Raw genomic sequence first — 56273 nt, 5'->3', positions numbered from 1 at the left:
ACGAAGACCGAGGGGTACCAGGTCGGGCGCAAGCTGGAGAAGATCGGCCTGCGGACGTCCGACACGGCCGAGCTCTCGTTCACGGACGTCAAGGTGCCGGTCGAGGATCTGCTCGGCGAGGAGGGCAAGGCGTTCTCGTACCTGACGCACAACCTGCCGCAGGAGCGGCTCGGCATCGCGGTCGGTGCGTACGCGCAGGCCGCCGCGGCCGTGCAGTTCGCGCTGGCGTACGTCAAGGAGCGCACGGTGTTCGGCCAGCCGGTCGCCGGGTTCCAGAACACGAAGTTCGTGCTCGCCGACTGCCAGACCGAGGTCGAGGCCGCGCAGGCGGTGGTCGACCGGGCGCTCGACGCCCACGACGAGGGCGAGCTGTCGGCCTCGGACGCGGCCAAGGCGAAGCTGTTCTGCACCGACGTCGCGTCGCGGGTGATCGACAAGTGCCTACAGCTGCACGGCGGCTACGGCTACATGCTCGAGTACCCGATCGCCCGCCTGTACGCCGACAACCGCGTGAACCGCATCTACGGCGGCACCTCCGAGGTCATGCGGACCATCATCGCCAAGTCCCTCGGCCTGTAGTGCACGGCCCGCCGAGGGCGACGCTGACCGCCGCGCCCCACGACTCGAGTATGACCAATACGCGGCGTCGAGTGGCGCGGAGGTCAGCGTCACCCTCGGCGGGCTCCAGGTCAGACATTGGCGAGGGCGCCTCTAGGCTGCTCGGCATGGGTTTGTTCACGGTGGAAGAGGCTCGGGACGAGCTGGCGGAGCTGTTGCCGGTTCTCGACGAGATCGTCGCGTTGCGGGCGGACGCGGCCGAGCTGGCGGCGGCGGTGCAGCTGAACGGACCGCCGACCGGGCTGGGAGGGCTCCCGGAACTGAAGGCGGCCCAGGCCCGGCTGGACGAGCTGATGACGACCGTGCAGGAGACCGGCGCTGAGCTGAAGAGCCTGGCGCCGCTGCTGATCGACTTCCCGGCCGATCTGGACGGAGTGCCGGTCCTGCTCTGCTGGCTCGAGGGCGATCGAGCCCTGAACTGGTACCACCGCACCGACCTCGGATTCGCCGGCCGTCGGCGGCTCGCCCAGGACGACGCCGTCAGCCGCGCCACCCTCGAGCACGACTAGTACGCCCCGGGCGAGCTCCGGCGCAGGCAAGGCGCCGACGGCGCCGACGGGAGGAAACTGTGGCATCGCTGTTGCTGTCCAGGCGTGATCTCGACTTCCTGCTCTACGAGTGGCTCGACGTCGAGGAGCTGACCAAGCGTCCGTACTTCGCCGAGCACTCGCGGGAGACGTTCGACGGCGCGCTCGACCTGGCCGAAGAGGTCGCCACCGAGCACTTCGCCACCCACAACAAGCGCGCCGACGCGAACGAGCCGACGTTCGACGGCGACCGCGTGGCGATGATCCCCGAGGTCAAGCGGGCCCTCGACGTCTTCGCCGAGACCGGGCTGATGGGCGCGGCGCTGCCGGCGTCGGTGGGCGGCGGCCAGCTCCCCGGCGTCGTCGCCCGGGCCTGTTTCGCCTGGTTCCAGGCCGCGAACGTCGGCACCGCGGCCTACCCGTTCCTCACCCTCGGCGCCGCGAACCTGCTGCTCGCACACGGCTCGCCGGAGCTGGTCGACCGGTACGTCCGCCCGATGGTCGACGGGCGCTTCCACGGGACGATGTGCCTGTCGGAGCCGCAGGCGGGTTCCTCGCTGGCCGACATCGTCACCAGGGCCGAGCCGCGGGACGACGGAACCTACCGGGTGTCGGGCAACAAGATGTGGATCTCCGCCGGCGACCACGAGCTCGGCGAGAACATCGTCCACCTGGTTCTCGCGAAGATCCCGGGCGGCCCGGCCGGCGTCAAGGGAATCTCGTTGTTCGTCGTTCCGAAGTTCCTCCCGGACGGCGCGCGGAACGACGTCCGGCTGGCGGGTCTGAACCACAAGATGGGCTACCGCGGAACCACGAACACGATGCTCAACTTCGGCGAAGCCGGAGAGGGCGCGGTCGGGTACCTGGTCGGGGAGCCGCACCACGGGCTGACCTACATGTTCCACCTGATGAACGAGGCGCGGGTCGGGGTCGGTGGCGGCGCGACCGCGCTCGGGTACACCGGGTACCTGAAGGCGGTCGACTACGCCCGCGGGCGGCCACAGGGCCGTCCGGTGGGGTCCAAGGACCCGGCCGCGCCGCAGGTGCCGATCATCGAGCACGCGGACGTCCGGCGGATGCTGCTGGCGCAGAAGTCCTACGTGGAGGGCGCGATGGCGCTCAACCTCTACTGCGCCCGCCTGCTGGACGACGAGCACACGGCGGCGGAGGCCGCGGATCGGGAACGGGCCCACCTGCTGCTCGACGTGCTGACGCCGATCGCGAAGAGCTGGCCGTCGCAGTGGTGCCTGGAGGCCAACAACCTGGCGATCCAGGTGCACGGGGGTTACGGCTACACCCGCGAGTACGACGTCGAGCAGCACTACCGCGACAACCGGCTGAACCCGATCCACGAGGGGACCCACGGCATCCAGGGCCTGGACCTGCTCGGACGAAAGGTCGTGATGCAGGGCGGGGCCGGACTGGCGCTGCTCGGTTCGGTGATCGGCGAGACGGTGGCGCGGGGCACCGCGGCGGGCGGGGAACCGGCGTCGTTCGCATCGGCCCTGGATGCGGCGTTCTCGCGGGTCGTAGCCGTGACCGCGGCCCTCTGGAGCGGTGGCGACCCGGCGACCGCGCTCGCGAACGCGTCCGTCTATCTGGAAGCGGTGGGGCACACGGTGGTGGCGTGGCTCTGGCTGGAGCAGGCGCTCGCCGCCGGTGAGCGGCCCGGTGCGTTCTACGCGGGAAAGCGGCAGGCCGCGCGGTACTTCTTCCGCTACGAGTTGCCCCGGACCGGCCCGCAGTTCGACCTGCTCTCGTCGTCGGACCGGACGACGCTGGAGACCGATCCGGCCTGGTTCTAGGGGATCGTCGACTCCATGCCGTGCAGCCAGATGGCCGAGTCCAGGATGCGGAGCAGGCTGATGTCGGGGATGCCGCCGATCTCGTCGCGCATGGCGGCGAGGGTCTTGGCGCGCTCGGGATCGGCGTGGAACCAGGAGTGCAGGCACCGGGTGATGTCCCGCGGCTTGCCGAGGACCCGGGCCACCACGATGTCGTAGGTCGGCAGCAGGTGCGGACGTTTGCGCGCCAGCAGCTTGGCGGCGGTCATCCGTCCCAGGTGCGGGAAGTCCTCGCTGATCAGCATGCTGGCGAGCGTCCCGGCGGCGGAGGAGCCGTCGATGTCCGATCGGGGTGCCTCGTGGAGCGGGGTGTGCGGGGTTCGCCGGAGCAGGGCCGAGAGCCGGTTCGCGTGCGTCTCGAGGATCGCGATCGCGGCGACGGGTTTGACGTCGGTTCCCAGACACCGGACCGCCATGACGTCGGATGCGGTGAACTGGTGGGCGACCTCGGCGCGGTCGCCGCCGCCGTCCAGGCGTTCGAACCGCGCTCCGGGGTACAGGTCGGTGTTGAAGTACCGGCCGACGTTGATCACGGCGGCCTGCCGTAGGTCGCCGTAGACGAAACGGTCGAGGGTGTGGTGTGCGAACTGGTAGTCGGGTGAAGTTTCGGACACGCTGTCACCTGGGCTTTCGCGTACAGAACCGGCTCGTCGCTCACCAATATAGGTGCTTATATCCCTTTTAGGGGAGAACGGAGGGTCAAGTGAGCGAGGGTGAGGGTGAGTACAAGCGGGCTCCGAGCCACTTCACCGACCGGATCGGGACGCAATCGTGGCCGCTGGAAGCGGGCCGCTACCGGCTGGTCGTGAGCCGGGCGTGTCCGTGGGCCTCGCGGGCGGTGATCGTGCGGCGGCTGCTCGGGCTGGAGCCGGTCTTGTCGATGGCGGTGGCCGACCCGATCCAGGACTCGCAGAGCTGGCGGTTCACGCTCGACCCCGACGGGCGGGACCCGGTACTGGGGATCAGGTACCTGAACGAGGCCTACTACGCCCGGGACGCCTCGTACGACGGCGGGATCAGCGTGCCGGCGATCGTGGACGTACCGTCCGGGGTGCTGGTGACCAACGACTACCCGGAAATCACGATCAACCTCGAGATCGAGTGGGCGCCGCTCCACCGGCCCGGGGCGCCCGCGCTGTACCCCCCGGAACTGCGGGACGAAATCGACGCGATCAACGCGGACGTGTTCCGGGACGTGAACAACGGGGTGTACCGGGCGGGCTTCGCGACCCGGCAGGGGGCGTACACGCGGGTGGCCACGAAGCTGTTCGAGCGGCTGGACGCGTTGGAGTCGCGGCTGGCCGACCGGCGGTACCTGGTCGGGGACACGATCACCGAGGCCGACATCCGGCTGTTCTGCACGCTGGTGCGGTTCGATCTCGTGTACCACGGTCACTTCAAGTGCAACCGGCGGAAGATCACCGAGTACCCGGCGCTGTGGGCCTACAGCCGCGACCTCTTCCAGACGCCGGGGTTCGGCGACACCGTGAACTTCGACCACATCGCGCGCCACTACTACGAGGTGCACCGGAACATCAATCCGACCGGCATCGTGCCGATCGGCCCCGATCTCTCGTTGTGGCTGACGCCGCACGGGCGGGAGGTGCTGGGTGGGCGTCCGTTCGGGGACGGGACGCCGCCGGGGCCGGTGGCGGCGGGCGAGGAGGTTCCTTTGCCATGACCGGTCAGCTCCGGCGGGGTGAGGCCGGGTGACCGGTCAGCTCCGGCGGGGTGGGGCCGGGTGACCGGTCAGCTCCGGCGGGGTGGGGCCGGGTGACCGGTCAGCTCCGGCGGGGTGGGGCCGGGTGAGCGGTCAGCTCCGGCGGTGGCGGGGTTTGGGTCGGTAGTGGAGAGCGAGGGCGCCGATCGTGCCGAGGATCGCCAGCATCAGGCCGATACCGGCGATCAGCGGCCAGCGGCTGCCGTTCATCATCCCGGCCGGCTCCTGCACCGCTGCGGCCGAGGGCTGGATCTCGTCCGGTGCGGTGCTCGGGGCGGCGTCGTGGTGGCCGGGGTGGGTGGTGGGGGCGTCCGGCGGCGTCTGGGAGCCGCCGGCCGCGGCCGGGAGTTCGGCGCCACTGCCGCCCCGGGCCGAGACGGGCGAGGGATTAGTCGCGGCCTTCTTGGCCTTCTTGGCCTTCTTGGCCGTGAAGACCACGTCGGAGCAGGAGTAGTAGGTGTCGGCGGTGCTCGAGTTCTGCCAGATCGTGTAGATCACGTGGTGGCCGGTGAGGCCGCTCGGCAGCGTGCCCGGCATCGTGTAGGCGCCGTCGACGATGCGGGGATCGGTGCTGGTCAGGAACGGCGTCGAGGTGACGTCGGCCCACCGCAGCGCCGTGCCGGGCCGGTAGCCGGACTTGGTGACGTAGAACCGGAACGTCCCCTCGTGCGGGATCGTCGTCGCATACCGGAACGTGAACTTGGCTCCCGGCGTCACGGTGGTGCTGGGCCAGTCGGTGCGCGGCAGGTCGAGCCCGGCGTACTCGGTCAGCCCGCCGCTGCAGAGTTTGCCGTCCGGGATCACCGACCGGTCGCGGCCGTTGACGCCGGCGACCCGGAGGTTGTCCCACGCCTCGGCGGCTCCGGGCCGGCTGGCGGCGACCGCGGCCCGGCAGGCGGCGGATCGGGCGGCCTGACCGCCCTCCGTTCCGCAGGCGGCGGTGCGCGAGATCGGAGACGTGAGGGTACCGTGCGCTGACGCCGGTACGGCCGGCGCGAACAGTGCGACCAGGACCCCGATGAGCGCCCCGGCGGCCGCTGTCCGGAGTGTGTTCACCTATGAACCCCTCTGTGCGTCGGATGCCCCTCGGGTGACTGCCTACTCTGGGTACGCCGCTGAGCTACGTCGGGTTCAGCGGGCCAGGAAATCGATGCGTGTTGCGGCGGTACCGGCAGCACTGAGAGTTGCGCACGGTACTGTGGCCCTCGCGTAAGAAAGCGCTCTCTGGGCCGCGCTCCATCCTGCTTGCCACGACGGGGTGTTCACAGACCCGGAACTGTCGCGAAGAGACGGTTCATCGATCGGGGGTAAGGGTGGCGAACGGGGTTCGATCAGGCTGGGGCCCGCGTCCGACGCTGGACGCGGTCGCCGAGCTCGCGGGCGTGTCGCGGGCGACGGTGTCCCGGGTGGTGAACCAGTCCTCGAAAGTCGGCCCGGAGGTGCGGGCGCGGGTCGAGGACGCGATCCGGACGCTCGGCTACGTGCCGAACCCGGTCGCGCGCAGCCTGGTCACCCGGCGTACGGACGCGGTGGCGCTGGTGGTCGGTGAGCCGTCGGACATGATGATGACCGATCCGTTCCTGTCGCAGCTGATCCTCACGACCAGCCGCGAGCTGGGTGACGCCGGGCGTCAGGCGGTGCTGCTGCTGACCGGCGGCGACGACGACCACGACCGGATCACGCGGTACCTCGCGGGCGGACACGTCGACGGGGCGATCGTGCTGTCGGTGCACCGCACCGACCCGCTCGGCCAGCAGCTGCGCCACCTGCCGGTGCCGGTGATGTTCGGTGGGCGTCCGTTCGGTGACGACCTGGGCGGCGCCGGTTCGATCGACGTCGATCAGCGCGAGGGCGCGCGGCGGGCGGTCGAGCACCTGGTCGGGCTCGGCCGCCGCCGGATCGCGACGATCACCGGGTCGATGGACCATCGCGCGGCGGCCGAGCGTCTGGACGGGTACCGCGAGGTGCTCGAGGGTTACCAGGAGAAGCTCGGGGCACCCGATCCGGCGCTGGTGGCGCACGGCGACTTCACCCGGGCCGGCGGGGAGCGGGCGATGACCGAGCTGCTGGCCCGGGTGCCCGACCTGGACGCGGTGTTCGCCGCCAGCGACCTCACCGCGGCCGGAGCGCTGGGCGCACTGCGCCGGGCCGGTCGGCGGGTGCCGGACGACGTCGCGGTGATCGGGTTCGACGATCTGGAGGACGTCGCGGCCTGGACCGAGCCGCCGCTGACGACCGTGCACCAGCCGGTGGCGTCGTTCGGGCGCAGGCTGGTCGAGGCGCTGCTGGAGATGCTGGCCGGCGGCGACCCGGTGCGCGAGATCCTGCCGGTTCATCTCGTGGTGCGGGGGACTGCGTAGGAGGCTCCAGGTCGGGCGTCGGCCTCGTTGCCGTCGTGCTCCGGGCGGAGCGTCGACTCAGGCGTAGCAGGTCAGGGGTTTGCCGCCGTTGTAGGTGATCATGTCGCCGAGCACCTGCACCAGGTCCAGCGGGACGCCCGGCGGGCGACCGTCGAGTTCGGCGTAGGCGCGGTGCAGGTTGCCGACGAGGCGCTCGGAATCGGTCCACTCGGCGTACGGGCCGAGGTCGGTTTCGCGGGCCGTGTCCAGCGGGGAGAGGCCCGCGTCCCGGCCGGCCCTCGCGGTGGCCTGGACGAAGCGGAGGTAGCCCAGGATCGGCTCGATGATCGCGGGGCCGCAGATCGGGCCGTGACCGGGCACGATCGTCGTCGCCCGCAGCGGCGCGATCACGTTCGTGAGTACCTCGATCGACCCGGCGACCGAACCGCTCAGGAGGAACGGCGTCCCGCCGTTGAAGATCAGGTCGCCGGCGTAGAGGACGGAACGTCCGGGGATCCAGACGATCGAGTCGTTCGTGGTGTGCGCGGGCATGCCGACGTGCCGCACCTCGCACCGCAGGTCGTCCACCCAGAGCGTGAGGCCCTCGCGGTAGGTGAGGAACGGCGGTGCGAGCGGGAGCGTCCCGGCGTCGAACGGCTCCCAGACCGCCTGCAGCGGCGGAACGCCTTTGCTCACCTCCTCGCGGGTGGCCTCGTGCGCGACGATCGCGGCCTCCCGGAAGAGGCCGTTGCCGATCGTGTGGTCGGGGTGGGAGTGGGTGTTGACCAGGACGCGCAGCGGCTGGTCGGTGATCTGCCGTACGGAGTCGCGGAAGGCGCGGGTGCGCCGCTCGGTGGCGCACGCGTCGACGAGCGTGACGCCGTCGTGGCCGACGAGGAACCCGGTGTTGTTGATGAACCAGCTCCCGTCGGGCTGGATGTACGCGTAGAGGCCTCCGCCGAGGTCTTCGACTGTCGCGGCCTCGATGGCCGCGTGGTCGTGCGCTGACGTACTCACATCCGCTCCTCGGGCTGCCGTGGTGCTCGCACAGTAGTGCCGCGAGGGTGATCGGCGGCGAGAACCGTCGTTGAGGCCGAGCGCTCCTGGTCCTTCCGTGGGGCGATCGGGCTGGGCGCGCGGTGCCCGGGACGTGCGAACGGCCGCTGGGGCCGGCGGGTGGGGTTGGCCGGGTGGGGCCGGCCGGTAGGGCCGGCGGGTGGGGTCGGCGAAGGGGTCGGCGGGTGGGGTCGGCCGAGGGGGTCGGCGGGCGGGGGGTCGGCCGGTGAGTTGGCCGAACCGGCGGCGCTGCGGGGGAGCGTGGCGGTAGGTGCCGGGTTCGCGCCGTTTCGCCGAGCCCCGCCGGCGGTGAAGGAGAGGGACCGCCGGCGGGGGCATGTGCGAGTACGCCGGTGCAGCGCCCTCGGCGGACCCTGCGGACCTGCCGCCCACGGCGCTCTCGGCGGACCCGCCGCCGACGGCGGACGCGGCGGACCCACCGCCCACGGCGGACCCGCCGCCCACGGCGGCCGCGGCGGACCCGGTGCGGGCTGCAGGCTCGGGTGCGGCCGGGGCAGCGCCGCGCTCCAAGCGACCAGATCGGCAAGCGAGGCCCCACGTGCGAGGGCGCCCGGCGCAGTCGGTGGATGGGTGCAGCCGGCGGGCGGACCGGATGGCGAAATCGGTGGTGGCGGGGCTCGGTGGCGGCAGAGTGCGGTCGCGCCCGCCGATTGGTGGCCCTCGCCCGGTGGCGGCGGCCCGGCGGGGCTCCCGCCCGGTGGCGCGCCCGGTGGTGGCGGCCGCCCGGCGGGGGAGGTGCCGGCGGGGATCGCCGGCCGCGGGCGGCCGCGTTCGGGGGCGGAGGTCGGTGGGTCAGGCGGCCTGGTGGGCCGGGATCTTGCCAGTGGTGTCGGGGTGGCCCAGGCCGTAGGCGGCGGTGTCGAGGCCTCGGCCCACCAGGCGCCAGCGGGCCGGGGGGACGGTCAGGTGGCGGGTGGCGGCCGTGGTGCGGTGGGTGGCGGTGAGGCGCTCCAGCGCCATGGCGGCGGCACCCCGGCTGGAGTGGACGCTGATGTGGTCGGCCACGGTGCCGTACTGGTCGAGCAGGTCGTCGACGGTCAGCACCCAGACGGCGGAGCGGTATTCGTCGCGGGCGACGAGGTAGCGGGCTTCGAGGTCGCCGCCGGGGGTGCAGCCCAGGCGGTCGACGGTGTCGAGCACGCTGTGGGAGAGCCGGAGCTGGACCAGACGGCGGTGGGTGTGGAGTTCGGTGGCGCCGACGGTGGCGGCGAGTTCGCCGAGCGGGGTGCTGCGGCGCCAGCCTTCGATGAGGATCGCGTCGGCGGAGGGCGTCCAGTACGTGCCGTTGCTGTGGGCCCGGCGGGCGGCGCGCCAGTCGTAGGACGGGGTGGTGTTCAGCTGCTCGCGGAGCCAGGACTCGGCGGCCCGGCCGCGGAGTTGGAGTGCGGGCGGGGTGAGCAGGCGCAGGGCGCCTCGGACGGCGCCGGGCGTCCGCTGCAACTCCTCGGCGATCTGTTCGACCGGAGCGTCGGTGGCCAGCGCGGTGACCACTGTGGCGTACTCGTCGTCCGTCCAGGGCTCGCCGGAGCGCCGGGCCAGAACCCGGATCGGGGTGGCGACGTCGGTGGTGGCGGAAGTCGTCATTGGAGCCGTCCCTCCGTGGACGTAGAGGCCAGTGACCGCCGGATGCGATCACTGGCCTCTACGTTAGAACAGGGGTACGACAAAAATAGGCTGACCTGGGGTTAGCCGACGGACTTCTTTCCCCGGCGCTTGCCCAGCAGGTACGCCAGGAACGCGACCACCGCGAGGAGGCCCAGCGCTTTCCTGGGCTCGCGGAGCTGGGCTTCGGCGATCGCTTTGGCGAGGGCCAGCGCGTCGAGTGCGTTGTCGTCGGCGGCCGGTTCGAAGGCCGGCCGGGCCGGTGCGGCGGCCGGGCGCGCGGTCACCGCGGGGGTCGCGGCGCCGGCCCCGGCCGAGCTCGCGGGCCCGGCGACGGCCGGGGCGGATGCGGCGGACTCGGCGGGCTCGGCGGCGACGGTGACCGGCGCCGCCGACACCGCGGCTCCGTTGGCGCTGGCCACTTCGGCCGGCGAGGCCGTGGCCTTCGCGGCACGCTTGCGAGGCGCCGCTTTCTTCGCCGGAGCTCCATCAGCGGCCGCCGCGCCACCCGAATCCCCCGAAGCCCCGCCCGCAGCGACAGCATCCGCAGTGGACTCCGCATCCGGCGCGCCCGCTTCCGGCGCGCCCGCCTCCGCGTCGCCCGCGGCGAGCATGGCCTGGAGGTTCTTGGCGAACTGGGCCATCATCTGCTCGGTCACGGTATTGATCACGCCCTGGCCCATCGCGGCCGCCCGCCCCGACAGGTTCACGTCCGCCGACACCGTGCCGTGCGTCGTCGTGCCGTCCGACGTCAGCGCCAGCTGCGCGGTGGCCTCCGCGGTGCCCTGGCCGCGCGCCTCCTTCGCCTTGCCGCGCAGCACGGCCCGGTGCCCGGCCGCATCCCGTTCCACGACCTCTAACTGACCCTTGTACTGCATGGTCACCGGGCCGAGCTTGACCTTCATGCCCACCTGGTACGCGTCCTCGGACAGCGTGTTGAGCACCTGTGCGCCGGGCAGACAGGCGGCCACGCGCTCGAAGTCCATCAGCGTCGACCACACCTGGTCGATCGGGGCAGTCACGTCGAACGCGCTGTCGAGCTGCATCGATGAGATCCTCTCTGGTTCGAAACCGCGTCAGCGACCTCGCTCAGTGCGGCCAGGCTATGCCCGCTGACGAACGCATCGCAGAACGGGAGGGCCGCGGCCATGCCGCCGACCTTCGGCGCGAAACCCGGAGCCGCCTTGCGCGGATTGACCCACACGATCCGGTGCGCGAGCCGCCGCAACCGCGCCATTTGCGCCGCGACCTCGGACGGTTCGTCCTGCGCCCAGCCGTCGGAAAGTATGACGATCACCGCGCCCCGGGCGAGACCCCGGCGGCCGTGGTCGTCGAGGAACCGTTGCAGTGAATCGGCCAGACGGGTGCCTCCCGCCCAGTCGGGTGCGGACTCCGCCGCGCGGCGGAGGGCCAGATCCGGGTCGCGCCGGGCGAGCGGACGCGTCAGACGCGTCAGCCGGGTCGCGAACACGAACGCTTCGGCGCGCGCGCCGGCCACCGACCCGTGCAGCAGCGCCAGGAACACCCGGGTGTACGGCTCCATCGAACCGGACACATCGCACAGCAGCACCAACGGCCTCGGCCGTCGCCTGCGGCGCCGATGGATCAGCGCGACCGGATCCCCTCCGGTCTTCCGCGCGTTCCGTACGGTTTTGCGGACGTCGATCCGCTCGCCGTTCTTGGTGGACGCCCGGGTGCGGCGGGTCCGGCGCCGCGGCGTGGCGAGCACGATCCGGCGCACCAGCGCGCGGATGTCGTCGACCTCGACGTCCGAAAGGTCGGCGAACGCGGTGTGCTGGAGCCGCTCGGTGTCCGAGGCCAGAGCCGGCACGGCGCGGGGCTCCCCGGGTGCGGCCGTGCCGGACGAGGATCCGGTGGTGCCCGCACCGGACGGGGCCCGCTCCGCGGGGCGGTCGTCCGGGGGCCTGGGACGCGTCTCGGACGGGACGTGCGGGAGCGGCGGTGCGGTGGGATCGCCGCGGGAGTCGGCCAGGTCGACCGGGGGTGCGTCGTCGCCGAAGATGCGGGAGAACACGGCGTCGAAGGCCGGTAGCTGGGCGACGTCGGCGGTGAGCGTGGCCCGGGCGGTCCAGTACAGACGGTCCCGGGTGTCCGGCGGCACCAGACGCAGCCCCGACGCGAACCGGGCCGCGCGGTCGGGGCCGACCGGCACGCCCTCCTCGTGCAGCGCCGCCGCGAACCGGGCCGCCAGCACGGCCGGTTCGACCGCCGGCCTGCGGTCACGCACGTCCGGCTCCGGTGAGCCAGCTGAGGCCCCTGGCCCGGACCAGCTCGAGGTCGTCGCGGCTCTTGAGGACCGATCCCAGCGTCGTGGCGGCCAGGTCGGCCGAGGCGACGTCGAGCTGGCGGACGCCGAGCAGGGTGAGCGCGGCCACCCAGTCGACGGTCTCGGCGATGCCCGGGGGCTTCTCCAGGTCGAGGCCGCGGAGGCGGGACACCGCGCCGGTCGCGTCGAGCGTCAGCGGGAGCGCGCTGTCGGGCACGCGGCGGCGGACGATCTCGGCGGCCCGGTCCGGGGACGGGTAGTCGATCCAGTGGTACAGGCAGCGGCGCTTCAGCGCGTCGTGCAGATCGCGGGTGCGGTTCGACGTGAGGACGACGATCGGCGGATGGGCCGCGGTGATCGTGCCGAGCTCGGGGATCGTGACGGCGGCCTCGGCGAGCAGCTCGAACGTGAACGCCTCGAAGTCGTCGTCGGCGCGGTCCAGTTCGTCGATGAGCAGCACCGCCGGGCGGGGCCCGTCGTGCTCCAGCGCGGCCAGCAGCGGGCGCCGGAGCAGGTAGTCGCGGGTGAACAGGTCGGCTTCGGCGAGCGTCGAGCCGTGGGCCTCGGCCATCCGGATCGCCAGCAGCTGACGGGGGTAGTTCCACTCGTAGAGCGCCTCGGACGCGTCGATGCCCTCGTAGCACGAGAGCCGGACGAGCGGGGTGTCGAGCGCACGGGCCAGCGCTTTCGCGGCCTCGGTCTTGCCGACGCCGGGCTCGCCCTCGAGCAGCACCGGCTGCGGCAGCCGGATCGCCAGGAACAGCGCGGTCGCCAGCCCCGGGTCCACCACGTAGTCGGCCGCGTCGAGCGCGGCGGTCAGCGACTCCACGTCCGGCAACGCCGCCGCCACGGCCGGCTCCGCCCCGGCCCGCGCGGCGGTCGCCCGGCGGTCGGGGCTCCCGGCCTCGCCCGCGCCGGCCTCGCCGGCGTCGGTCGGGGCCGTCATGCGGGCGACGCCAGGTACCGGCGGCGGCAGCCCTCGGCGCAGAAGTACACGGTCTCCCCGTCCGGGCCGTCGGCGCGCAGTGCGTCCGGCACGATCGCGACGGTCATGCCGCAGATCGGGTCGATCGCGGTGCGCGGCGCTTCGAGGATCGCGATCGGGATCACGCTCGCCGGGATCACCGGCGGGTCCGCCTCGGCCGGGCGGACGGTGCCGGAGATCGGCTCGCGGGGGCCGGCCCCGCCGGGGGCATCGGCGACGGGGGTTCGCCGGGCGGCGTCGGGATCGGCTACCGACAGAGAGACGGCGGGAGAGCCGGGGTGGGCCCGGAGTGCGACGATCTCGGCGAGGATCGAGAGCGCGACCTCGGGCGCGGTGCGGCCACCGAGGTCCAGGCCGGCGGGGGAGTGCACGCGGGCCCGGTCGGCCTCGGTGACCTCGAGCGACGCGAGCACGGCGGCTCCGCGGCGGCGGGAGGCCACCAGCCCGACGTAGGGAACCCCGGAGCGGAGCGCCTCCTCGAGAGCGGGCTCCTCGTCGCGGCCGTGGGAGGCCACCACGATCGCGTCGGCACCGGCGACCGGGCCACCGGACGAGAGCTCGAAGCCGAGCGGGGCGCCCAGCGCCGCGAGCGAGGCCGCGATCGGCGTCTCGCCGATCACGACCAGCCGCGGCGACGGACGCTGCGGCTCCAGGAAGATCTCCAGGCTCCCGCCGGACAGACAGGGGTTCGCGACCGTGACCGCTCCTTCTTCGACGACGGTCGACGGCGCTCCGGCCGAGATCCGGAGCAGCAGCGGGTCGCCGGTGCCGAGCGCCGCCAGGGCGTGCACCCGCACCGACGACTCCGCGCAGGTGCCGCCGACGAAGCCTTCGATGACTCCGTCGGCGAGCACCAGCGCCGTGTCACCGGCGTGCGCGCTGGCCGGCTTGCCGGCGCGCACGACGGTGGCTTTCACGAAGGGTTTGCGGGCTTCGACCAGCTCGGCCACCCGCTCCGAGAGCAGTGACATCAGATCGGCGGGGTGGCCCGGCCCTGCATGGCCGCCCAGACGCGGTCGGGGGTGCAGGGCATGTCGAGGTGGGTCACTCCGAACGGGGCGAGCGCGTCGACGACGGCGTTCACCACGGCGGGCGGAGAGCCGACGGTCGCGGACTCGCCGATGCCCTTCGCGCCGATCGGATGGTGCGGGGACGGCGTGACGGTGAAGTCGGTCTCCCAGTCGGGGACCTCCATCGCGGTCGGGATCAGGTAGTCCATGAACGACCCGCCGAGGCAGTTGCCGGACTCGTCGAACCCGATGAACTCCATCAGCGCCATGCCGACGCCGTCGGTGAGGCCGCCGTGGACCTGGCCCTCGATGATCATCGGGTTGATCCGGGTGCCGCAGTCGTCGACCGCGATGAACCGGCGGACCTTCACGTGCCCGGTGCCGGGGTCGACGTCGACGACGCAGATGTAGGCGCCGTACGGGAACGTGAGGTTCGGCGGGTTGTACGTGACCTCGGCGTCGAGGTTGCCGTCGATCCCGTCGGGCAGGTCGATCGTGCCGTGGGCGCCCATCGCGATCTCGGCGATCGTCTTGCCCTGGGTCGGGTCACCGGCGACGAACCAGCGGCCCTTCTCCCACTCGAGGTCCTCGGGACGCACCTCGAGCATCGCCGCGGCGATCAGCTTGGCCTTCTCGCGGACTTTCCGGGTGGCCAGCGCGACCGCGCCGCCGCTGACCGGCGTCGAGCGGCTGCCGTAGGTGCCGAGGCCGAACGGGGTCTGGTCGGTGTCGCCGTGCACGACCTCGATGTCCTCGGGCGGGATGCCGATCTCCTCGGCGACGATCTGGGCGAACGTCGTCTCGTGGCCCTGGCCCTGGGTCTGCACGGAGAGGCGCACCACGGCCTTGCCGGTGGGGTGGACGCGCACCTCGGCACCATCGGCCATGCCGAGGCCGAGGATGTCCATGTGGCGCCTCGGGCCGGCCCCGACGGTCTCGGTGAAGAACGAGATGCCGATTCCCATCAGCTCACCCCGGGCCCGCTTCTCCGCCTGCTCGCGGCGCAGGTCGTCGTAACCGGCCCGTTCCAGCGCCAGGCGCATCGTCTTCTCGTACTCGCCCGAGTCGTACTCCCACCCGGTCTTGTTCGCGTACGGGAACTGCTCGGGCCGGATGAAGTTCTTCAGGCGCAGCTGGGCGGGGTCCATCTCGAGCTTCGCGGCCAGTACGTCGACCATGCGCTCGATCAGGTACACCGCTTCGGTGACCCGGAACGAGCAGGCGTAGGCCACACCGCCCGGCGCCTTGTTCGTGTAGACGCCGGTGACCTTGCAGTACGCGGCCTCCAGGTCGTAGGAGCCGGTGAAGATGTGGAAGAACCCGGCCGGGTACTTGGTCGGCTGGGCGGTGGCGTTGAACGCCCCGTGGTCGGCGATCACGTTCGTGCGCACGGCGAGGATCCGGCCGTCCTTCGTGGCCGCCACCTCGCCGCGCATGATGTAGTCGCGCGCGAACGACGTCGACATCAGGTTCTCCGACCGGTCCTCGACCCACTTGACCGGCTTCCCGGTCACGATCGAGCCGACGACGGCCAGGATGTACCCGGGGTAGATGCCGACCTTGTTGCCGAAACCGCCGCCGATGTCCGGGCTGATCACCCGGATCTTGTGCTCGGGCAACCCGGCGACCAGCGCGAACAGCGTCCGGTGAGCGTGCGGGGCCTGGGTGGTCTCGTAGAGCGTGAGCTTGCCGTCGATCGGGTCGTAGTCGGCGATCGCGCCGCAGGTCTCCATCGGCGCGGGATGCACGCGCGGGTAGATGACCTCTTCTTCGACGACGACCTCGGCGGTGGCGAAGACCGCGTCGGTCTCGGCCGCGTCACCGGCTTCCCAGTCGAAGATGTGGTTGTCGGTCTTGTTCTCGAGGTCGTCGCGGATGACCGCCGTGCCGGGGTCGAGTGCCTTCCGGACGTCGACGACCGGGTCGAGGATGTCGTAGTCGACGTCGATGAGTTCGAGCGCGTCGCGGGCCGCGTACCGGTCCTCGGCGACGACGAACGCCACCTCCTGGCCCTGGAACCGCACCTTGTCGGTGGCCAGCACGGCCTGCACGTCGTAGCTCAGCGTCGGCGCCCAGGCCAGGTTGAGGCCCTCGAGGTCGGTGCCGGTGATGACCGCCAGGACCTTCGGGTGGGCGAGCGCCTCGGTGGTGTCGATCGAGACGATCTTCGCGTGGGCGACCGGGGACCGCAGGATCGCGCCGTGCAGCATCCCCGGCAGCACGATGTCGTCCAGGTACTTGCCCTTGCCGCGGACGAATCGCGGGTCTTCCTTGCGCTGCAGGCGTCCGAAGCCGATCGGGCGGCTCTCGTCGTTGGCCGCGGGGTTGGTTTCGGTGATCGTCATGCCGGGGCTCCCTCGTTCGCGGCCGCGGCCTGCTCCTGCTCGGCGGCCCAGCGGACCGACCGGACGATCGTCGCGTACCCGGTGCAGCGACAGATCTGACCGGAGATCGCGGTCCGGATCTCGGTCTCGCTCGGATCGGGGTTGCGGTCGAGGAGCGCTCGCGCGCTCATCATCATGCCCGGCGTGCAGAACCCGCACTGCAGGCCGTGCTCGGCCATGAATCCCTTTTGGACGACGTCCAGCTCGCCGTTCTGGGCCAGGCCCTCGACGGTGCGGACCTCGCGGCCGGCGGCCATGGCGGCCAGCACCGTGCACGACTTCACCGGCTCGCCGTCCATGAGCAGGACGCAGGTGCCGCAGTTGCTGGTGTCGCAGCCCCAATGCGTGCCGGTGAGGCGCAGGGTGTCGCGGATGAAGTGCACGAGCAGGGTGCGGGGCTCGCACTCGGCGGTGACCTCGGTGCCATTGACCGTCATCGTGATCTGCATGTCAGCGGGCCCGTTCGACGGCGCGCCGGAGCACGCGGGTGGTCAGTTCGGCGGCCAGGTGGCGCTTGTAGTCGACCGGGCCGCGCTGGTCGGAGACCGGGTCGCAGTCTTCCCCGGCGTAGCGGGCCGCCTCGGCGAACGCGTCCTCGGACGGCGCCTGGCCGCGGAGTGCGTCCTCGGCCCTCGTCGCGGTCCTGCCGTCCAGGCCGACCGAGGTCAGCCCGATCGTGACGTCGGCGATCGTGCCGTCGTCGGCGAGCGTGACCGAGGCGCCGGCCGCGGCGACGGCCCAGTCGCCGACCCGGCGCTCGACCTTCTCGTACGCGCTGCCGGTGCGCGGGCGGACCGGGAACCGGATCTCGGTGAGCAGTTCGGCCTGCTCGACCGCGGTCTCGTACGGGCCGCGGTGCAGTTCCGGCATCGAGACGACCCGCTCGCCGTCCATCGACCGGATGACCACCTGGGCCTTCAGTACTTCGCACACCGTGGACAGGTCCTCGGCCGGATCCGCCTGGCACAGCGACCCGCCGATCGTGCCCCGGTTGCGGACGATCGGGTCGGCGATCACCTTCTCGGCGTCGACGATGATCGGGAACCGCCGGGCGATGAGGTCGGAGCCCAGCAGGGTCGCGTGCCGGGTCAGCGCCCCGACCCGGACCGTGTTGTCGTCCTCGACCAGGTAGTCGAGCTCGAACAGGTCGTTGATGTCGATGAGCCACTCGGGCCGGGCCAGCCGCAGCTTCATCATCGGGAGCAGGCTGTGCCCTCCGGCGATCACCCGTGACTCCGGGCCGTGTCGCTGTAACAGGGTCAGCGCGTCGTCGACGCTTTCCGCACGGGCGTAGTCGAACGGGGCCGGAACTTGCACGCGGACGCCTCCGGGATGAGTCGGATGGGACTTCCGACGCTGACCTTGTTACTGGCGTTCACGAGTGTCAAGGTCGTCATAAGCGATTGGTTAAGAGGTGTCACCGATGACCCTGAGCCAGCTGCGAACCTTCGCGTTGGTCGTGCGGCTCGGCTCGCTGCGTGCGGCCGCGAAGGAGCTGGGCATCAGCGAACCGGCCGTGTCGGCCGCGGTCGCCGCGCTGCGCGCTGAACTCGGCGATCCGTTGTTCGTCCGCGCGGGCGGGGGGATCGAGTTCACACCCGGCGGGCGGCGCCTGGCGGCGCACGCGGAGGAGATCGTCGGGCTGGCCGACCAGGCCCGCCGCGAGGTCGCCGAGACGGTGCTCGCCAGTACGTCGTTGCGGGTGGCGGCCACCGTCGATTTCTCCGAACATGCGGCGGACGCGTTACTCAACGCGTTCACGCGACGGTTACCGGACTGCCAGGTCGACCTGACCGTCTCGGAGGGCGCGGAACTGGCCGACGCGCTGGTGCGCCGGACCGCGGACGTGGTGCTCGGGCCGCGTCCGGCGGGCGGCGAGCTGGACGCGGTGCCGTTCCTGCGCTACCAGCGGATCGTCGTCGCGGCGCCGGACTACCCGCTGGCCGATCCGGCCGAGGTGTGGCGGCACGTCTGGCTGACCGGGCCGGCCGGGCTCGAGGAGCTGTCGGAGGAGGGGCGCTGGGTCTCCCGGCAGGCGGTGTGGCCCGATCTGGTGCGGTTCCCGTCCGAGACCGACGCGGTGGCCGCGGCCCGGGCCGGTGACGGGGTGACGCCCGCGCTGGGCCACGTCGTGCGGGCGGATCTGCGGTCGGGCGCCCTGGTGCGGATCGCGGTGCCGGGGACGCCGGTACAGGGCCTCTGGTACGCGACCGTGCTGGGCCGGGGGCGGGCGAGCGGGCCGGCGCGCGCCCTGCAGGAGTTCGTGACGACGCCGACCGCGACCGCGGCGATGCTCGCGCCGCCCGGGGTCACTCCGCACGTGCCGCGGCGTCCGCCGGTGCATGTGGCGCTGTGGAGTTAGGGGCGAGCCGGCTGTCGCTGCGGGTCGAGATCCATTCGAGGAGCGGGCGTCGCTTCGTGTTCTGAAACGCGGTGAACCGCCAGCGGCCGTCGCGCTTCACCGCGACGAACGTCTGCACTTTGTCGGGCTTGCCGCCGCCGCGGCGGCCCTTGGCGATTTTTCCGACGCTGGTGAGCACGGCGACGTCATCGGTGACGAACCGGAGATCGACGATGTGCCCGACCAGCCGGGTGCCCTTCAGGTACTTCTTCCAGAGGACGTCGTGGACCTGGGTGATCGTCGGCCGGCCGCGGTAGTGGGTGCCGACGAAGATCACGTAGTCGGCGTCCTCGGTGAACGCGTCGCCGAAGGCCTCGGCGTCTGCGTTGTTCCAGGCCGTGTGGACGCTCTCGAAGAGTTGCCGTACGGCTTTCTCGTCGTCGTGCACGGTGGTCTCCTAAGATGTTTGTGTGGGACGGAAATCTCGATTGATCGAGATTTCCCACTGATCGAAGTGTGGGGGGTGGCGTGGCGGAGCGTCAAGAGCTGGTAGGCGCGATCGGGGAACTGCTGCGCCGGCAGTCGGGTCTCGCGCTGGTGCTGCACCGGTCGGTCGCGGAACGGTTCGGGCTCAACCCGACCGATCTGAAGTGCCTCGACATCGCGGTCACGGAGGCGCCGGTGACCGCGGGGCGGATCGCCGGGCTCACCGGGATGAGCACGTCGGCGGTCACCGCGCTGCTCGACCGGCTGGAGAAGCGCGGATTCGTCGAGCGGTACCGGGAGCCCGGTGACCGGCGGAAGGTGTACGTCCGGTCGACCGGACGCCACGAACAGGAACTCGCCGAGATCTACCGGCCGCTGGCCGAGGCGACCGACGCGGTGCTCTCGTCGTTCGACCCGGCCTCGCTGGAGGTGGTGAAGGATCTCCTGGGCAAGCTCACCGAGGTGAGCCAGGCATTCCTCTCCTCATCGCGGACGGGCGAACCGGAGAGTGGCGAGCGGGGCGAAGATCGCCAGGATCGCGATTGACCAGAGCAGGCTCGCGGCCACCGGGTGCTCCAGGGGCCAGGCGGTGGCGGGGGCGGTGGGATTGCCGCAGAGCTCGCGGACGGCCTGGCCCAGCGCGCTGACCGGATTCCAGTCGGCCAGTGTGCGCAGCCACGCGGGCATGCCGTCGGTGGGCACCATCAGGTTCGACACCATCGAGACCGGCAGCACGACGATCGACAGCTGCCCGGCCGCCTCCTGGGTGCGCAGGACGAGCCCGAGATACAGGCCGATCCACGTCACCGCGAACTGGGTCAGCAATAACAAGCCCAGAGCGGCCACCGCCCGCGCGAGCCCGCCGTCGATCCGCCAGCCGACGAGCAGCCCCAGCGCCCCCATCAGGACGAAGTTCACCAGCCCGTACACGCTGGTCGCCACGGCCTGACCGAGTGGGACCGCACTGCGCGTGATCGGCATCGAGCGGAACCGGTCGACGACTCCGCGCTGGGCGTCGCCGGCCATCGTGACCAGCGGCGGGATGATGTTGACGGCGATCAGCACGAACAGGCCCGGCAGCAGGTAGGCGCGGTAGTTGCCGCCCGGCGCCTCGATCGCGCTGCCGATGAGGTAGCCGAACGCGACCACCAGCACGAGCGGCCCGGCCAGCGTCAGCACGATGCCGGACGGGTCGTGGCGCAGTTTGAGCAGTACGCGGGTCGCGGCGGTGAGGGCGTCGGTGATCATGCGGCGGTCTTTTCGTCAGGTTGTTCGGTCCGGTTCGTGCGGTCGAGGAACACTTCGTCGAGTGTGGGGCGGCGGACCCGGACGTCGTCGACCCGGACGCCGCCGGCGTCGAGGGCCCGGACGACGTCGGGCAGCGTCACGGTGTTCGCGGGCACGGAGGCGGTGACGATCGCGTCCGTGACCTCCGTCTTCCCGGTGGCCCAGCGGCCCAGGACGCGTGCGGCGGCGTCGAGATCGGACGGATCGGCGACCTCGACGTCGACCCGGGCGCCGAGGGCGTCCTTGAGCGCGTCGGGGCTGCCCTCGGCGACGACCCGGCCGGCGTCGATGATCACGACCTGGTCGGCGAGCCGGTCGGCTTCCTCCAGGTACTGCGTGGTGAGCAGCACGGTGGCCGGCGACGCGGCGACCGTGTCCCAGATCTCCCGGCGGCTGCGCGGATCGAGGCCGGTGGTGGGCTCGTCGAGTACGAGCAGTTCGGGTTCGACGAGGAACGCGGCGATCAGGTCGAGCCGTCGCCGCATTCCTCCGGACCAGGTCTTGACCAGGCGGTTCCTGGCGTGCGCGAGGCCGAACCGCTCCAGTAGTTCGTCGGCACGCCGCCGGGCGGCGCGACGGCCGAGGTGCAGCATCAGGCCGAGGATCAGGAGGTTTTCCCGCCCGGTGAGGTCGTCGTCGACCGCCGCGTGCTGCCCGGCCAGACCGATCAGCCGCCGGACGTCCCGGGGCCGGGTGGCGACGTCGAAACCGCCGACGGTGGCGTGCCCGGCGTCGGGGCGGGTGAGCGTGGTGAGGACGCGGACGGCGGTGGTCTTGCCGGCGCCGTTCGGGCCGAGGAGAGCGCAGACGCGGCCGGGCTCGACTGTGAGGTCGAAACCGTCGAGCGCGTGGACGTCTCGGTAGGTCTTGCGGAGTTGCCGGGCCTCGATCATGAGGGCTCCCTTACTGCGATCGGTGTTCGCAGTAGCGACGCTACCCGACTGGGTACGGTGTTCGCAAAGGAGGATCCATGGAACCGATCTGGCTCCGGCCGGAACGCAGCCCGCACGGTCCGGCTCCGGAGCACAGCCGCGAGCGGATCGCGGGTGCGGCCATCGCGCTCGCCGACGTCTCCGGGCTGGCCGCCGTCTCGATGCGGAAGGTGGCGAACGCGCTGGGAGCGGGAACCGCGTCGCTGTACCGGTACGTGACGACCCGGGACGAGCTCGTCGCGCTGATGGTCGACGCGGTGAACGGCGAGCTCGGGTACCCGCGCCCGACGACCGGCGACTGGCGGGCGGACGTGCTGGCGATCGGTGCCGACCTGCGCGCGCTCTACGGACGGCATCCGTGGCTGCTCGACGTCCAGCCCGGCACCACCGCTCTCGGGCCGAACGGCGTCGCCTATCTGGAGCAGGGCCTGGCGGCGCTGAGCGTCCTCGACCGGCCGGCCCGGGTGAAGCTCGAGGCGATCGCGATGCTCAGCGGTGCCGTGAGCCTGTTCGCGCGGGACGAGGCGTCGGCGTCGTCGGGGTCGACGCCGGACGGCCGCGCGGCCACGGCCCGGTACCTCACCGCGGTGGTGACGCCGGAGCGCTACCCGTACCTCGCCGCGGCGCTGGGCGGCGCGCCGGGGGAGGAGGCCGGGGGTGACCTGTTCGAGCGGGTCCTCGGCAACCTGATCGGTGGCCTCCTCGGCACCTGACCGCGCCCGCCGACGGCCCGGACGGCGCGCTGATCCCGACCGGCGGCCCCGGTGTCGCGACTGCCGTAGGGGCGGGCCCCTGCGGCAGCGCGGGCGGTCAGAGCTGGCTGACGACCTTCTCGGCCACGGACTTCTCGATCGCGACGTTCTCGGCGTCGTTGCCGCCGCTGGTCGCGTAGACGTCGACGGCGAGGTTGCCGCTCAGGACGTAGAGGTGGCCGGCGTTGGTGTAGGCCTTGTCGCCGACGCCGTCGAAGTCCTGCGCGGCGGGGTCGCGGACGTCGAAGTCGCCGGGTGAGCTCGGCGAGAGGAACACCGCGAGGACGCCCTGCTCGAGCTGCCACTGGCAGTACCGGGTGCTACCGGACTCGGAGTTCGATCTGTCGATCTGGGTGATCTCTCTCTTGGTCAGCGAGTTGACGTCGGCGGGCGTGAGCAGCTTGCAGGGGTTCGGGGTCTCGCCGTTGCCGGAATCGGTGTTGCCGGTCGTGGCGTCCGAGGCCGGCTTCTGCGCGGCGGCGGTCGGCTTCGGAGTCGGCGAGGCCGAGGCGTCGTCGGTCGAGACCGTGATCGTGCCGCAGGCGGTCAGGGCGAACAGCCCGGCGGCGGCGAGGGTGGTGAACGCGAGGCGGAGGGTCCTGGTGGGCATCGTGCGTGCTCCTCGAATCGTGGTGACGGCCATTGCGGATCCTCCGGCCGTGTCTCACAGGTTCCAGGAACCGACGTTCGGGGACGATCAGTGATGCGACGTCCAGACCGTTAGTCCGACGACAGAACTGCCCGAACGTCGCATCGTTATCAGTGTCAGCACTGAGAGGCCTCAACCACTCAGGCAGCCTGGAAAGACCGCTTGGCCAGCCCGAGGAAGAAGCCCTCCACGGTGGTCGTCACCGGGGACTCGGGGTCGGTGGCCGCACCCAGCGTCACGAACAGCGGGGTGAAGTGCTCCACGGTCGGGTGAGCGTACGGCATCCCCGGCGCGCGGCTGAGGTAGTTCGAGAGCTCGTCGACGTCACCGCGGGCCAGCGCGTCGGCGGCCCAGGCGTCGAACTCGGCCGACCAGCCCGGCGCCGCCGCGTCCAGGCTCCACTCGCGCAGGTACCGCAGGCCGTGGGTCATGAAGCCGGAGCCGATCACCAGCACACCCTGCTCCCGCAACGGGCGGAGCCGCTCGCCGAGCGCCATCAGCCGGGCCGGGTCGTGGGTCGGGATGCTCATCTGCAGCACCGGGACGTCGGCGTCCGGGTACATGACCTTGAGCGGCACCCAGGCGCCGTGGTCCAGCCCGCGCTCGCGGTGCTCGTGGACGGTCTCGGTGTCGGGCAGCACCGCCAGGAGCTGCGACGCCAGCGCGGACGCGTCCGGGGTGTCGTAGCGCATCCGGTAGTAGCGCGGGTCGAAGCCCCCGAAGTCGTAGACCGGCGTGGTGTTCGCCCGCGTGCTGCTCACCGAGAGCGGCGCCATTTCCCAATGCGCCGAGACGATCAGGATCGCCTTCGGCTTCGGGAGCGAGCGCGCCCAGGCGAACAGCTGATCCATCCAGCCGGAGTCCTCGAACAGCGGCGGGGCGCCGTGGCTGAGGTAGAGCGACGGCAGTGCACCGTCGTCGGGTGTCCAGAGCTGGTGCGGCTCCGCCTGGGCGGTCTTCTCCAGGTGCGTCTCGAACGGGTGCGGGGCGGCCACGGGATCCTCCAAAAGTTGATCGTTCAACTAATCTACGAGATAGAAGTTGAAGCGTCAACCTTTGGCGTACACTGGAGCCGTGACCAGCTCTCCTTCGCCCTGGCTGGACGCCGACCAGCAGCACAGCTGGCTAAGGCTGGCCGGGCTCATGATCAAGTTGCCGACCGCGCTCGACGCCCAGTTGCAGCGCGACGCCGGCCTCAGCCATTTCGACTACATGGTGCTGTCGCGGCTGTCCGAGGCGCCGAACCGGGTGCTGCGGATGAGCCAGCTCGCCGAGCTCGCGAACGGGTCGTTGTCGCGGCTGTCGCACGTCGTCAAGCGGCTCGAGCAGCGCGGGTGGGTCGAGCGCCGGCCGTGCCCGGAGGACGGGCGGGCGACGAACGCCGTGCTCACGGACTCCGGGTGGGACAAGGTCGTGCAGACCGCGCCCGGTCACGTCGCGACGGTGCGGTCGCTGGTCGTCGACCCGCTGACGCCCGAGCAGCTGGCGCAGTTCGGCGACCTGGTGGGCATCCTTCTCAAGCGGATAGACCCGGACGGGGAGTTCCCCGGAAGCCTCGAAGGCGGAGGCTGTTGAGGACGACCGCGACCGAGCTCAGCGCCATCGCGGCGCCGGCGACCATCGGGTTGAGCAGGCCCAGGCCGGCCAGCGGGAGCGCGGCGACGTTGTAGGCGAAGGCCCAGAACAGGTTGCCGCGGATGACACCGAGCGTGCGCCGGGAGAGCCGGATCGCGTCGGCGGCGGACGTCAGGTCGCTCGTCATCAGCGTGAGGTCGGCCGCGGCGATCGCCACGTCGGTGCCGGTGCCCATGGCCAGGCCGAGGTCGGCCTGGGCGAGCGCCGCGGCGTCGTTGACGCCGTCCCCGGCGAGTGCGACGACCCGTCCTTCGGCCTGGAGCCGCTTGACGACGTCGACCTTATCGGCGGGCAGCGCCTGGGCGATCGTCCGGTCGTGGTCGATGCCGACCGCGTCCGCGACGTGCCGCGCCGCCGCCGGCCCGTCGCCGGTGACCAGCCACGGCGTGAGCCCGAGCCGCCGCAGCGCGGCCACGGCGGATGCGCTGGACCGGCGCGGTGCGTCCGCCGTTTCGAGCAGCGCCCAGGTCGACCCGTCGACCACGACCGCCACCGTCGTCGCGCCGCGCGCGTCGGCCGCGGTCTGCGCCGCGACCAGTTCGGCCGGCAGCGCAGCACCGGTCGGGCGCCCCACGTGGACGTCGTGGCCGTCCACGGTTCCGCCGGCGCCGTGACCGGGGACGGCGGTGAAGCCGGTGACCGGCGGCGGGGAATCGACGGCGGCACTGATCGCGGCGGCGATCGGGTGCTCGGACGCGTGTTCCACGGCCGCGGCCAGGCGCAGGGCCTCCTCGGCGACGATTCCCTCGGCCGGGTGCACGGCCGTCAGCGTCATCACGCCGGTCGTCACGGTGCCGGTCTTGTCGAGGACGATCGTGTCGACCCGGCGCGTGGACTCGAGCACCTCCGGACCCCGGATCACGATGCCCAGCTGCGCGCCCCGCCCGGTGCCGACCAGCAGTGCCGTCGGCGTGGCCAGCCCCAGCGCGCACGGGCACGCGATGATCAGCACCGCCACCGCGGCCGTGAACGCGGCCGTGGGCCCCGCGCCGGACGCGAGCCACCCGGCCAGCGTCGCCACCGACAGCACCAGTACCACCGGCACGAAGATCGCCGAGACCTCGTCCGCGAGCCGTTGCACCGGCGCCTTGCCGTTCTGGGCCTCGGCCACCAGCCGCGCCATCCGGGCCAGCTGGGTCTGGGCGCCGACCCGGGTCGCCCGTACGGTCAGCCGCCCGGACGCGTTCACGCAGCCGCCGGTCACCGTGTCGCCCGGACCGACCTCGGCCGGCACCGACTCGCCGGTCATCCGCGAGACGTCCACCGCCGAGCGGCCGTCCACGACCACTCCGTCGGACGCGATCGTCTCGCCCGGACGGACCCGGAAGAGCTCTCCGGCCGCGAGCGACGAGACCGGCACCCGTTCCTCGCGCCCGTCCCGCAGCACCGCGACGTCCTTGGCCCCGAGGGCGAGCAGCGTCCGCAGCGCGGAGCCGGCGGTGCGCTTCGCCCGTGCCTCGGCGTACCGCCCGGCCAGCAGGAACGCGGTCACGGCGGCGGTGGTCTCGAGATAGATCGTGTCTCCGGCCGCACCCCGGAACGAGAACGGGTGCGTCATCCCGAGCTCACCGGCCGACCCGAAGACCAGCGCCCAGACCGACCACAGGTACGCGGCCAGCGTCCCGAGGGAGACCAGCGTGTCCATCGTCGTCGCGCCGTGCCGCAGGTTCCTGGCCGCCGCGACGTGGAACGGCCCGCCCGCGTAGGCGACGACCGGCGTGGTCAGCGCCAGCGACAGCCACTGCCACCCGTCGAACTGCCAGCCCGGCACCATGGCCAGCAGCACCACCGGCAACCCGAGCACGACCGCGACGATCAGCCGCCACGGCACCGGCTGCGTGAGCTCCGCCGGCGTGGGCAGCCGGGCCGTGTACCCGGCCGACTCCACCTGCGCGACCAGGTCAGCGGTCGTCAACGCGGACGGGTACGACACCGCCGCGGTCTCGGTGGCGTAGTTGACCGTCGCGACGACCCCGTCGAGCTTGTTGAGCTTCCGTTCCACCCGGGCGGCACACGACCCGCAGGTCATGTCGCCGATTTCCAGCGTGACGTCAGGCAAGTACGTACCCGGCCTCGTCCACGGCCGCGCGCAGGGCGTCGAACGCGACCGGGACCGCGCTGGTGACGGTCACCGCGCCCGCGGTCAGGTCGACGTCGACCCCGGTGACGCCGGAAACCTCGCTCACCTCGGCCCGCACCGCGTCGACGCAGTGCTGGCAGGTCATCCCGGTCACCGAATACGTCTGCGAAACCACCAGATCTCCCTTCACGACCGCACCAGGCGCGCGATGGCCTCGGAGGCCTCCCGCACCTTGGTCTGGGCTTCCGGGCCGCCCTCGCGGGCGGCGTCGACCACGCAGTGCGCGAGGTGCTCGTCGAGCAGCCCGAGCGCGACCGACTGCAACGCCTTCGTCGCGGCCGAGACCTGGGTGAGGATGTCGATGCAGTACTCCTCCTGCTCGACCATCCGCTGCAATCCGCGGATCTGCCCCTCGATGCGACGCAGTCGCTTGAGGTACGCGTCCTTGTCGCCGATGTAGGCGTGCGCCACGGTTGCCTCCCCGGATCGGCCTGCTCCGGAGATACTGTACCCCCCTAGGGTAGGGTGCTGCCGCTCGCCGCCCGGGGCACGCCCAGGAGGTCGACGCCCAGGTTGATCGCCCCGATCCGGGCATCGCCGAACGTCCGCAGCGTGAGCTGGGCGGCTTCGGTGTACAGGGCGTCGGAGGCGTTCCGGGTGCCGAGCGCCCGCCGCGGCCGGTAGGGCGCCGCCGCGTAGATCCGGTCGGAGACCGCGTCGTCGAAGAACACCTGGGTCGCCAGAGCGGTCCGCCGGTTCAGGTGCACCTTCACGTGCACGTGGGGTGCGCGTCCGACGTACCAGCCCGGGTAGATCGTCGCGAACCGCACGATGCCCTGCGGGTCCGCGATCTGCGCGCCGCGCAGGAACGTCCCGTCGTCGGCCGGCTGCGCCTCCGCGTCCCCGCGGGCGTACGAGCCGTCGGACGTCCGGGAGGAGTAGCCCATCGGGTCACCGGTGGGGTCCGCGGCCGGCGGCTCGCCCCCGCGGTCGTTCGGCCAGCCCGGGGGAGGGGTCGGCCCGACCGGCCCGCCGGGGGTCTCGAACCCCGAGTACCGCCCGGTGGCGTCGCAGTGCCACACCTCGACCACGGCGTCCGGCACCGGGCGGTTCGCGCAGCCGGCCCCGTCCACCACCCGGAACACCAGCCGCAACGGCACTCCGGGCCGGTTCTCCCGGATGTCGCCGCGCAGCCGGTCGACGTCGAACCAGTACGGGCCCTGCGCCGCCTGAGCGATCGGACGGCAGACCCGGGACTCGGCGAGCAGGGCCAGCGCGGCGGCGTCGATCGAGCGCGGTGGTTCGGCTCCGGCGCCGCCCGGTGCGATCCGCGGCCGGGCGTTCAGCCCGGCCAGCGCGACGCCGGCCGCGCTCAGCCCCAGCGGAGCGCCGAGTGCCAGTGCCCGGCGTCTGCTCCACGAGCGCGCCCGATGCCTCTCCACGCTGATCCCCCACCCGGCGCGTCTCCGGCAAACGGCCTCAATCAGGCCGATATCGCGCCGAACGGAGTCTGGCCCATGAACGGCGCTCGGCGCCGCCCCGAGTCGCTTCCGGCCGGCTCTAGTCGCCCTCGTAGCGCTGCTCACGCCAGGGATCGCCGTAGTCGTGGTACCCGACCCGCTCCCAGAAGCCCTTCTTCTCGGCCGTGAGCAGCTCCAGCCTCCGGACCCACTTCGCCGACTTCCAGAAGTACAGATGGGGGACGAGCAACCGCGCCGGGCCGCCGTGCTCCGGCCGCAGCGGCTCGCCGTCGAAGTCGAAAACGATCCACGCCCGGCCGCCCCGCAGATCGGCCAGCGGGACGTTCGTCGTGTAGCCGCCGTAGGAGTGCACGAGCACGTACGCCGCCGTGGTCTCGACACCCTCCAGCAGCGTGTCCAGCGAGATGCCTTCCCAGCTGGTGCCGAACTTCGACCACTTGGTCACGCAGTGGATGTCGACGGTCGGCCGCGCGTGCGGCAGCGCGCGCATCTCGTCCCACGACCAGGTCCGGTGGGTGCCGTCCTCGGTCGTCAGCGAGAGCTCCCACGTCTCCGTCGGAACGCGTGGAGTCGGGCCGGTGGAGAGGACCGGGAAGTCGTCGGTCGGGTACTGGCCGGGCGGCAGCAGGCCGGTCGCGACCGGACGCCGGCGGCCCTGGAATCCGGGGGAGATCGCCACCCCGACAGTGTGACCTCTCAAGTCGCCCGGCGTCCCGCCGATCGGACCCGGGAAAATCCGGAGAGGCGGTTGCATGACCACCAACGCCACGCTGATCGCCGGACTCGCGCGGCCCGATCTCACCGAGGCGCGCCGCGCCGTGCAGCGGATCTACGGGCCGCAGAGCGAAGGGGTCTGGGCCGACCTCCTGGCCAGCGCCGGTCTCGACGGCTCGGAGACCCGGCCGGAGGCGATCGAACGCCTGCTCGACGCGATGCGGGCCGGAGCTCCGGTCACCGCGCTTTGCGGCGAGGCGCTGGCCATCCGGGTCGCCAGCCACGACCGGCTGGCCCAGGCGCAGGCGCCTCTGCCGGACAGCGCCGCCTCGTGAAACAGTTCACCGAAACCGACCGCGACGTACCGTTCGTCGCCGAGCCGGGCGTCCGCAGCTACGCGGGGGCGCCGCTGTCGGCCGGGTCGTCGGCGTGCTGGAGCGGTACCGGCTCGACTGACCGCGCTCACTCGCGTCCAGAAAGTGGTTTTTAGGAGGTTTTGCGGGTTAACTCACGGCGGTGAGACGCGGAACGCGGACGGGGGTCTGGACCGGCGTGCGGGATCTCCTGCTCCCGGCCGGGATCTGGCTCGTCCTCTGCGTCGTCGGGGCCGGTGCGCTCTCCTGGGCGCAGCAGTCCAGCCGTGACGACCTGCGCGAGCGGTTCGACGCCCGGGTGTCGCTAGGTGGCCAGTTCGTGGCCGGCTACGTCCAGGACGTGCTGGAGCGGGAGCGCACCCAGGCCGAGCGGTTCCTTTCCGGCCGGACCGTCTCCGACGAGGACTTCCGCCGGTCGGTGACGACGTTCGGCTACCCGGCGGCGGTGCTCGTCGACTCCGGCGGCCGGGTTCTGCACGTCGAACCGCCCAACTCCGCGCTGATCGGCACGAACATCACCGCGAAGTACGCGCACCTGCGGACCGCCGTGGTCAACGGGGTACCCGCGGTGTCGGCGGTGGTTCCGTCGGCGAGCCGTCACGTCCCGGTGACCGCGTTCGCGATGCCCTACGAGACGCCCTACGGGCGGCGCGTGTTCTCCGGGGCGGTCGAGGTGGCCCGCAGCCCGCTCTCGGCCTACCTGACCAAGGCGCTCTCGATCCCCGGCAACCGGGTCTACCTGCTCGACGGCGCGGGCCGGGTGGTCGCCGCGAATCGTCAGGTGATCGGCCGGAACGGCGCGATCGCGACCGCCGATCCGTCGCTCGCGGGTGATCTGCGCACCAGGGGCTTCATCGCCGGCCGCTACACGTCCGGCGGAGCCGGGTGGACGTACAGCGCCTACCCGGTGAGTGGTACCGGCTGGCGTCTGCTCGCGACCGTGCCCGACGACACGCTCTACGCGCCGCTGACCGGCGCGGTGACGGCCGGCCGGGTCGGGCTGGGGGCCGCCGCCGGGGTAGGCCTGATCGCGGTGGTCGTCGCGGCGCGCGGTGCTCGGAGCCGGCGCGAGCTGCGCCTCTCCGAGCAGCGGTTCCGCACGGTCTTCGACCGGTCGCTGGTCGGGATGGCGATCGCCGACCTCACCGGCCGGTTCCGCCAGGCCAATCAGGCGTTCTGCGCGATGCTCGCTCGTCCGCCGGACGAGTTGCTGGGCCTCACGTTCCTCGACGTCACCCATCCGGACGATCGCTCGATCACGGATGCGGCGATCCGCGAGACGCTGGCCGGGGTGTCGCCCGGATTCACCGTGGAGAAGCGCTACCTGCGGGCCGACGGCCGGGTCGTCCACGGCGCGACCACCGTGACGCTGCTGCGCGACCTGGAGAACCAGCCCGCCCGCTTCACGGTCCAGGTCGTCGACGTGACCGAGCGCAAACGGCTGGAGGCCGAGGAGGCGGCGGCCCAGGCGCAACTCGCCGAACACGCCGACGAGCTGGAACGCACCAACGACAACCTGACCGACGCCCGCGACCGGATGGCCGACTTCGTCGCGATGCTCTCCCACGACGTCCGGCAGCCGATCACCGGAATCCTCGGGTACGCCGAGACGCTGGCGGACGACTGGGACGAGCTCCCGGACCCGCGCAAGAAGCAGTACCTGCTGGGCATCGCAGGCGCCGGGCACCGGCTGAACGGGCTGGTCGAGGACATCCTCACGGTGGCCCAGCTGGACGCCGGCGTCCTCACACCGAAGCCCGCGCCGGTCGACCTGCTGGCCGCCCTGCACGAGGCGGTGCTGACGCTGCCGCCGGACGAGGCACTGGACGTGACGACCACGGTGCCGGACGGCACCCACGTGCTGGCCGACCCCGGTCACCTCCAGCAGATCGTCACGAACCTGCTGGGCAACGCGGTGAAGTACGGCGCTCCACCGTTCGACCTGGTCGCCCGGCCCCGCGGGACGACGGTCGAGCTGGCGGTGTGCGACCACGGCGAGGGCGTGCCGCCGAATTTCGTCCCGCAGCTGTTCGAGCGGTTCAGCCGGGCCGAGACCGGCGTCGCGACGACGAAGCGCGGCACCGGGCTGGGGCTCTACATCGTGCGGACGCTCGCCGAGGCCGGGCACATCGGGCTCGGCTACCGGCCCAACCGCCCGACCGGGGCGTGCTTCCTCGTGCGGTTGCCGATGGCGTCGCTGGTCAGTCACGCACCCCGGTCCGGCGTGCGAGCACCCGGAACGTGAGGCCGGCGGAGTCGAGGCGGTCGATCAGCCGATCGCCCATCGCGGCGGCGGTGGTGACCTGCCCGGCGGTGTCGGGCAGGTCGTCCAGCGCCAGGCAGAGCGTCGCCTCGCCGAGCACGATCGCGGTCGTCGTGTAGCCCGGGTCGCGGTCGCTGTAGACCTCGGTGAGGACGCCCTGACCGCCGCCGACGCCGGTGCAGCGCAGCGACAGCCAGCCTTGCTCGCGCTGCTCCTCGCTCGGGCCGCTGCCCGACGTCCAGCGGCTCGGGATCCGTTCGCGCAGGGGCTCGAGCTGCACGGCGGCGGCCAGGGCACCGGCGCCCGCGACGACCCCCGCGGCCGCGAGGAGCGACGGGAGCGCGAAGTACTGCCCGTACCGGAAGTCGGGCCCGTAGCGATCGAGCGCGGCGGCCGAGCGGGCGACGATCTGCGGGTCGAGCGTCGGCATCGGGACCGGCCAGGCCCGCAGCGGGTGGGTGCGGGGGAGCGGGCCTCCGGCGCGGATCCGGCGGCCGGGGGCCGTGCCCTCGCGGCGGCGGCGTTCGCGGTGGGCGCGACGGGCGGGTGCGGCGTCGGCGACGGCGCCGACCAGCGAGTGCACGGTGCCGGCCGACGGGCGTCCGTTGGCCCGCAGGAACGCCTCGACCCGCAACGGGACGCCCTCGGGCAGCTGTTTGACGGTGAAGTACGCGCCGAGGTCGGCCGGGATCGAGTCGAACCCGCAGGCGTGGACGATCCGGGCGCCGGTGCGGGTGGCGGTGTCGTGGTGGCGCAGGTACATCTCGTCGACGAAGCGGGGCTCGCCGGTGAGGTCGGTGTAGTGCGTGCCCGCGGCGGCGCAGGCGGCCACCAGGGGCTCGCCGTAGCGCACGTAGGGGCCGACGGTGCTGGCCACCACGCGGGTGGCCTCGGCGACCTCGCGCAGGGACGCGGCATCGGTGGCGTCGGCCCGGAGCAGTCCGACGTCGTTGCGGCCCAGCCGGTCGCGGACCGCGGCGAGTTTGGCCGCGTCGCGTCCGGCCAGGGCCCAGCGGACCCCGGCCGGGGCGTGCGCGGCGAGGTACTCGGCGGTGAGGCCGCCGGTGAAGCCGGTGGCACCGAACAGGACCAGGTCGTACGAGCGCGCCATTGCGCGAGGGTACCGAAAGGCCGGCCCCGGAGGGCCGGCCTTTGTTAACGCGGATTCACGCCAGGTCGTGCTCGGCTTTGCGTCGCGCACCGCGGCGGGTGGCCTCGTGCCGCCCGGCCTCGTGCCGTCCGGTGTGGTGCCGGCCCGGCCGAGGCTCGGCCCCGGCCGGGACGACCTCGCGGGTGTCCTCGGGGGTGTCCTCGTCGACGGGGACGACGGCGGCGCCGTCGACGGTCGCGAGGGCCGCACCGTTGTCGACGGCCCGGTCGATCGGATCACCGGCGGCCGCCGGTGCCGCCGGGTCGCCGATCGTCGAGCGGAGGGCGACCTCCCGGATGAAGAGCACCGCGACGAAGGCCAGCAGGGCGAACGGAGCCGCGGTCAGGAAGACGTCGCCGGAGCCGTGGCCGTAGGCGTCCATCACGACGGTCCGGACCGGCGCGGGAAGCGTGTCGAGGTCCGGCAGGTTTCCGCTGCTGCCCGACTGCGACGCCGGGATCCCGAGCTTCGCCAGGCCGTCGGCCAGGTAATCCGTGACCCGGTGCCCGAGCACCGCGCCCAGCGCCGAGACTCCGACCGCGCCACCCAGGCTGCGGAAGAACGCGACCGTCGACGACGACGTGCCCAGCTCGCTGGTCTTGACCGTGTTCTGCACCGCCAGCACCAGGTTCTGCATCGTCATACCGATGCCGATCCCGATCAGTGCCATGAAGATCGCGAGCCGCCAGTACGGCGTCTCGGAGCGCGCGGTACCCATCAGCGCGAAGCCCGCGGTGGTCAGGAACGCGCCGGCGACCAGGAACCGCTTCCACCGGCCGGTCGTGGTGATGATCCGCCCGGAGATCGTGGACGAGAGGAACAGCCCACCGATCATCGGCAGCGTCATCAGGCCGGACACCGTCGGCGACTCGCCCCGCGCGATCTGGAAGTACTGGCTCAGGAACACCGTCGCGCCGAACATCGCGACACCGACGAACAGCGACGCGACCGTGGCCAGCGCGACCGTGCGATTGCGGAACAGGCTCAGCGGGATGATCGGCTCGGCCGCCCGCGTCTCGGCCCAGAGGAACAGCGCGCCCAGGGCCAGCGCGCCCGGCACCATCACCGCGGTGGGCCACGACAGCCACTCGAACTGGTTGCCGCCGAGCGAGACCCAGACCAGCAGCAGCGACACCGCGGCCGTGATCAGCGTGGCGCCGACGTAGTCGATCTTGACCTTGCGCCTGAGCACCGGCAGGTGCAGCGTCCGCTGCAGGACGACCAGCGCGAGCGCGGCGATCGGGACGCCGACGTAGAAGCACCAGCGCCAGCCCAGCCAGGACGTGTCGACGATGACGCCACCGATCAGCGGTCCGCTGACGGTCGCGACCGCGAACACCGCACCGAGGTAGCCGGAGTACCGGCCGCGCTCGCGGGGCGAGATCATCGCGGCCATGATCACCTGCGTGAGCGCGGTGAGGCCGCCGACGCCGATGCCCTGGAACGTGCGGGCCGCGATCAGCTCGCCCATGTTCTGCGAGAGCCCGGCGACCGCCGAGCCGGTCACGTAGATGACGATCGCGATCTGGACCAGCATCTTCTTGCTGGTCAGGTCCGCGAGCTTGCCCCAGATCGGGGTGGTGGCGGTCGTGGCCAGCAGCGTGCTGGTGACCACCCAGGTGTAGGCCGACTCGCCGCCCTTGAGGTCGGCCAGGATCGTCGGCAGCGCGTTGGACACGATCGTGGACGACAGGATCGCCACGAACATGCCGAGCAGGAGACCGGTCAGGGCCTCCAGGATCTGACGGTGCGACATCGGCTCCGCGGTCGGTGGCGCCCCAACGGCGGGTCTCGCCTCGGTAGCAGTCGTCATTCCGGTGTTCTCCCCAGTCGCTGGCGGCCCAGCGTCATGTCCTTGTCTGACGCAACTGTATCTCGGCAGTTGCTTGATGCAACTTTATAAGTTGTGACGCGCCCGACGTATTCCGTACCGACAAGACGGGTATATCGGGCGTATGACCCGGGCGCAGATGAACCTTGTGTTCACCACGATCCTGCTCGGGATGTTGCTCGCCGCGCTCGACCAGACGATCGTCTCGTCGGCGCTGCCGACGATCGTGGCCGACCTCGGCGGCGCCGGGCACATGGCCTGGGTAGTCACCGCCTACATGCTCACCGAGGCGGTCTCGGCGGTGCTGGTCGGCAAGTTCGGCGACCTGTTCGGCCGGAAAGTGGTCTTCCAGCTCTCGGCGATCCTGTTCGTCGCCGGATCGGCGGTGGCCGGCGTCGCGGGCAGCATGACGCTGCTGATCGTCGGCCGGGGGATCCAGGGCATCGGCGGCGGTGGCCTGATGGTGACCGCGCAGGCCCTGATCGCCGACGTGATCCCGCTCCGGGAGCGCGGGCGCTACCAGGGCGCGCTGGGGGCAGTGTTCGGCCTGACCACGGTGCTCGGCCCCACGCTCGGCGGACTCTTCACCGACCACCTGTCCTGGCGGTGGTGCTTCTACGTCAACGTGCCGGTCGCGATCGTGATGGTGGTGATGGCGGCGCGGACGATCCCGTCCGTCGTGCAGAAGACGAAGCCGCTGATCGACTACCTCGGCATCGTGCTGGTGACGCTCGGCGTGGTCTCGCTGATCCTCGCGCTCGAATGGGGCGGTGACGAGTACGCCTGGACGTCGGCGGTCATCCTCGGCATGTTCGGTTGCTCGGCCGGGTTCTTCGCGTTGTTCGTGCTGGCCGAACGGCGGGCGGCCGAGCCGATGCTGCCGTTGCGGCTGTTCGCCAACCCGGTTTTCGGCGTGTGCTCGCTGCTGAGCTTCGTGGTGGGTTTCGCGATGCTCGGGGCCATGACGTTCCTGCCCTCGTACCTGCAGTACGTCGACGGGGTGTCCGCCACCGGTAGCGGGTATCGGACGCTGCCGCTGATGGCCGGGCTGCTCGTCATGTCGATGTTCAGCGGGTCGGTCATCTCCCGGACCGGGTCGTACAAGGCGTTCCCGATCGTCGGGACCGCGGTGATGGCGTTCGGTCTCCACCTGATGTCGACGATGGGCCCGGAGACCGGCGTCGCGCTCGAGTCGCTGTACATGTTCGTGCTGGGTGCGGGCCTCGGGCTGGCGATGCAGGTGCTCACGATCGCGGTCCAGAACACCGTCGCCTACTCCGACCTCGGCACCGCCACGGCGGGCGTCACGTTCTTCCGGACGGTCGGCAGCGCGGTCGGTACGGCGGTGTTCGGGACGCTGTACTCGAACCAGCTGTCGTCGGAGCTGTCGTCGGCGTTCTCGGCGGAGCCCTCGGTGGCGGCCGGGGCCGTCACCGACCCGTCGGCGCTGCACGCGTTGCCGGGTGCCGAGTCGGCGCCGTTCATCGCCGCCTACGCGTCCGCGATCAACCACGTGTTCCAGTGGGTCGTGCCGATCGCCGCGCTCGGGTTCGTCGTCTCGCTGTTCCTCAAGCAGGTGCCGCTGCGCGACACCGCGCGGGCCGGCGCCACCGACGTCGGCGAGGGCTTCGGCACACCCGACACCGCGGACGCCGACCGGCAGCTCGAGCGCACGGTCGCGCAGCTGATCCGGCGGCGCGCGCCGGCCGTGGCGTCCGCCGTGCTGGCCGGATCGGGGACGTCGCTCTCGTCGGGTCAGGCCTGGGTGGTCGGTCAGGTCCAGCTCCGCGGACGCCGGGGCAGCGCGCCCACGCTGGACGAGATCGCGGTCGCGCACCGGGTGCCGCCGGACGTCCTCGCACCGGTGTTCCTGCAAGCCGTCGAGGACGGGCACGTCCGGGCCGAGGGGGACGGGCTGGCGCTGACCGACCGCGGCAACGAGGCGTTCGGGCAGATCACGGCCGCGTGGCGGCACTGGCTCGGCGGCCAGCTGGAGGACTGGGACACCACCGACCCGGTCGACCGCGCCCGCCTCGACCGTGCCATCGACGCCCTGGCCGACCGCCTCCTGAACGAGGAGGCGAGCCTCTCGGAACGGCGCTGAGAGCGCCCTGGCCGTTACCGGCGCGCCGCGTGCGCGTCACGGCCAGGCATCTGGGCTGGTAACGAGTCCGCAACAACGCTATGCGTAGCGCCCGCGCCCTCGATATGTTCCCGCCCACAACAATCATCGTGTGTCCGCTACGGACACCGGTCCCTTCAACGGGGAAGGCGGGAAGACCATGCGCATGCGTGCGCTCGGGATGGTCGCCCTTACTGCCGTTACGGCACTGACCCTTGCCGCGTGTGGCAGCTCCGACTCGTCGGACGACACCGCAAGCTCGGGCTCGTCGTCGTCGGCGACCAAGGGCAAGGTCGGCGTGATCCTGCCGGACACGCAGTCGTCCGCCCGGTGGGAGAGCTTCGACAAGCCGCTGCTCACCAAGGCGTTCAAGGAAGCCGGCGTGGACGCCGACATCCAGAACGCGCTGGGCGACAAGAGCAAGTTCGTCTCGATCGCCGACGGCATGATCCAGGAGGGCGTGTCGGTTCTGGCGATCGTCAACCTGGACTCCGCCACCGGCGCGCAGGTCGAGTCGAAGGCGAAGCAGGCCGGCGTCAAGACGATCGACTACGACCGGCTGACGCTCGGCGGCCAGGCCGACTACTACGTGTCGTTCGACAACGTGAAGGTCGGCGAGCTGCAGGGCCAGGGCCTGGTCGACGGCCTCACCGCCGCCAAGAAGACCAACCCCACGGTCATCGAGCTCAACGGCTCGCCGACGGACAACAACGCCACGCTGTTCAAGCAGGGCTACGACTCCGTCCTGGACCCGAAGTACAAGTCGGGCTGGAAGAAGACCGGCGACCAGAGCGTCCCGGACTGGGACAACGCGAAGGCCGTCACGATCTTCGAGCAGCTGCTCACCGCGGCCGGCGGCAAGGTTGACGGCGTTCTCGCCGCCAACGACGGCCTCGGCAACTCGGCGATCACCGTGCTGAAGAAGAACGGTCTGAAGGTGCCGGTCACCGGCCAGGACGCGACCGTCGGCGGTCTGCAGAACATCCTGTCGGGCGACCAGTACATGACCGTCTACAAGCCGATCGCCGACGAGGCCAACGGCCTGGTCAAGCTCGCGGTCGCGCTGCTCAAGGGCGAGAAGGCGGAGACCACCGGCACGGTCAAGGACACCCAGGGCAACCGGGAGGTTCCGTCGCTGCTGCTCGCACCGAAGGCCATCACCAAGGACACGGTCAAGGACGTCGTCGCTGACGGCTTCGTGACCAAGGCCGACCTCTGCAAGGACAAGTACGCGGCGCTCTGCACCGCGGCCGGCATCTCCTGACGCAGTTTTTCCCGCGCCGGTGGACGGCCCGCTCCGGCGGCCGTCCACCGGCGTTCCGCTTAGTCCGTTTGGGAGCACGGAATGGCTGACAAGCCTCTCCTGGAACTGCGCAAGATCAACAAGAGCTTCGGCCCGGTCCAGGTACTGCACGACATCGACTTCTCGGTCTACCCCGGTGAGGTCACCGCACTGGTCGGCGACAACGGCGCCGGCAAGTCGACGATGATCAAATGCATCGCCGGCATCCACCACACCGACTCGGGTGAGTTCCTCTTCGACGGCCAGCCCGTCTCGCTGAACAGCCCCCGGGACGCGGCCGCGCTGGGCATCGAGATCGTGTATCAGGACCTCGCGCTCGCCGACAATCTCGACATCGTCGAGAACATGTTTCTCGGACGCGAGGCCAAGAACAAACTCCGCTGGCTCGACGAGGGCGAGATGGAGCGCAAGGCCCGCGAGACGCTCGCCAGCCTCTCGGTGCGCACCGTGAAGTCGGTCCGCCAGCCGGTCAGCAGCCTCTCCGGTGGCCAGCGCCAGACGGTCGCGATCGCGAAGGCCGTGCTCTGGAACTCCCGGATCGTCATCCTCGACGAGCCGACCGCCGCGCTGGGCGTCGCCCAGACCCGGCAGGTGCTCGACCTGGTCCGCCGCCTGGCCGACCGCGGGCTCGGCGTCGTCCTGATCTCGCACAACATGAACGACGTGATCGAGGTCGCCGACCGGATCGACGCTCTCTACCTCGGCCGGATCGCCGCCGAGGTGCGGGCCAAGGACAGCAGCGTGGCCCAGGTCGTGGAGCTGATCACCACCGGCCGCTCGGGTGACCTCGGGCTCTCCCGCGCCACCGCGGACGCGAACCTCTGAGGGACTGAAGATGACATCTGACAAGGGATACAGCGTCGCGACCGACGACGCCGCGCTGGGCACGACCTCCGAGGCCGATGCGGCCGCGTTCGCGTCCGACGCCGGACCGAAGAACCTGGTCGACGCGTTCAAGCGCTACGTCCAGAAGGTGCGCGGCGGTGAGGGCGGCGCACTACCGGCCGTCCTCGGCGCCGTGGTGCTGGTCATCATCTTCGCCAACGCCAGCGACTTCTTCCTGAGCAAGGGCAACTTCGCGAACCTGCTCCAGCAGGCCGCGCAGATCTCCGTTCTCGGCATGGGCATGGTCTTCGTCCTCCTGATCGGGGAGATCGACCTGTCCGCCGGTACCGCGGGCGGCGTGTGCGCGGCGGGCATGGCGCTCGCGCTGAACAACGGCGGCGACCTGCAGAAGTCGCTCGGCACCGGGGTGTTCGTCGTCCTGATGCTGGTCATGGCCGTCACGGTCGTGCTGGCCGCGCTGTCCAAGCTCTGGATCCCGGCCGCGATCATCGCGGTCGGCATCCTGATCGCGGTCACGCAGCTGGGCTCCAACCAGCTGCTCGCGATGTTCCTGTCGGTGGCGGTCGGTACCGCGATCGGCACCCTGATCGGGTTCCTGGTCGCCCGGATCGGCATCCCGTCGTTCATCGTGACGCTGGCGCTGTTCCTGGCCTGGCAGGGCGCGCTGCTGAAGTTCATCGGCACCGGTGCGGCGATCCCGACGCGCGAGTTCAACGTGATCGACAAGATCGACAACGGCTACATGCCGGTCGTCGTCGCCTGGGTACTGTGGGCGGTCGCGATCCTGGCCTACGCGGGGACGAGCCTGTACAAGTCGTTCACGCGCCGGCGCGAGAGCCTGTCGGCCGAGCCGCTCGACCTGGTGCTCGTCCGGACCGGGGCGATCGCGCTGGTCACCGGCATCGCGGTCTACGTGCTCAACCAGGACCGCTCGCGGACGGTGTTCGCGAAGATCCAGGGTGTGCCGTGGGCGGTGCTGGTCGTCGCGGTGGTGTTCGTGTTCTGGACGCTGGTCCTCACCCGCACCCAGTACGGGCGGTTCCTGTACGCGGTCGGTGGCAACCGCGAGGCGGCCAAGCGAGCCGGTGTCGACACCAAGCGCATCCGGATGTCGGCATTCATCATCTGCTCGGGCATGGCGGGACTGGCCGGCATCATCGGCACCTCGTACCTCGGAGGCGTCCCGTCCGACTTCGGCAAGAACACCGACGTCCTGTACGCCGTGGGTGCCGCCGTCATCGGCGGAACCTCACTGTTCGGCGGGCGCGGCAAGGTTCGTGACGCGATCATCGGCGCGATCGTGATCGCGATGATCCCCAACGGCCTGAACCTGATCAAGAACATCAGCTCGGCGTACGTCTTCCTCGTCACCGGGCTGGTGCTGCTGGTCGCCGCCGGCGCCGACGCGCTTTCCCGCAGGGCTCCCGCGGAAGACTGACCCTCCGGTGCCGCGTTCCACGGTCGTGCGCCCGGAGGAGATCCGGCGACACAACCTCAGCCAGGTCCTCCATCAGATCCACGTGCACGGTGCGATGAGCCGGGCGGAGCTCACCGCTTCGCTCGGGCTCAACCGCAGCACGATCGGCGATCTGGTGGCGGACCTGGTGCGTCGCGGCATGGTCGACGAGCACGTTCCGGCCGCCGGTGTCGACCGGGCCGGGGGCGACAAGGCCGGGCGCCCGTCGCACATGGTCGCCCCCCGCCGGGACGGCCCGTACGTGCTCGCCGTCGAGGTCGAGGTCGAGCGGATGGTCTCCGCGGCGGTCGGCCTCGGCGGCCGGATCCACGTACGACGGGAGACTCCGTTAGCCTCCCCGTCGTCGCCGTCCGGTGCGCTCACCCAGATCGCGCGGGACGCGCGGTGGCTCGCCGCCCGCATGCCGGTGGACGCCCGGCTGGTCGGCGTCGGAGTGTCGGTGCCGGGCACGGTGAGACGCACGGACGGGATGGTCGTGCACGCGCCGAACCTCGGCTGGCGCAACGTGCCGTTCGGGGCGCGGCTGCGGCGGCGGCTGGGCGACAGCGTCTCGGTGCGGATCGGCAACAACGCGAACCTCGGCGCGCTGGCCGAACACCAGCGCGGTGCCGCCCGCCAACTGCGGGACGTCGTCTACGTGACCGGGGGCGTCGGCGTCGGCGGCGGGGTGATCGTGGACGGAGCCGAGGTCCTCGGTGCCGGGGGGTACGCGGGGGAGATCGGGCACATCATGCTCGATCCGAACGGCCCGCCGTGTCACTGCGGCAGCAACGGCTGCGTCGAGACGTCCCTCGGGGAGCACGCGATGCTGCGGGCGGCCGGGCACACCGGCCCGCCCGGGTCGGCCGCGGTGGCCGCGGTGCTGGCGTCCGCGGCCGAGGGGTGCGAACCGGCCGCCGCCGCGGTCGCGGCGCAGGGCGTGGTGCTCGCACGGCTGCTCGGGATCCTCGTCAACGTGTTCAACCCCGAGGCGATCATCGTCGGGGACACGATGGAGCAGATCCTGCGGATCGAGCGGACGGCGGTCGAGGCCGAGATCGGACGCCGCTCCAAGGCGGAGTCGCGCGCCGCGCTGCTGCTCCTCACCCCCGGCCTGGGCCGCGATTCCGCTCTCATCGGCGCCAGCGAGCTGGCGTTCCAGCACGTGGTGGCCGGCATCGCGACCGGCGACTGACACCCGAGGCGGTCCGAGCGCCGCTCGGACCGCGATCCCGGTGCTCGTCCGGTCGAAGGGCTACGGTCGCCGCGCTCGAGGGTGCGGGCCTGATCGACGAGGTCGCTGCCGTGTCCTGACGGCAACTGGATCGTTTCGCTTCCACGGGAGCGCGGTACCCATGGGAGAGATGAGGAGGGGTCGTGCGAACGATGGAGGTGGTCCGTCCGATGACTGTCACGTGTGATCCGGCCGTCCAGCTCGACGGAGCCCACGATCCGACCCCCGCGGCCACCGCGGAGATCCGTCGTGCGGTGAGGGCCCTGCTCGCCCAGTGGAAGATCGTGGGCACGGCCGCCGAAGACGTCCTGCTCGTGGTGCACGAACTCGTCGCGAACGTCGTCGACCACGCGAAGACCCCGTTCCGGCTCGCGATCAGGCGACGCGGGTCGTTCGTCCAGGTGTCGGTGCAGGACGAGAGCCGGCGGCCGATCGTCGTCCGGCCGCTCGACCCGGAGTCGACCCGCGGGCGCGGCCTGCCGATGATCGACGCGATCGCGGCCCGCTGGGGCTGCCGGCAGGGCTCCGGCGGCAAGACCGTGTGGGCGGCCATACCGGTCTAGAAACTCTTCAGCGCGTCGGTTCCTCGCCGATGATCCCGTCGGGTGCAGTACGGGAGCAGAGGAAGTGGGAGCGCTGGCGGGCACGGAGGGGCCACCGCCCGGACCACGGAACCCCGTGTTCCGGGCCCGCCTCACCGTGGGCCGGTTGCTGGCCATCGGGTATCTGCTGGCCCTCGTCGGGCTGGTCGTGATCGGGCTCAGCGCCTATCTCCGGATCGGGATCATGCTCGCCGACCGGGCCCCGGTCGACCATTCGTACGACGTCCTGTACCGGATCGAGACCGTGCGCGAGCGGTTCCTGGACGCCGAGCGCGGCCAGCGGGGCTACGTCATCACCGGCAAGGCCAGCTACCTCTACCCGTACCAGGTCGCGATCGATCGGGTCGGCGGCGACCTCGCCGGGCTGCGCGCCGCGACCGAGGACAACCCGCGCCAGCGGGCCCTGCTCGACGGCCTGGATCCGCCGGCCCAGGTCAAGCTCGCGGTGATGGCCGAGACCGTGTCGCTGCGCGAGTCCAGCGGATTCGCCGCGGCGCAGAACTTCACGCTGACCGGCCAGGGATCGGCCGCGATGATCCAGATCGCCGGCGGCCTGGACGAGATGCGGACCGAGGAGCTACGCCTGCTCGACCAGCGTCAGGCCGCCAGCAAGGCCAGCGCGCTGCACACCAGGACGCTGATCGTCTGGGGCTCGATCGCCGTGGTACTCGTCGTCGGCCTCGGGGCGTGGTGGCTGACCCGGCGGATCACCCGGCCGATAAAGGAGGTCACCGCGGCCGCGAACCGCATCACGGCCGGTGATCTGACCCACTCGGCGTCGGTCTCCGGGCCGGTCGAACTCGAGCGGATGGGCCACGCGGTCAACACGTCGATCGAGGTCATCTCGACCGCGCGCGACAGCGCGGTGGCGGCGGCCGCGGCCAAGTCGGCGTTCCTCGCGACGATGAGCCACGAGATCCGGACGCCGATGAACGCGGTGATCGGCATGACCGGGCTGCTGATGGACACCGAGCTCGACGCCGACCAGCGGGAGTTCGTGAAGACCGTCCGCGACTCGGGCGAGGCGCTGCTCGGCATCATCAACGACATCCTCGACTTCTCCAAGATCGAGTCCGGCGAGCTCGAGCTCGACGACGAGTCGTTCGACCTGCGCGAGTGCATGGACAGTGCGCTCGCGCTGGTGGCTCTGGACGCCGAGCGCAAAGGCCTCGAACTCGTCGGCAGCTTGGCCGCGGGCACCCCGGCGATGCTGCGCGGTGACGTCACCCGGCTGCGCCAGATCATGGTGAACCTGCTCTCCAACGCGGTGAAGTTCACCGCGGTCGGCGAGGTCGTGCTGACCGTCCGGGGGCGCCGGCTCGATCCGGAGCCCGACGGGCCGGTCGAGCTGTCGGCCGAGGTCCGCGACACCGGGCCCGGTATTCCGGCCGACCGGATGGACCGGGTCTTCCGCTCGTTCGCGCAGGTCGACTCGTCGACGACCCGTGTGTACGGCGGCACCGGCCTCGGCCTGGCGATCAGCCGCCGGCTGGCGAACGCGATGGGTGGCGACATCGCGGTGCAGAGCGAGGTCGGGGTCGGGTCGACGTTCACGCTCACGGCTCGCCTGCGGGGCTGCGCCGAGAGCGAGCTCCGGGCGCCCGCGTCGGTGGCTCTGGCCGGGGCGCGGGCGCTGATCGTCGACGACAACGCGACCAACCGCCGGGTCCTGAGCCTCCAGCTCGACGGGTGGGGCATGGAGTGCCTCGTCGCCCGTTCGGGCGCCGAGGCACTCGACCTCGCCCGGGCCGAGGACACGCTCGACATCGCGATCCTCGACATGCACATGCCCGAGATGGACGGCGCCCAGCTCGCCGCCCGGCTACGGGCGATGCCGCAGACCGCGGACCTCCCGATGATCCTGCTGACCAGCGTCGCCTGGCGTCCGGGGCCGGACCAGCAGCGGCTGTTCGACGCGATCCTCACCAAGCCCGCCCGGGGCGGCGCCCTGCAGTCGGCCGTCGCCCGCATGGTGGCGCGCATGCAACCGGTACCGGAGGAGATCGCATCCGGGCTGCCCGGACCGGCCGTCGCCCCGCTCCGGATCCTGCTCGCCGAGGACAACCCGGTGAACCAGAAAGTCGCCCAGCTGATGCTGGCCAAGCAGGGCCACCGGGTCGACACCGCCGCCGACGGCGCCGAGGCCGTCGCCGCCGTCCACCGCGCTCCCTACGACGTGGTGCTGATGGACGTCCAGATGCCGAACATGGACGGTCTGGAGGCCACCAGGCGCATCCGGGCCGAGCTCCCGCCGGATCGGCAGCCGCACATCATCGCGATGACCGCGAGCGTCCTCGTGGAGGACAAGGCCGCCTGCCGGGCCGCCGGCATGGACAGCTACCTGCCCAAACCGGTGCGGGCCGACGACCTCCGCGCAGCCCTGGACGCGGTCGCTCCCGCCCCGTCCGACGACGATCCCGCGGTGGACGACCAGGAGGCGGGCATCCGGCGGCGATTCGCGGACATCGCCGGGCCGGGGCCGACCGACGACGAGAAGGAATTGCTGGCCGAGCTCGTCGGCTCGTTCGTCCGTAACGCCCCGGAGACCCTCGCCGCGCTGGGCGACGCCGTGCACGCGGGAAACGCGGTGGCCGTGGCCGAGAAAGCCCACAAGCTCAAGGGGTCGGCCGCCAACATCGGCGCGATGGCGCTGGCCGACGTGTGCGAGAGCTTCGAGGAGATGGCCCGCCTGGGCGCGCTGCGCGCGTCGACCGAGCACGACCCCGAGCTGGCCCGGGCGGCGGCCGAACTCGACCTGGCCCAGCGGGTGCTCACCGATCTGGTCGCCGAGTTGTCCTCGGCGTCCGAGCCGTCCTGACCGGTCAGAACGCGAACGCGGCTTCCGGGGTGTGCTGGCGGAAGACCAGGGCCCACGCACCGCCCTCCCAGGTGTACATCGACGTGATGTGAGCCCGGTAGCCGGGCAGCCAGGAGCCGTCGGCGACCACCCGGTAGTGCACCAGCACGTTGCCGTCGACGAGCAGGAGACGGGGCTCGGACAGCTCGTAGGTGAGCGGCTCGTGCTGCTGCCACCGAGCGATCAGGTCGTCGCGCTCGACGACCCCGCTGGGCAGTACCACGTACCCGTCGGACGTCATGTGACGTGCGTAGAACCCGGCGGCCCGACCCTCGCTCAGCTCCTCCCAGAAGTGCTGTTCGAGCTTCCAAGCCTGATCCATGGTGCGAGTCTAAGCCTCACCAGGAGTCGATGTGGAGAACCTCGTCGAGGGGCTGGCGGGAGGCCGGTTTGAAGGTGTCGCCGGTGTAGTAGGCGGTCGGGATCAGCGCTGCCTGGGCGAAGCCGCCCGGTATCCCCAGCAGGTCGGAGATCGCCCGTTCGTGACGCAGGTGCAGCGTCGTCCAGGCCGTGCCCAGGCCGCGAGCGCGGGCGGCGAGCATGTAGCTCCACACCGCGGGCAGGATCGAGCCCCACAGCCCGGCCTGGTTGCCCGCGCTCAGCGACCCGGCCCGGATGCACGGGATCAGCAGCACGGGCACCTCGGCCAGGTGGTCGGCCAGGTGCTGGCCCGAATCTCCGATCCGCTGCTGCACGGCCGATCGAGCCGGGTCGTCCGCGTACAGCTCGCCGGCCGAGCGCCCGGACGCGATGTAGCGCTCCCACGAATCGGAGTAGAAGTCCGCGACGGCCTTCCGCTTGGCCGCGTCGGTGACCACGACCCAGTGCCAGTCCTGCCGATTCGATCCGGACGGCGCCTGCAACGCGATCTCCAGGCACTCGCGTACCAGTGAGAGGGGCACCGGCCGGGTCAGGTCCAGACGCTTGCGGACACTGCGGGTCGTGGTCAGGAGCTCATCCGGCGTCAGCATGGGCTCAATTCTCGCCCCGCAGCGCGGCGGCCGCCCGCTCGGGGGCGATGTCGTTGATCCAGACCGCGGCACCGGACTCCGACCCCGCGAGGTACTTGAGTTTCCCGGGCGCACGCCGGATCGAGAACACCTGCAGCGCGAGGTGCCAGAGATCCCGGTCGAACCGCACCGGCGCCTGCTGCCAGCCCGCGATGTAAGGCGCCGGCCCGTCGAACAGCGCGTCGAACCGCCGCAGCACGGCCGGGTACAGCTCGGCCAGTTCGGCCAGTTCGGCCTCGTCGAGCGCGGGCAGGTCGGGCACGTGCCGGTGCGGCACGATCAGCACTTCGTAGGGCCAGCGGGCCGCGAACGGCACGTACGCGGTGAAGTGCGAGCCCTTCTCGACGATCCGGACGCCGTCGGCCTGCTCGGACTGCAGCAACGCGCACTGCAGGCACTCCCCGGTCGCCTCGTGGTGCTCGCGCAGCGACTGCCGGGTCCGCTCCATCCGCGGCGGGACGAACGGGTACGCGTAGATCTGACCGTGCGGATGCGAGAGCGTGACGCCGATCTCCTCGCCCCGGTTTTCGAAGCAGAACACGTACTCGACGCCGTTGATGCGTCCGAGCTCGACGGTCCGGTTGATCAGCGCGTCGAGGACGGTCCGGACGCGTTCCGCGGGCAACGAGGCGAACGACCCGGCGTGGTCGCTGGTGAAACAGACGACCTCGCACCGTCCGTTGCCCGGCTCGACGTGCGACAGCCCGTGCAGCGACGACTCCACCGGGGTCGACGTCGACAGCGACGGGAACCGGTTCTCGAACACGACGACGTCGTAGTCGTGCGCCGGGATCTCGGTGCGGTGGTCTTCGTCGCGGGTGGGGTCGAGCGGGCACTGGTCCGCGGGCGGCAGGAACGTCCGGGACTGACGGTGCCCGGCGATGACGACCCATTCGCCGGCCAGCGAGTCCCAGCGCCGCTCGGACACGCTCAGCACGTGCGGCAGGCCGCGTTCGTCCACGGCCGAACGGTCCTTGCCGGGCAGGTCGTCGAAGTAGAACAGCTCCCGTCCGTCGCTGAGGTGGATCTGCTGCCGGGCGGTCATGAGCCGATCTCCGAAGTGAGCATCGTAGGGAGCCCTGGCGACCGAGGAGCGGAGCGGAGGACGTCGGCGGGCAATGGAGTCATGTGCGGTCTCCGACAGAAGGCGCAGAGGGAATACCGGTGTCGGCGGCGTCCACGACGATGAGTTCGCCTACGGCCTCGGCCAGGATGTCGTGCGCGGCCGGTGGCAGGCCGTTGTCGGTGATCAGAACGTCCGCCGTGGACAGCGGGCCGAAGTCCGCGAGCCCGACGATGCCCCACTTGGTGGAGTCGGCGAGCACGACGACCTCCTTCGCGCTGTTGATCAGCGCCCGGTTCGTCTGCGCCTCGGCGAGATTCGGTGTCGTCAGCCCGGCGGCGGCGTCCATGCCGTGCATACCGATGAACAGCTGATCGACGTGGAGCGACGCGATCGACTGGTCGGCGACCGGCCCCACCAGCGCGGCGCTGGGCGTCCGTACCCCGCCGGTGAGTATCACGGTGAACCCGGCCCGGGGCGCCTGGGCCTCGAGGATGTCGGCCACCGTCGTCGAGTTCGTCACCACGGTGAGTTCGGGGATCGCGGTGATGTGCCGGGCCAGCGTCCACGTCGTGGTGCCGGCCGACAGCGCGATCGCGGTGCCCGGCGTGATCAGCTCCGCGGCGCGCGCCGCGATCGCCTCCTTCGCGGGTTGCTGCAGCGCGCTCTTCGCCGCGAACCCGGGCTCGTCGGTGCGGCGGGACGTCGCCAGCACCGCGCCGCCGTGCACCTTGTGCAGGACGCCGGCCCTGGCCAGCACCTCCAGGTCACGTCGGACCGTCATGTCGGAAACACCGAGGAGCTCGGTGAGGTCACTGACCCGCACCCCGCCGCCGTGGCGGATCTCCTCGACGATGCGGGCCTGCCGCTGGCTAGCCAGCATCGGGGCCGTCCAGTGCGTGCGCACCGGCCGCCGGGGACGTGACGAACGCGCGCGGGGCGGTGAACCCACGGGCCGCGGCCGCGTTCGCCGCGGCCTGCGTCGCGGCCGGGACGGCGTCGGCGTCGAGAAGGGCGATCACGCAGCCGCCGAACCCGCCGCCGGTCATCCGGGCGCCGTAGGCGCCCGCCGAGAGCAGTGACTCGACCAGCACGTCGACCTCGGGAACCGTGATCTCGAAGTCGTCGCGCATCGACGCGTGCGAGGCCGTCAGCAGCGGACCGATCTCGCGGACGCGACCGGATTCGAGCAGCGCGACGACATCGTTGACCCGGGCGTTCTCGGTGACGATGTGCCTCGCCCGCTTGACCAGCTCCTCGCCCTCGGAGTCTCTCGCGAGCTTCTCGAGTGCCTCGTCGAGGCCGGACAGCGACACGTCCCGCAGCGCCCGCACACCGAGCACGTGCGCGGCCCGCTCGCACGAGCGCCGCCGGGCCGCGTACTCGCCGTCCGCGTGCTGGTGCGGGGCTCTGGAGTCCACCACGAGCAGCGCGAGCTCATCGGCGTCCAGATCGAACCGGACGGGACGCACCTCGAGCGAGCGCATGTCGCAGAACAGCACCGAGCCGGCCTCGCCGAGCATGGAGATCAGCTGGTCCATCCCGCCGGTCGGCGCGCCGACGAAGCCGTTCTCGGCCTTGCGGGCCACCGCGACCAGTTCGCGCGGTGACAGGCCCAGCTCCAGCAGGTCGTTCGCGGCCCCGGCGACCGAGCAGGTCAGCGCGGCGGACGAGGACAGGCCCGCGCCCAGCGGCACGTCGGAATCGACGGTCACGGTCAGACCGGGCAGGTCGGGTCCGAGTGCCCAGAGCACGCCGGCGGGGTAAGCGGCCCAGCCGGTCATCCGCTCCGGCTGCAGGGCCGGGATGCGGATCTCGACCGGGTCGGACTCCTGCGCGGAGACGAACCGCAGCAGGCCGTCCGGACCCGGGGAGACCGTCGCTCTGCAGCCGTACTCGATGGCCAGCGGCAGCACGAAGCCGTCGTTGTAGTCGGTGTGCTCGCCGATCAGGTTCACCCGACCCGGCGCCAGCCAACTGGCTGCTTCGCGCATACCCATCGTCCCTCCTAGGCTCGGATGACGGCGACGTCGCCGGGGCCGACCTGGTCGTCCTCCGCCCATTCCGCACCCGTGAGCAGGTTGTGCCCACGAACCGGCAGGGCTACCGCCGCGTCACCGTTGTTCACCGCGAACACGTAACGAGCGTCGGTGCCGACCCGCTCCACCACATCCAAGCCGACCGGCCACTCGTCGATCGGCAGAACCGGCCGGACTCCGGCCGTCCGTAGCAGACGCCCGACGACCGCCGGGTGGCTGACCGCGTCGAGCCGGGTGCCCAGGTACCAGGCCTCGCCGTCACCGACCGCGTTGCGGGTGAGGACCGGCCGGCCCGCGAGCGGCCCCTCGCCGTAGGTGGCGAGCGTCTCCGCGGTGGTCGCGGTCGCCGCCTCGGTCCAGAGGGTTCCGGTCGCGGTCGCGTCCAGACCGTCGATCCGGACGCTCTGCCCTTCGAGCAGCGGCGCGAACTCTTCCACGCGGACGCCGAGCAGATCGCGGAATGCGCCCGGGTAGCCACCCAGCCGGACGTGGTCGTTGTGGTCCACGATCCCGGAGAAGTAGGTGACCAGCGCGGTGCCGCCGGCTTCGACGAACTCGGTCAGGTTGGGGCCCGCCTCGCCGCCGGTGAGGTACAGCGTCGGCACGATGACCAGCCGGTACGCCGACAGGTCGTGGTCGGGGTGGACGAAGTCGCACGACACCCCGCGTTCCCAGAGCGCGCGGTGGAACCGGCGCAGCTCACCCAGGCCGGTGACGTCGGCGGTGGGGTGCGAGTCGAGCTCGATCGCCCACCAGGACTCCCAGTCGACGGTGATCGCCACCTCGGCCCGCACCGTGGAGCCGGCGACCTCCCGAAGGTTCTCCAGATCGGTGCCGAGCTGCGTGACGTCGTGCCACAGCCGGCTGTCGGTGCCCGCGTGGGGGACCAGGGCGGAGTGGAACTTCTCCGCGCCGGCCTTGGACTGGCGCCACTGGAAGAACAGCGCGCCGTCGGCGCCGCGGGCGGTGTGGGTGAGGCTGTCCCGGCGCATCTGGCCGGGGAGTTTGGCCGGGTTGCGGTGCTGCCAGTTGACCGCTGAGCTCGAGTGCTCCATCAGCAGCCAGGGCTGGCCGCCCGCCAGCGACCGGACGAGGTCGCCGGACATCGCGAGGTCGTGCGTCGCGCCGCCTTCGCCCAGACCCTCGACGATGCGGTAGTGGTCGTTGCTGATCAGGTCCTGCTCGGCCGCCCAGGCCCAGTAGTCCAGCGGCTTGAAGAACGTCATGAAGTTGGTCGTGACGGGAAGATCCGACACCTCGCGGAGGATCTCCGCCTCGGCGCGGAAGCAGTCCAGCAGCTCGTCGGAGGAGAACCGCCAGAAGTCCAGTTGCTGGGTCGGGTTGGCGAACGAGTTGTACGCCGGGGTCCGGGGCGGGATGACCTCGGCCCAGTCGTAGTAGCGCTGGCTCCAGAACGCGGTGCCCCAGGCCTCGTTGAGCGTGGCGATGTTCTCGTAGCGGTCGCGCAGCCAGGTGCGGAAGGCCTCGGCCGAGGTGTCGCAGTAGCAGTGCCAGTTGTGGCAGCCGTACTCGTTGTGGACGTGCCACATGCTCACCGCGGGATGGCCGGTGTAGCGCTCGCCGATCGTGCGGGTCAGCCGCGCGGCCGCGGTCCGGTAGTCCGGCGACGACGGGCAGAACGCCTGCCGGGCCCCGTACCAGCGACGCCGGCCGTCGACGTCCACCGGGAGCGAGTCCGGGTAGCGCCGGGAGAACCACGGCGGCGGGGTGGCCGACGCGTTGGCCAGGTCGACCGCGATCCCGTTGTCGTGCAGCAGGTCGAGGACCCGGTCGAGCCAGCCGAAGTCGTACTCCTTTTCGGCCGGTTCGAGCAGGGCCCAGGAGAAGATGCCCACCGAGACCAGGTTGACCTTGGCCTCTTTCATCAGTGCGACGTCCTCGAGCCAGACCGACTCCGGCCACTGCTCGGGGTTGTAGTCGCCGCCGAAGGCCAGACGGCCGCCGAGGCGTTCGGTGACTGCCCTCATCCCTTGCTACCGCCGAGCGTGAGACCGGCGACGAACTGACGCTGCAGCGCGACGTAGATGGCCAGTACCGGGATCGCGGTCATGATGGCGCCGGCCGCGATCAGGTTGTCGTTCTGCGCGTACTGCCCGAACAGGTTGTTGATACCGGTCGTGATCGGCAGCCGGTCGCCGGACTGGATGAACAGCAACGCCCAGAAGAAGTCGTTGTAGATCCAGATGACTTCCAGCGTTCCGAGCGCGGCCAGGGCCGGGCGGCACAGCGGAAGGATGATCTTCCAGTACTGCGTCCACACGCCGGCACCGTCGACCATCGCGGCCTCGGTGAGCTCGCCCGGCAGCGCCTTCATGTAGTTGGACAGCACGAACGTGCAGAACCCGACCTGGAACGCGATGTTGGCCGCGATCACGCCGTAGTACGTGTTGAGCAGCGAGCCGGAGTCACTGACCGAGTACGGCAGTTCGAAGTGCTTGTACAGCTGGAACAGCGGCGCTGCGAGGATCTGCTGGGGGAGCAGGTTGCCTGCGGTGAACAGGATGAGCAGCGTGACGTTGAACTTCCACTTGAAGCGCGACACCGCGAACGCCACCATCGACGCCATCACGAGCGTCAGGATGACGGCCGGAATGGTGATGATCGCGGAGTTGACGAAGTACTTGGAAAAGCCACCCTGGTTCCAGGCGTTTGTGTAGTTGTCGAAGTTGAACGACCCACCGAAGCTCAGGTACCCGTACTGCTGGGTGTCTTTTTCTGGCCTTAATGACGTGTAGATCGCCCAGACCAGAGGCACCAGCCAGACCAGCGCCGTGACCGTCAGGAACGAGTAGCTGAAGATCCGGCCGCCGCGGCTGAGCTTCGGCCCGCCCTCGGCGGTCTTGGCCGGTGCCAGCGGCGCGGTGGTCTCACCACCGGTCTCGGTGAGGACCGTCATGACTTCTCCTCGCTCCGGAAGGTCTGCCAGAGGTACGTGACGATCGGAACCAGCGAGATCACCAGCAGCACGGTCGCGATGGCCGCGCCGACGCCGATCTGGGTCCCTTCACCGACCAGGTTCTGGACGACGAGCGCCGACAGGAGCTCGAGGCCATTGGTCCCGCGGTTGATCACGTAGACGATGTCGAACGCGCGGAGCGCCTCGATGACCGTGATGACGACGACCACGATGTTGATCGGGCGCATCGCCGGGAACACGACCCGGAAGAACGTCTGCACCGCGTTCGCGCCGTCGATCGCCGCGGCTTCACGCAACGACGGGTCGACGCCCTTCAGGCCGGCCAGGTACAGGACCATGATGTAGCCGACGTGCTTCCAGGACGCCGCGACCAGCGCCGCCCAGAGGTTGATGTTGGAGTCGCCGAACCAGTCGATCTGGTCCTTGGTGCCCGCCGTGCCGAGCACGCTGTTCAGCAGACCGGCGTCCGGGCTGTAGATCAGGTGCCAGATGATGCCGACCAGGGCCAGCGAGAGCATCACCGGGATGAAGAAGATGCTCTGGTAGATCCGCGAGCCCTTGAGGTTCTGGTCGAGCAGCACCGCGATGAACAGGCCGGCCGGGGTGGCGATGACCGCCAGGAAGACCAGCCAGATGATGTTGTGCTCGACGGCCGGCCAGAACGGCGGGTAGTCGCTGGTGATGAACTTGTAGTTGTCGAGCCCGGCGAAGTGGGTGCCGCCCGGCTGGTCGATGTCCGTGCGCGCGTCGGTGAACCCGAGCAGTACCGAGAACAGCGCCGGCCCCCAGACCAGCAGCAGCTCGATCAGCGTGGGGATACCGACCATGATCCCGAGGACGATCTTGTCCGTGCCGGTCAGGCGGCGGAGTTTGCCTCGGCGGTGGGCCGGCTTGCTGTGCGTGGCCACTGTGGCCTGGGGGGTCGTCATCGTCTCGGGTCAGCTGCCGTAGATCTGCTTGGCCTGGGCCTCGAGGTTCTTCGTCACCGCGGCGACGTCGCCATCCTTGATGAACTGCTGGAAGGCGGGGAGCGCGGCGTTGTTCGCGAACGCGGGCTCGGCGTCCCGGTCGAGGAACTGCGAAATGTTCTTCGCGGATCCGATGACCTCGGCGGCCTTCTTCTGCAGCGCGTTGTACTTGGCGGTGCTGGCGTCCTTGGCGGCCGCGACGTCGTTGGTGTCGGTGGCCAGGTAGACGTCCTCGGCCTTGCCGGTGGCCAGGTACTCCATCAGCTTCCGGGCGCTCTTGTTCTGGCCGCCCTTCTTGCTCATCATGAAGCCGTCGATCGGGGCCTCGATCGCGTCCGCACCGACCGCGGAGTCGATCTCCGGGAACGTGAAGAAGTCGATGTCGGTGTCGCCGGTCGGCCACTGCTGGCCGACGAACGAGCCGAGCAGGTACATGCCGGACGTCTTCTTGACGATCGTCTGGGCGGCTTCCTGCCAGGTACGGCCCAGGGAGTCGGCCGACTGGTACGGGAAGATCTCTTTCCAGGCCGAGAAGACCTTCTGGACCTTCGCGTCCGCCCAGCTCTCCTTGTGCGCCATCAGGTCGACGTGGAACTGGTAGCCGTTGATGCGCATGTTCAGGTAGTCGAACGTGCCGAACGCCGGCCAGCCGTCCTTGTCGGCGAACGCGATCGGGTTCAGGCCGTCCGTCTTCATCTTCTTGGCCAGGGTGATGAACTCGTCCCAGGTCTTCGGGGCCGTGTAGCCCTTCTCTTTCCACACGCTCGGGCGGTAGAACCAGCCCCAGGGGTAGTTGTAGATCGGGATGAAGTACTTCTTGCCGTCGTCACCGGTGGACGCGGTCTTGAACGCGTCGGAGAAGTTGCTGCCGACCTTGTCCCAGACGTCGTCGATGTCGGCGACCAGGCCCTGCTTCGCGTACGACTTCATGCGGTAGCCGGCGAACCACGTGAAGACGTCGTCCGGGCTGCCCTTGAGGTAGTTGTTGATGTTGTTCTGGAAGTCGTTGTGGGCGACCGTGTTGATCTTGACGGTGAGGTTCTCCGCCGTCTTGGCCGAAGCCATCAGGTCCGCGTACGCCTTCTTCGGGACCTCGTCGGATCCGTTCGAGCCGAACGTGACCGTGCCGGTGCCGCTACTGCCGGAATCGCTGTCGCTGGAGCCGGTGCAGGCGGCCAGGAGCGGAGCGGCCGCGAACACACCGGCTCCGAGGCCGGCGGCGCGGAGCACCGTCCGGCGGCTCATGCCGCTGTTGCTCAGCAGTGAGTCAAGCGAAGGGGTGGGCATCAGTGCGCCTCCTTGCTGTGTGGATCACGACCGGATCCAACATTAGTGCGCACACTTCACCAGAACCGATCGGGCATTGCAACGGGCCGCGGTAACAGTTACGCAACACGTCGTTGCTGACAGTAAACCCGCGGTGACCAGCCGATTGCATCGAGGGTGAACTGCCTCACTGGAACGCGCAATGTCTGTAATGCCCGTTGTCGTTTTTTGGGTGATAGCTGGGGTGGTCGCGGTGGTGTGCGCGTGCGTGCGCGTGTGCGCTTGTGGGAGCCAGCGTGGTGCGGCTCGGGTGCAATCCGGGGGCAGTTCCGGGTGCGGCACGGTTGCAGCCGGATAACCTTTCTGCACCTGAACGACCTGCGGCGGAGGTGGCCGGATGTTCTATCCCCTCAACGTGAAGGATTTTCTCGATCGGGCGGAGACGGTCTATCCCGATCGCATCGGCGTGACCGATGAGCCTTCGCAGCCGGCTCCGTCGCTGGGAGCGGTCTCGTACGGCCGGCTGGCCGCGGCGGCGCGGCACCAGGCGGCGTGGCTGGACTCGCTGGGCGTCCCGGTCGGTGGCCGGGTGGCGATGGTGTCGCACAACGCGGCGCGGATGCTGACGTCGTTCTTCGGCGTGTCGGGCTGGGGGCGGATCTTCGTCCCGATCAACTTCCGGCTGAGCGCGTCGGAAATCGAATACATCGTCGAGCACTGCGCGGCGGACGTGTTGCTGGTGGACCCGGAGTTGTCGGGGTTGCTGTCCTCGGTCTCGGCCAAGCACACGTACGTGCTCGGCGAGTCCTCCGACGAGGAGATCTTCGGGTCGTTCTCGTCGTCCTCCGCCGCTCCGGCCGCGTGGAGCGGTGACGAGGCCGCCACCTGCACGTTGAACTACACGTCCGGGACGACCGCCCGCCCGAAGGGCGTCCAGCTGACGCACCGGGCCAACTGGCTGAACGCGACGGTGTTCGCGCTGCACGCCGGCGTGTCCGATCGGGACGTCTACCTGCACACGCTGCCGATGTTCCACGCCAACGGGTGGGGCATGCCGTACGCGATGACCGGGCTCGGCGTCCACCAGGTGGTGCTGCGGAAGGTGGACGGAGCCGAGATCCTGCGGCGGGTCGCGTCCCACGGGGTGACGATCATGTGCGCCGCCCCGGCCGTACTGAACGCCGTCCTGTCGGCTCTGGACGACTGGGAGGGCGAGGTCCCCGGGCGCGACCGGGTGCGGGTCATCCTGGCCGGAGCGCCGCCGCCGACCCGGACGATCGAGCGGATCCGGTCGGACCTCGGGTGGGAGTTCATCCAGATCTACGGCCTCACCGAGACCGCGCCGATCTTGACCGTGAACCGCATGCGGGCCGAGTGGGACGCGGAGCCGCCGTCGGAGCAGGCCCGGTTGCTGGGGCGCGCCGGTGCACCGGCGTTGGGCGTCCGGATCGGAGTGGATCCGTCCGGCGAGGTCCTGGCCCAGTCCAACCACAATTTGGACGCGTACTGGGAGAACCCCGACGCGACGGCGGAGGCGCAGGCCGGGAACTGGTTCCACACCGGAGACGGCGGCGCGTTCGAGGACGGCTATCTCGCGATCACCGATCGGAAGAAGGACGTGATCATCTCGGGCGGCGAGAACGTGTCGTCGATCGAGGTGGAAGACGCGTTGAATTCGTTCGAGGCCGTGCGCGAAGTGGCCGTGATCGGGATTCCGGACGAGAAGTGGGGTGAGCTCGTCACGGCCCTGATCGTCACCGACGGCTCGGACGTGACGGCGGAGGAAGTCATCGCGTTCTGCCGGACGCGGTTGGCGGGGTACAAGTGCCCGAAGCGCGTGGAGTTCGTGGACGCTTTGCCTCGGACGGCGACCGGGAAGCTGCAGAAGTTCAAGCTGCGGGCGCCGTACTGGGAGGGACACACCCGCCAGGTGCACTGAGCCGTCGCGGCGCGCGCCGTTTCCGGGGGTCGCCGGAAGCGGCGCGCGCTGTTTCCGGGGGGCCGCCGGAAGCGGCGGACGCTATTTCCGGCGCATCCCCGGAACGGGCGGGGCGCGGCGGTGGGGTCCTGGGGTGGGGGTGCCGGGGCCGGTGTGCGGGGCGGGGTCCTGGGGCGGGGGTGCCGGGGCAGGGGTGCGCGGCGCTGGTGGGCGGGGGGCTGCGTGCACGCCGCCGGGTGAGCGGCCCCCGGTGGCGGGGGCC

The 56273-nt window shown here is 71.1% G+C and carries 51 protein-coding genes (1 of these 51 only partly in view); 19 read left to right on the top strand and 32 right to left on the bottom strand.

Annotation, left to right across the window (positions count from 1 at the left end; all coding sequences use genetic code 11):
* The 3 genes from ACIBZJ_RS12745 to ACIBZJ_RS12735 all read left to right on the top strand — a co-directional run.
* Positions 1-579, top strand: the 3' portion of a protein-coding gene (locus ACIBZJ_RS12745; protein ID WP_395928723.1) for an acyl-CoA dehydrogenase family protein. Its footprint begins 579 nt before the window's first position; the window shows 579 of its 1158 coding nt (coding positions 580-1158); its start codon lies off the left edge, out of view; it ends in the stop codon at positions 577-579.
* A gap of 146 nt (positions 580-725) precedes the next feature.
* On the top strand, positions 726-1127 hold the full coding sequence (locus ACIBZJ_RS12740) for a DUF2203 domain-containing protein (protein WP_395928721.1): 402 nt from the start codon (positions 726-728) through the stop codon (positions 1125-1127).
* Positions 1128-1186: 59 nt separating this feature from the next.
* Complete coding sequence (locus tag ACIBZJ_RS12735) at positions 1187-2950, top strand: acyl-CoA dehydrogenase (RefSeq protein WP_395928718.1); 1764 nt, start codon at positions 1187-1189, stop codon at positions 2948-2950.
* On the opposite strand, the gene ACIBZJ_RS12730 is transcribed toward ACIBZJ_RS12735, so the two are convergent.
* Positions 2947-3603, bottom strand: a complete 657-nt coding sequence (locus tag ACIBZJ_RS12730) for a DUF6308 family protein (protein ID WP_395928716.1) — start codon at positions 3601-3603, stop codon at positions 2947-2949. The genes ACIBZJ_RS12735 and ACIBZJ_RS12730 overlap by 4 nt on opposite strands.
* Positions 3604-3692: 89 nt before the next feature.
* On the opposite strand from ACIBZJ_RS12730, the gene ACIBZJ_RS12725 reads away from it, so the two are divergent.
* Positions 3693-4670, top strand: coding sequence for a glutathione S-transferase family protein (locus ACIBZJ_RS12725; protein ID WP_395928714.1), 978 nt, complete (start codon positions 3693-3695; stop codon positions 4668-4670).
* 132 nt (positions 4671-4802) lie between these two features.
* On the opposite strand, the gene ACIBZJ_RS12720 is transcribed toward ACIBZJ_RS12725, so the two are convergent.
* The gene (locus tag ACIBZJ_RS12720; protein WP_395928712.1) at positions 4803-5765 is read right to left on the bottom strand and encodes a lytic polysaccharide monooxygenase; all 963 of its coding nucleotides are present in this window, start codon (positions 5763-5765) and stop codon (positions 4803-4805) included.
* A gap of 257 nt (positions 5766-6022) precedes the next feature.
* Between ACIBZJ_RS12720 and ACIBZJ_RS12715 the strand changes: the two genes are divergently transcribed.
* Complete coding sequence (locus ACIBZJ_RS12715) at positions 6023-7069, top strand: LacI family DNA-binding transcriptional regulator (protein WP_395928710.1); 1047 nt, start codon at positions 6023-6025, stop codon at positions 7067-7069.
* Between the two features lie 57 nt (positions 7070-7126).
* On the opposite strand, the gene ACIBZJ_RS12710 is transcribed toward ACIBZJ_RS12715, so the two are convergent.
* The 9 genes from ACIBZJ_RS12710 to ACIBZJ_RS12670 all read right to left on the bottom strand — a co-directional run bounded on the left by ACIBZJ_RS12710 (position 7127) and on the right by ACIBZJ_RS12670 (position 17710).
* A complete protein-coding gene (locus tag ACIBZJ_RS12710) occupies positions 7127-8065 on the bottom strand; it encodes an MBL fold metallo-hydrolase (protein WP_395928708.1) in 939 nt (312 codons plus the stop codon).
* A gap of 852 nt (positions 8066-8917) precedes the next feature.
* Entirely contained in the window at positions 8918-9709 is a 792-nt protein-coding gene (locus ACIBZJ_RS12705; protein WP_395928706.1) for a hypothetical protein, read from the bottom strand.
* 101 nt (positions 9710-9810) lie between these two features.
* The gene (locus tag ACIBZJ_RS12700) at positions 9811-10773 is read right to left on the bottom strand and encodes an SRPBCC family protein (RefSeq protein ID WP_395928703.1); all 963 of its coding nucleotides are present in this window, start codon (positions 10771-10773) and stop codon (positions 9811-9813) included.
* Positions 10746-11975: a VWA domain-containing protein gene (locus ACIBZJ_RS12695; protein ID WP_395928701.1), complete on the bottom strand. Its 1230-nt coding sequence runs from the start codon at positions 11973-11975 to the stop codon at positions 10746-10748. Before ACIBZJ_RS12695 ends, ACIBZJ_RS12700 begins: the two co-directional genes overlap by 28 nt.
* Positions 11968-12960, bottom strand: a complete 993-nt coding sequence (locus ACIBZJ_RS12690) for an AAA family ATPase (protein WP_395928698.1) — start codon at positions 12958-12960, stop codon at positions 11968-11970. Before ACIBZJ_RS12690 ends, ACIBZJ_RS12695 begins: the two co-directional genes overlap by 8 nt.
* Positions 12957-13970, bottom strand: a complete 1014-nt coding sequence (locus tag ACIBZJ_RS12685; RefSeq protein WP_395928696.1) for an XdhC family protein — start codon at positions 13968-13970, stop codon at positions 12957-12959. The genes ACIBZJ_RS12690 and ACIBZJ_RS12685 overlap by 4 nt, the downstream gene beginning before the upstream one ends.
* On the bottom strand, positions 13970-16354 hold the full coding sequence (locus tag ACIBZJ_RS12680) for an aerobic carbon-monoxide dehydrogenase large subunit (protein WP_395928694.1): 2385 nt from the start codon (positions 16352-16354) through the stop codon (positions 13970-13972). Before ACIBZJ_RS12680 ends, ACIBZJ_RS12685 begins: the two co-directional genes overlap by 1 nt.
* Complete coding sequence (locus ACIBZJ_RS12675) at positions 16351-16842, bottom strand: (2Fe-2S)-binding protein (protein WP_395928692.1); 492 nt, start codon at positions 16840-16842, stop codon at positions 16351-16353. Before ACIBZJ_RS12675 ends, ACIBZJ_RS12680 begins: the two co-directional genes overlap by 4 nt.
* A 1-nt stretch (position 16843) precedes the next feature.
* A complete protein-coding gene (locus tag ACIBZJ_RS12670; RefSeq protein WP_395928690.1) occupies positions 16844-17710 on the bottom strand; it encodes an FAD binding domain-containing protein in 867 nt (288 codons plus the stop codon).
* Positions 17711-17816: 106 nt separating this feature from the next.
* On the opposite strand from ACIBZJ_RS12670, the gene ACIBZJ_RS12665 reads away from it, so the two are divergent.
* Positions 17817-18755, top strand: a complete 939-nt coding sequence (locus ACIBZJ_RS12665) for a LysR family transcriptional regulator (RefSeq protein WP_395928688.1) — start codon at positions 17817-17819, stop codon at positions 18753-18755.
* Here the strand turns inward: ACIBZJ_RS12665 and ACIBZJ_RS12660 are convergent.
* The gene (locus ACIBZJ_RS12660; protein ID WP_395928686.1) at positions 18703-19182 is read right to left on the bottom strand and encodes an SgcJ/EcaC family oxidoreductase; all 480 of its coding nucleotides are present in this window, start codon (positions 19180-19182) and stop codon (positions 18703-18705) included. The genes ACIBZJ_RS12665 and ACIBZJ_RS12660 overlap by 53 nt on opposite strands.
* Before the next feature lie 80 nt (positions 19183-19262).
* Here ACIBZJ_RS12660 and ACIBZJ_RS12655 point away from each other — a divergent pair, with 80 nt between their 5' ends.
* Complete coding sequence (locus ACIBZJ_RS12655) at positions 19263-19766, top strand: MarR family winged helix-turn-helix transcriptional regulator (RefSeq protein WP_395928684.1); 504 nt, start codon at positions 19263-19265, stop codon at positions 19764-19766.
* Here the strand turns inward: ACIBZJ_RS12655 and ACIBZJ_RS12650 are convergent.
* Complete coding sequence (locus tag ACIBZJ_RS12650) at positions 19704-20468, bottom strand: ABC transporter permease (protein WP_395928682.1); 765 nt, start codon at positions 20466-20468, stop codon at positions 19704-19706. The two genes, ACIBZJ_RS12655 and ACIBZJ_RS12650, sit on opposite strands and share 63 nt — an antisense overlap.
* A complete protein-coding gene (locus ACIBZJ_RS12645) occupies positions 20465-21400 on the bottom strand; it encodes an ABC transporter ATP-binding protein (RefSeq protein WP_395928680.1) in 936 nt (311 codons plus the stop codon). The genes ACIBZJ_RS12650 and ACIBZJ_RS12645 overlap by 4 nt, the downstream gene beginning before the upstream one ends.
* 77 nt (positions 21401-21477) lie before the next feature.
* Here ACIBZJ_RS12645 and ACIBZJ_RS12640 point away from each other — a divergent pair, with 77 nt between their 5' ends.
* The gene (locus ACIBZJ_RS12640) at positions 21478-22152 is read left to right on the top strand and encodes a TetR/AcrR family transcriptional regulator (protein WP_395928678.1); all 675 of its coding nucleotides are present in this window, start codon (positions 21478-21480) and stop codon (positions 22150-22152) included.
* 97 nt (positions 22153-22249) lie between these two features.
* Here the strand turns inward: ACIBZJ_RS12640 and ACIBZJ_RS12635 are convergent, their stop codons facing one another.
* Both ACIBZJ_RS12635 and ACIBZJ_RS12630 read right to left on the bottom strand, forming a co-directional pair.
* Positions 22250-22801 carry a DUF3558 family protein gene (locus ACIBZJ_RS12635; protein WP_395928677.1) on the bottom strand — a complete coding sequence of 184 codons (552 nt, stop codon included), beginning with the start codon at positions 22799-22801 and terminating at the stop codon, positions 22250-22252.
* A gap of 179 nt (positions 22802-22980) precedes the next feature.
* Positions 22981-23835, bottom strand: coding sequence for a dioxygenase (locus ACIBZJ_RS12630; protein ID WP_395928675.1), 855 nt, complete (start codon positions 23833-23835; stop codon positions 22981-22983).
* A gap of 79 nt (positions 23836-23914) precedes the next feature.
* On the opposite strand from ACIBZJ_RS12630, the gene ACIBZJ_RS12625 reads away from it, so the two are divergent.
* Positions 23915-24415 (top strand): MarR family winged helix-turn-helix transcriptional regulator, encoded by a 501-nt coding sequence (locus tag ACIBZJ_RS12625; RefSeq protein WP_395928673.1) that lies wholly within the window; start codon positions 23915-23917, stop codon positions 24413-24415.
* On the opposite strand, the gene ACIBZJ_RS12620 is transcribed toward ACIBZJ_RS12625, so the two are convergent.
* From ACIBZJ_RS12620 to ACIBZJ_RS12600, 5 genes are all read right to left on the bottom strand, one after another.
* The gene (locus ACIBZJ_RS12620; RefSeq protein WP_395928671.1) at positions 24357-26534 is read right to left on the bottom strand and encodes a heavy metal translocating P-type ATPase; all 2178 of its coding nucleotides are present in this window, start codon (positions 26532-26534) and stop codon (positions 24357-24359) included. The genes ACIBZJ_RS12625 and ACIBZJ_RS12620 overlap by 59 nt on opposite strands.
* Positions 26527-26700, bottom strand: coding sequence for a heavy-metal-associated domain-containing protein (locus ACIBZJ_RS12615; RefSeq protein WP_395929109.1), 174 nt, complete (start codon positions 26698-26700; stop codon positions 26527-26529). Before ACIBZJ_RS12615 ends, ACIBZJ_RS12620 begins: the two co-directional genes overlap by 8 nt.
* A 41-nt stretch (positions 26701-26741) precedes the next feature.
* Entirely contained in the window at positions 26742-27026 is a 285-nt protein-coding gene (locus tag ACIBZJ_RS12610; RefSeq protein ID WP_395928669.1) for a metal-sensitive transcriptional regulator, read from the bottom strand.
* Between the two features lie 44 nt (positions 27027-27070).
* A complete protein-coding gene (locus ACIBZJ_RS12605) occupies positions 27071-27997 on the bottom strand; it encodes a protocatechuate dioxygenase (RefSeq protein ID WP_395928667.1) in 927 nt (308 codons plus the stop codon).
* Between the two features lie 118 nt (positions 27998-28115).
* Entirely contained in the window at positions 28116-28715 is a 600-nt protein-coding gene (locus tag ACIBZJ_RS12600) for a molybdopterin-dependent oxidoreductase (protein ID WP_395928665.1), read from the bottom strand.
* A gap of 73 nt (positions 28716-28788) precedes the next feature.
* On the opposite strand from ACIBZJ_RS12600, the gene ACIBZJ_RS12595 reads away from it, so the two are divergent.
* Together ACIBZJ_RS12595 and ACIBZJ_RS12590 are read left to right on the top strand one after the other, a co-directional pair.
* A complete protein-coding gene (locus ACIBZJ_RS12595; protein ID WP_395928663.1) occupies positions 28789-29085 on the top strand; it encodes a hypothetical protein in 297 nt (98 codons plus the stop codon).
* 181 nt (positions 29086-29266) lie between these two features.
* Positions 29267-31369 carry a PAS domain S-box protein gene (locus tag ACIBZJ_RS12590; protein ID WP_395928661.1) on the top strand — a complete coding sequence of 701 codons (2103 nt, stop codon included), beginning with the start codon at positions 29267-29269 and terminating at the stop codon, positions 31367-31369.
* Here the strand turns inward: ACIBZJ_RS12590 and ACIBZJ_RS12585 are convergent.
* Entirely contained in the window at positions 31326-32498 is a 1173-nt protein-coding gene (locus ACIBZJ_RS12585) for a saccharopine dehydrogenase family protein (RefSeq protein ID WP_395928659.1), read from the bottom strand. The two genes, ACIBZJ_RS12590 and ACIBZJ_RS12585, sit on opposite strands and share 44 nt — an antisense overlap.
* Before the next feature lie 55 nt (positions 32499-32553).
* The gene (locus ACIBZJ_RS12580; protein WP_395928657.1) at positions 32554-34293 is read right to left on the bottom strand and encodes an MDR family MFS transporter; all 1740 of its coding nucleotides are present in this window, start codon (positions 34291-34293) and stop codon (positions 32554-32556) included.
* Positions 34294-34492: 199 nt separating this feature from the next.
* On the opposite strand from ACIBZJ_RS12580, the gene ACIBZJ_RS12575 reads away from it, so the two are divergent.
* The 7 genes from ACIBZJ_RS12575 (at position 34493) to ACIBZJ_RS12545 (ending at position 44749) form a co-directional block, all read left to right on the top strand.
* Positions 34493-36472, top strand: a complete 1980-nt coding sequence (locus ACIBZJ_RS12575) for an MDR family MFS transporter (RefSeq protein WP_395928655.1) — start codon at positions 34493-34495, stop codon at positions 36470-36472.
* A gap of 178 nt (positions 36473-36650) precedes the next feature.
* On the top strand, positions 36651-37754 hold the full coding sequence (locus tag ACIBZJ_RS12570) for a sugar ABC transporter substrate-binding protein (protein ID WP_395929107.1): 1104 nt from the start codon (positions 36651-36653) through the stop codon (positions 37752-37754).
* 81 nt (positions 37755-37835) lie between these two features.
* Positions 37836-38618 carry an ATP-binding cassette domain-containing protein gene (locus tag ACIBZJ_RS12565; RefSeq protein ID WP_395928653.1) on the top strand — a complete coding sequence of 261 codons (783 nt, stop codon included), beginning with the start codon at positions 37836-37838 and terminating at the stop codon, positions 38616-38618.
* A gap of 10 nt (positions 38619-38628) precedes the next feature.
* Positions 38629-40077 (top strand): sugar ABC transporter permease, encoded by a 1449-nt coding sequence (locus ACIBZJ_RS12560; RefSeq protein WP_395928651.1) that lies wholly within the window; start codon positions 38629-38631, stop codon positions 40075-40077.
* Between the two features lie 7 nt (positions 40078-40084).
* The gene (locus tag ACIBZJ_RS12555) at positions 40085-41290 is read left to right on the top strand and encodes an ROK family protein (protein WP_395928649.1); all 1206 of its coding nucleotides are present in this window, start codon (positions 40085-40087) and stop codon (positions 41288-41290) included.
* A 209-nt stretch (positions 41291-41499) separates the two neighbouring features.
* Positions 41500-41892, top strand: coding sequence for an ATP-binding protein (locus tag ACIBZJ_RS12550; protein ID WP_395928647.1), 393 nt, complete (start codon positions 41500-41502; stop codon positions 41890-41892).
* Between the two features lie 115 nt (positions 41893-42007).
* Positions 42008-44749, top strand: a complete 2742-nt coding sequence (locus tag ACIBZJ_RS12545) for a response regulator (protein WP_395928645.1) — start codon at positions 42008-42010, stop codon at positions 44747-44749.
* A gap of 4 nt (positions 44750-44753) precedes the next feature.
* On the opposite strand, the gene ACIBZJ_RS12540 is transcribed toward ACIBZJ_RS12545, so the two are convergent.
* The 9 genes from ACIBZJ_RS12540 to ACIBZJ_RS12500 form a co-directional block, all read right to left on the bottom strand.
* The gene (locus ACIBZJ_RS12540; RefSeq protein WP_395928643.1) at positions 44754-45110 is read right to left on the bottom strand and encodes a hypothetical protein; all 357 of its coding nucleotides are present in this window, start codon (positions 45108-45110) and stop codon (positions 44754-44756) included.
* Between the two features lie 16 nt (positions 45111-45126).
* On the bottom strand, positions 45127-45759 hold the full coding sequence (locus ACIBZJ_RS12535) for a nitroreductase family protein (protein WP_395928641.1): 633 nt from the start codon (positions 45757-45759) through the stop codon (positions 45127-45129).
* Between the two features lie 4 nt (positions 45760-45763).
* Complete coding sequence (gene galT / locus ACIBZJ_RS12530) at positions 45764-46843, bottom strand: galactose-1-phosphate uridylyltransferase (RefSeq protein WP_395928639.1); 1080 nt, start codon at positions 46841-46843, stop codon at positions 45764-45766.
* A 79-nt stretch (positions 46844-46922) separates the two neighbouring features.
* Positions 46923-47744: a DeoR/GlpR family DNA-binding transcription regulator gene (locus ACIBZJ_RS12525; protein WP_395928637.1), complete on the bottom strand. Its 822-nt coding sequence runs from the start codon at positions 47742-47744 to the stop codon at positions 46923-46925.
* Positions 47734-48855 carry a galactokinase gene (gene galK / locus ACIBZJ_RS12520; protein ID WP_395928635.1) on the bottom strand — a complete coding sequence of 374 codons (1122 nt, stop codon included), beginning with the start codon at positions 48853-48855 and terminating at the stop codon, positions 47734-47736. Before galK ends, ACIBZJ_RS12525 begins: the two co-directional genes overlap by 11 nt.
* 14 nt (positions 48856-48869) lie before the next feature.
* Entirely contained in the window at positions 48870-50888 is a 2019-nt protein-coding gene (locus ACIBZJ_RS12515) for a beta-galactosidase (RefSeq protein ID WP_395928633.1), read from the bottom strand.
* Positions 50885-51817 (bottom strand): carbohydrate ABC transporter permease, encoded by a 933-nt coding sequence (locus ACIBZJ_RS12510; protein ID WP_395928631.1) that lies wholly within the window; start codon positions 51815-51817, stop codon positions 50885-50887. Before ACIBZJ_RS12510 ends, ACIBZJ_RS12515 begins: the two co-directional genes overlap by 4 nt.
* Positions 51814-52767 carry a carbohydrate ABC transporter permease gene (locus ACIBZJ_RS12505; RefSeq protein ID WP_395928628.1) on the bottom strand — a complete coding sequence of 318 codons (954 nt, stop codon included), beginning with the start codon at positions 52765-52767 and terminating at the stop codon, positions 51814-51816. Before ACIBZJ_RS12505 ends, ACIBZJ_RS12510 begins: the two co-directional genes overlap by 4 nt.
* A gap of 9 nt (positions 52768-52776) precedes the next feature.
* Entirely contained in the window at positions 52777-54093 is a 1317-nt protein-coding gene (locus ACIBZJ_RS12500; RefSeq protein ID WP_395928626.1) for an ABC transporter substrate-binding protein, read from the bottom strand.
* Between the two features lie 376 nt (positions 54094-54469).
* On the opposite strand from ACIBZJ_RS12500, the gene ACIBZJ_RS12495 reads away from it, so the two are divergent.
* Positions 54470-56011, top strand: coding sequence for an AMP-binding protein (locus ACIBZJ_RS12495; RefSeq protein WP_395928624.1), 1542 nt, complete (start codon positions 54470-54472; stop codon positions 56009-56011).
* Positions 56012-56273 lie beyond the last annotated feature (262 nt).

The sequence above is a fragment of the Cryptosporangium sp. NPDC051539 genome (genome assembly GCF_044454545.1).
Lineage (GTDB): Bacteria > Actinomycetota > Actinomycetes > Mycobacteriales > Cryptosporangiaceae > Cryptosporangium.
The sequence above is the reverse complement of the archived record's forward strand: the minus strand, read 5'-3'. Positions and strand labels throughout refer to the sequence as shown.

Excerpts from the sequence above, each read along its gene's own strand:
- ACIBZJ_RS12535 (WP_395928641.1), bottom strand. The coding sequence starts at position 45,759 with ATGCTGACGCCGGATGAGCTCCTGACCACGACCCGCAGTGTCCGCAAG.
- ACIBZJ_RS12515 (WP_395928633.1), bottom strand. The coding sequence starts at position 50,888 with ATGAGGGCAGTCACCGAACGCCTCGGCGGCCGTCTGGCCTTCGGCGGC.
- ACIBZJ_RS12540 (WP_395928643.1), bottom strand. The coding sequence starts at position 45,110 with ATGGATCAGGCTTGGAAGCTCGAACAGCACTTCTGGGAGGAGCTGAGC.
- ACIBZJ_RS12645 (WP_395928680.1), bottom strand. The coding sequence starts at position 21,400 with ATGATCGAGGCCCGGCAACTCCGCAAGACCTACCGAGACGTCCACGCG.
- ACIBZJ_RS12595 (WP_395928663.1), top strand. The coding sequence starts at position 28,789 with ATGACCACCAACGCCACGCTGATCGCCGGACTCGCGCGGCCCGATCTC.
- ACIBZJ_RS12640 (WP_395928678.1), top strand. The coding sequence starts at position 21,478 with ATGGAACCGATCTGGCTCCGGCCGGAACGCAGCCCGCACGGTCCGGCT.
- galK (WP_395928635.1), bottom strand. The coding sequence starts at position 48,855 with ATGCGCGAAGCAGCCAGTTGGCTGGCGCCGGGTCGGGTGAACCTGATC.
- ACIBZJ_RS12580 (WP_395928657.1), bottom strand. The coding sequence starts at position 34,293 with ATGTCGCACCGTCAGATCCTGGAGGCCCTGACCGGTCTCCTGCTCGGC.
- ACIBZJ_RS12505 (WP_395928628.1), bottom strand. The coding sequence starts at position 52,767 with ATGACGACCCCCCAGGCCACAGTGGCCACGCACAGCAAGCCGGCCCAC.
- ACIBZJ_RS12510 (WP_395928631.1), bottom strand. The coding sequence starts at position 51,817 with ATGACGGTCCTCACCGAGACCGGTGGTGAGACCACCGCGCCGCTGGCA.
- ACIBZJ_RS12525 (WP_395928637.1), bottom strand. The coding sequence starts at position 47,744 with ATGCTGGCTAGCCAGCGGCAGGCCCGCATCGTCGAGGAGATCCGCCAC.
- ACIBZJ_RS12500 (WP_395928626.1), bottom strand. The coding sequence starts at position 54,093 with ATGCCCACCCCTTCGCTTGACTCACTGCTGAGCAACAGCGGCATGAGC.
- ACIBZJ_RS12680 (WP_395928694.1), bottom strand. The coding sequence starts at position 16,354 with ATGACGATCACCGAAACCAACCCCGCGGCCAACGACGAGAGCCGCCCG.
- ACIBZJ_RS12495 (WP_395928624.1), top strand. The coding sequence starts at position 54,470 with ATGTTCTATCCCCTCAACGTGAAGGATTTTCTCGATCGGGCGGAGACG.
- ACIBZJ_RS12685 (WP_395928696.1), bottom strand. The coding sequence starts at position 13,970 with ATGTCACTGCTCTCGGAGCGGGTGGCCGAGCTGGTCGAAGCCCGCAAA.
- ACIBZJ_RS12560 (WP_395928651.1), top strand. The coding sequence starts at position 38,629 with ATGACATCTGACAAGGGATACAGCGTCGCGACCGACGACGCCGCGCTG.
- ACIBZJ_RS12570 (WP_395929107.1), top strand. The coding sequence starts at position 36,651 with ATGCGCATGCGTGCGCTCGGGATGGTCGCCCTTACTGCCGTTACGGCA.
- ACIBZJ_RS12565 (WP_395928653.1), top strand. The coding sequence starts at position 37,836 with ATGGCTGACAAGCCTCTCCTGGAACTGCGCAAGATCAACAAGAGCTTC.
- ACIBZJ_RS12635 (WP_395928677.1), bottom strand. The coding sequence starts at position 22,801 with ATGCCCACCAGGACCCTCCGCCTCGCGTTCACCACCCTCGCCGCCGCC.
- ACIBZJ_RS12665 (WP_395928688.1), top strand. The coding sequence starts at position 17,817 with ATGACCCTGAGCCAGCTGCGAACCTTCGCGTTGGTCGTGCGGCTCGGC.
- galT (WP_395928639.1), bottom strand. The coding sequence starts at position 46,843 with ATGACCGCCCGGCAGCAGATCCACCTCAGCGACGGACGGGAGCTGTTC.
- ACIBZJ_RS12650 (WP_395928682.1), bottom strand. The coding sequence starts at position 20,468 with ATGATCACCGACGCCCTCACCGCCGCGACCCGCGTACTGCTCAAACTG.
- ACIBZJ_RS12705 (WP_395928706.1), bottom strand. The coding sequence starts at position 9,709 with ATGACGACTTCCGCCACCACCGACGTCGCCACCCCGATCCGGGTTCTG.
- ACIBZJ_RS12740 (WP_395928721.1), top strand. The coding sequence starts at position 726 with ATGGGTTTGTTCACGGTGGAAGAGGCTCGGGACGAGCTGGCGGAGCTG.
- ACIBZJ_RS12575 (WP_395928655.1), top strand. The coding sequence starts at position 34,493 with ATGACCCGGGCGCAGATGAACCTTGTGTTCACCACGATCCTGCTCGGG.
- ACIBZJ_RS12585 (WP_395928659.1), bottom strand. The coding sequence starts at position 32,498 with ATGGCGCGCTCGTACGACCTGGTCCTGTTCGGTGCCACCGGCTTCACC.
- ACIBZJ_RS12700 (WP_395928703.1), bottom strand. The coding sequence starts at position 10,773 with ATGCAGCTCGACAGCGCGTTCGACGTGACTGCCCCGATCGACCAGGTG.
- ACIBZJ_RS12615 (WP_395929109.1), bottom strand. The coding sequence starts at position 26,700 with ATGACCTGCCAGCACTGCGTCGACGCGGTGCGGGCCGAGGTGAGCGAG.
- ACIBZJ_RS12550 (WP_395928647.1), top strand. The coding sequence starts at position 41,500 with ATGACTGTCACGTGTGATCCGGCCGTCCAGCTCGACGGAGCCCACGAT.
- ACIBZJ_RS12675 (WP_395928692.1), bottom strand. The coding sequence starts at position 16,842 with ATGCAGATCACGATGACGGTCAATGGCACCGAGGTCACCGCCGAGTGC.
- ACIBZJ_RS12690 (WP_395928698.1), bottom strand. The coding sequence starts at position 12,960 with ATGACGGCCCCGACCGACGCCGGCGAGGCCGGCGCGGGCGAGGCCGGG.